This is a genomic window from Streptomyces sp. YJ-C3, assembly GCF_053891275.1.
The window spans coordinates 3,086,970-3,144,101 of record NZ_CM132685.1; the positions used below are offsets into that span (position 1 = coordinate 3,086,970).

Here is a 57,132-nt window from a genome sequence, read left to right on the forward strand (position 1 = left end):
ACGGCGTCGGCGCAGCCCCCGCCGGCCTACCGCTCCGGCGTCGCCTGGCTCCCGCACAGCCGGGGCGCCGCCCTCGCCGTCGGCCCGACCGGCACCGACCTCACCACGGACGCGGGCCGCACCTGGCGCACCGTGGACCCGGGCTCGTACGACACCGTCGACTGCACGCGCGACGGTGCCTGCTGGGCGGCGGGCGAGAAAGGCCGGGTGGCCCGCCTCCAGCACTGACCGGAAGCGCTAGCCGGGAGGCAACTGCTCCTGGAAACGGGCGAGTTCGGGCGCGGTCCGGGCCGCGACGAACTCGCTCACCCGGTACGCGCACACCCCGCCGGTCACGAAGGGGTCGCTCGCCGTGATCCGCTCGATCGTCGCGCGGTCGGCCCCCGCGGCGATGATGATGCCGCCCTCGCGCGGCTCCTTGCGGCCCGCGGCGAGGAAGGCCCCCGCCCCGAACTGCTCGTCGAGCCAGGCGCGATGCGCGTCCAGAAGGGCGTCGACGCTCTCCAGCGGTGCGGTGTACGTCAATTCCAGTACAAACATGATCGGCAGACTACCGGCGGTCTTGTGGGGATCGTTGAAATGTGCATGATCTACGCGTATGGCGATGCCGGGACGACCGACACAGGACGCGGCGCGCGGGGCGGCCGCGATCGGCCTGCGCGGGGTGCGCAAGACCTTCGGTGACGTGCGTGCCGTCGACGGCGTCGAACTCGACGTCGCCGAGGGCGAGTTCTTCTCGCTGCTCGGCCCGTCCGGGTCCGGGAAGACGACCGTGCTGCGGCTGATCGCCGGGTTCGAGACACCGACGAGCGGCACCGTCCTGCTCGACGGCGCCGACGTCACCCGCCGCGCCCCCTTCGAGCGCGACGTCACCACCGTCTTCCAGGACTACGCGCTGTTCCCGCACATGAGCGTCGAGCGGAACGTCGCCTACGGACTGAAGGTGCGCGGCGTCGGCCGCAGGAAGCAGGCCGAGCGGGCCCGCGCCGCCCTCGCGTCCGTCCGCCTCGAAGGCCTGGGCGGCCGCAGGCCCGGACAGCTCTCCGGCGGTCAGCGTCAACGCGTCGCGCTGGCAAGGGCGTTGGTGGTGCGCCCCCGCGTCCTGCTGCTCGACGAACCGCTCGGCGCCCTCGACCTCAAACTGCGCGAACAGATGCAGACCGAGCTCAAGGAACTCCAGCGCGACGTCGGCATCACCTTCGTGCTCGTCACCCACGACCAGGCCGAGGCCCTCGCGCTCAGCGACCGGATCGCCGTCATGAACGCCGGACGCGTCGAACAGGTCGGTACACCGGGGGAGTTGTACGAGACGCCCGCCTCCGCCTTCGTCGCGTCCTTCGTCGGCACCTCCAACACCCTCACCGGTGCGGCCGCCGAGATGGTCGTGGGGGAATCCGGCACGTTCGGCATCAGACCGGAGAAGATCCGCGTCCTCGCCGCCGACGGCGGGCACGATCGCGGCGCGGGCCCCGCCCGGGACCACAGTGAGGTGCGCGGCACCGTCGCCGACGCCGTGTACCTCGGGGACAGCACCCGCGTCGTCGTCGACACCGACGCCGGCGCACGCTTCGTCGTCGTACGCCAGAACCTGGACACCACGGCGGCCGACGCCCTCGCCCTGCCGGGCAGCCGGGTCCTGCTGCGCTGGCACCGACGGCACAACGTCCCACTGAGCCACACGACTTGAGCGACTCACGCGAATCGACCGACAGGGAGACCTCGTGCGCGCAACCCGAACCCTCATGACCGCCGCCGCCCTCGGCGGACTGCTCCTCGTCACGGCCTGCGGCTCCTCCGACGACGGGGGAGGCGGAAGCGGCGCGCCCGGCGAACGGGGCTTCACCCCGCCGAAGCTCTCCGCGCCCGAGTCCCTCGGCAAGGCGGAGGGCAAGGTCAGTCTCATCGCCTGGGCCGGCTACGCCGAGGACGGCTCGAACGACCCGAAGATCGACTGGGTCACCCCCTTCGAGAAACGGACGGGCTGTCAGGTCAGCACCAAGGTCGCCGGGACCTCCGACGAGATGGTCAACCTCATGAAGACCGGCCAGTACGACGCCGTCTCCGCGTCCGGCGACGCCTCCCTGCGCCTGATCGCGTCCGGCGACGCGGCCCCCGTCAACACCGACCTCGTGCCCCACTACAAGGACATTTTCCCGGGGTTGAAGATGCAGCCCTGGAACTCCGTCAAGAACGTCGCCTACGGCATCCCGCACGGCCGCGGCGCCAACCTCCTCATGTACCGCACCGACAAGATCTCTCCGGCCCCCGACTCCTGGAAGGCCGTCTTCGACGACGCGGCGCGGCACAAGGGGAACGTCACGGCGTACGACTCGCCGATCTACATCGCCGACGCCGCGCTGTACCTGATGAAGACGGAGCCCGGCCTCGGCATCAAGGACCCCTACGCCCTCGACCAGAAACAGTTCGACGCCGCCGTGAGCCTGTTGAAGAAGCAGAACGCGAACGTCGGCGAGTACTGGAGCGACTACCTGAAGGAGATCTCCGCCTTCAAGAGCGGCGACTCGGTGATCGGCACCAGCTGGCAGGTCATCGTGAACACCGCCCGGGCCGAGAAGGCGCCCGTCGAGGCCGTCCTCCCGAAGGAGGGCGCCACCGGCTGGTCCGACACGTGGATGGTCTCCGCGAAGGCCCAGCACCCCAACTGCGCCTACAAATGGCTCGACTGGATCGTCTCGCCCCGGACCAACGCGCAGGTCGCCGAGTACTTCGGCGAGGCTCCCGCCAACGCGAAGGCCTGCGACGAGACCGCCGACAAGCAGCACTGCGCGACCTACCACGCCGACGACGCCGCGTACTGGAAGCAGGTCCACTTCTGGACCACGCCCATCCCGCAGTGCCTCGACGGACGCACCGACGTGACATGCGTGCCCTACGCGAAGTGGGTGCAGGCGTGGACCGAGATCAAGGGCTGAGGCGGTCGTGAAGAAGGTCGCCGGGACGCTGCACCGCAGCCCCCGGCTGCGCCTGGCCCTGCTCCTCGCGGCGCCCCTGACCTGGCTCGTCGTCGCCTATCTGGGGTCGCTCGCGGTGCTGTTCCTGTCGGGCCTGTGGACCACGGACCCGTTCACCTCGGACATCGTGCGCACCTGGACCCTGGACAACTTCACGGCCCTGTTCACGACGGACGTGTACCGCCAGGTCGCCCTGCGCAGCACGGCAGTCGCCCTCGCCGTCACGGCGCTGTGCGTCGTCCTCGCGTTCCCGATCGCCTTCTACACGGCGCGCGTCGCCCGGCCCCGGTGGCGCCCGCTGCTCGTCGTCGCCATCCTCATGCCGCTGTGGGCGAGCTATCTCGTCAAGGCGTACGCGTGGCGCGTCATGCTCGCCCAAGGGGGCCTGCTGGACTGGCTGTTGTCCCCGTTCGGGGTGGACGGTCCCGGCTACGGGCTCACCGCGACGGTCCTCGTCCTGACCTACCTCTGGCTGCCGTACATGATCCTGCCGATCCACGCGGGTCTCGAACGGATCCCCGACAGCCTGCTCGACGCCTCCGCCGACCTGGGCGCCCGCACCTGGCGCACCGTCCGCACGGTGCTGCTGCCGCTCGTCCTGCCGTCCGTCGCGGCGGGCTCCGTCTTCACGTTCTCGCTCAGCCTCGGCGACTACATCGCCGTCCAGATCGTCGGCGGCAAGACCCAGCTGATCGGCAACGTCGTCTACTCCAACATCACCCTGGACCTGCCGCTGGCCGCCGCCCTCGGCACCGTGCCGGTCGTCGTGATCGTCCTCTATCTGCTCGCGGTGCGCCGCACCGGCGCGCTCAGCAGCCTCTGAAGGGAGCCCGTGGTGCACCTGTCCCGCCCCGCGCGCATCGCGCTCCGCGTCGGCGCCCTGACCGGCTTCGCCGTCATCTACGTCCCGCTGCTCCTGGTCGTCGTCAACTCCCTGAACCGGGACCGCAGTTCGAGCTGGCCGCCGGACGGCTTCACCCTGCGATGGTGGCAGGACGCCTGGCACAGCGCGGGCGCCAGGGACGCCCTGTGGACGTCCGTGAAGGCGGGCCTCGGCGCCACCGTCATCGCCCTCGTCCTCGGCACCCTGATCGCCTTCGCGATCGCCCGGTACCGGTTCTTCGGTCGGGAGGCGCTCTCCTTCGCCGTCGTGCTGCCCATCGCGCTGCCCGGCATCATCACCGGCGTCGCCCTCAACACCGCTTTCCGCACGGTCCTGGAGCCCCTCGGCATCGGCCTCGGCCTGTTCACCGTCGTCGTCGGACACGCCACGTTCTGCGTCGTGGTCGTCTTCAACAACGTCGCCGCCCGGCTGCGCCGCCTCCCGGGCTCGTACGAGGAGGCGGCCATGGACCTGGGCGCCGACACGTTCCGGACGTTCCGCGACATCACGTTCCCGCTGACCCGCTCGGCGCTCGCGGCCGGCGGCCTGCTCGCGTTCGCGCTGTCCTTCGACGAGATCGTCGTGACCACCTTCACCGCGGGGGCGGGCGTGCAGACCCTGCCGATCTGGATCTTCTCCAACATGGCCCGCCCCCAGCAGGCCCCGGTGGTCAACGTGGTGGCCGTCGTCCTCGTCCTGCTGTCGGTGATCCCGGTGTACCTGGCCCAGCGGCTGTCCTCCGACACGGCGGCGGGCAGCCGGGTGTGACGACGGGTCAGTCCATGGCCTTCGCGAACAGCGGCACCACGTTCTTCAGCGCGTACTGGACCGAGAGCACCGAGTCGGTGGCGAAGGCGGAGCTGAGGTTCGTGTCGTCGAAGACGACCGAGTGACCCTTCTTCACCGCCGGGATCGCCCGGTACAGCGGGTCCGACTCGATCTTCTTCGCGGTGGTGCCGATCGGCGCCATCACCATCAGGTCCGCGTCGAGCATCTGGAGGTTCTCCTCCGACACCGGCACCGAGAACGCGGCGCCCGCCTTCTTCTCCACGGCCGCGTTGTTCTCGAAGCCGAGCCGCTCGACGAAGTCCAGCCGGCCGGTGCCGTGCACGTACGCGCCCCAGGCCGAGGCGGTGCGCGAACCGACCGTGATGCTCCGGCCCTTGAACTCCGGGTGCGCGGCGGCCGCGTCCGCGAACTGCCGCTCCGTGTCGTCGATCAGCTTCTCGCCCTTGTCGGGGACGCCGAGCGCCTGGGCGACCATGGTGGTCTGCTTCTCCCAGGAGATCTTGTACTGGTCGCCGCCCTTGGGCACACCGATGGTCGGCGCGATCTTGCTGAGGGTGTCGTAGCGCGTCTGGTCGCCGCTGGACTTGGTGTCGAGGATGAGGTCCGGCTCGAGCGCCGCGATCTTCTCGTACTCGGGCTCCAGCGTGCCGATCTTCTGCGGGGACTTGTCGTACGCGCCCTTGGCCCAGGGGCCGACGCCGTCGCCGCCGAAGGCCAGCCAGTCGCTCGCGCCGACCGGCTGCACGCCGAGCGCGAGGGCCGTCTCGGCGTCGCCCCAGCCGAGCGCGACGACGCGCCGGGGCTGCTCGTCGACCGTCACGGTGCCGAACTTGGTGGAGACCTTCGCGGGGAAGCTGCCCGCGGACTTCTGGGCGGCCGGGCCCGCCGCCTCGTCGTCGTTCGAGCCGCAGGCGGCGAGGGCGCCGGCGAGGGTCAGCGCGAGCGCGCCGCCGAGCAGCCGGCGGCGGGTGGTACGGGGGGTCCGGGTGGACATGAGGGGCTCTTTTCGCGGTTCTGTTGCGGGGGCGGGGTCACGGGTCGGGGTCACGGGGCGGCGTCGACGTGATGGCGCCCCATGGGGACGATCAGCGGGGTGCCGGACGCCGGGTCGGGGATGACGGTGCTGCGCAGCCCGAACACCTCGGCGACGAGGTCCTCGGTGACGACCTCGCGGGGCGCGCCCTCGGCGACGATGCGCCCGTCTTTCATGGCGACGAGGTGGTCGGCGTAGCGGCAGGCCAGGTTGAGGTCGTGCAGGACGACGACGAGCGTGACGCCGCGCTGCCGGTTGAGGTCGGTGAGCAGGTCGAGGACGTCGAGCTGGTGGCTGATGTCGAGATAGGTCGTCGGCTCGTCGAGCAGCAGCAGTTCCGTCTCCTGGGCCAGGGCCATGGCGATCCAGACGCGCTGGCGCTGGCCGCCGGAGAGCTCGTCGATCGACCGGTCCGCGAGATCGAGGACGTCCGTCGCCGCCAGCGCGGTGGCCACCGCCTCGTCGTCGGCGGGCGTCCAGCGCCGGAACCAGCCCTGGTGCGGATACCGGCCCCGGCCCACCAGGTCGGCGACGGTGATCGACTCGGGCGCGACCGGGGTCTGCGGCAGCACGCCGAGCACCGCGGCCACGTCCTTGGTGGACATGGCGTGCACGCTGCGCCCGTCGAGCAGGACCGTGCCCGCCGTCGGGGTGAGCAGCCGGGCCATCGACCGCAGCAGCGTCGACTTGCCGCAGGCGTTCGGGCCGACCACGACGGTGATCCGGCCGGGCGGGACGTCGACGTCCAGCGCGGAGACGATGCGGCGCTCGCCGTAGCCGAGTTCGAGGCCGCGGGCCTGCAGGGTGTGCGGGGAAGCCACGGGGGTCTCCGGTTCGTCGAGGGCGTCGGGACGGGACAGGTGCGGTGCGGGGCGCATGGTCAGCCGCCCTGCCCGACCCGGTTGGCCCGGGCCAGCAGCCACAGCAGGTACGGGGCGCCGATCACACTCGTCACGATGCCGACGGGCAGCTGGGTGCCGGGCAGCACGTGCTGGCCCGCGAAGTCGGCGACGGTCACCAGGAGCGCGCCGGTCAGGGCGGAGGGCAGCAGGGCCGCACCCTGCCCCGGCACCAGGCGCCGGGCGATCGGCGGCGACACGAACGCGACGAAGCCGACGGGGCCCGCCGCGGCCGTCGCCACCCCGGCCAGCGCGGTGGCACAGGCGAGCAGGGCGAGCCGGTCCCGCTCGACCCGTGAGCCGAGCCCGCCTGCCGTGTCGTCGCCGAGCTGCAGCGCGGACAGCGCGCGGGCGGCCACGACGGTCAGCGGCACGAGCACCGCGGCGCCGACGAGCAGCGGCCAGAACTGCGGCCAGGAGCGGCCGTTGAGGCTCCCGGCCAGCCACAGGAACGCGGTCTGCGCCTCCGTCACGTCCGAGCGCGTCATCTGGTACGAGATCACGCTCGACAGGCCGGTACCGACGCCGAGCCCGATCAGGACGAGCCGGTAGCCGGTGACGCCCTTGCGCCAGGCGAGCAGGTAGACGGCTGCGCCGGTGACCAGGGCGCCGGACAGTGCCACGAACGACAGGGGCGTACCGCTCAGGCCGGCGAGCCCGCCGGCCAGCACGACGGCCGCGCCCGCGCCGGAGCTGACGCCGATGATGTCGGGGCTGGCGAGCGGATTGCGCAGCAGGGTCTGGAAGACCGCGCCGGACAGGCCGAAGCAGCAGCCGACGAGCAGCGCCAGCAGGGCGCGCGGCAGGCGCAGTTCGAGCACCACGAAGCGGGTGCCGCTGTCGCCCCCGCCGAACAGGGTGGCGACCACGTCGCGCAGCGGGAGCGTGTAGTCGCCGAAGCTCAGCGAGACGCACAGCGCGGCGAACGCGGCCACGGCGAGGGTGGCGGTCACGGCGGTGAAGCGGGCACGCCGGCGCCGGCGTACGGACACGACACGGGCGGTGGCGGCGTGCAGGGCGGTGCCGGTCACAGCTCCACCGTCTTCCTGCGCCGCACGAGCACGACGAACGGCACGGCGCCGAGCGCGGCCGTCATCACGCCGACCTGGACCTCGCCGGGCCGCGCGACGAGCCGTCCGGCGACATCGGCGAGGAGCAGCGCGGCCGGGGCGAGCAGCGCGCTGCAGGGCAGGATCCACCGGTAGTCGGGCCCGGTGATCAGGCGCACCGCGTGCGGCACGGCCAGGCCCACGAAGGCGATCGGTCCGGCGATCACGGTCGCGGCCCCGCACAGCAGGACCACGCAGGCCGCGGCGCCGATCCGGGCCAGGGCGATCCGCTGGCCGAGCCCGCGGGCCGTGTCGTCGCCCAGGGCCAGGGTGTTGAGCTGCGGGCCGAGCGCGAGGGCGAGCACGACCCCCACGGCGACGAACGGCAGCGCCTGCCACAGCACGTCCGGCTCCCGGCCGTTCAACGCCCCCACCTGCCAGAACCGGAACTGGTCGAAGGTCTGGCGGTCGGTGAGCAGCATCGCGCTGGTCAGGGCACCGAGGGCGGCGGCCACGGCCGCGCCGGACAGGGCGAGCTTCACGGGCGTCGCGCCCTCGCGGCCCAGGCTGCCGATCCCGTAGACGAGGACGGCGGCGAGACAGGCGCCGAGGAAGCCGAACCAGATGTACTGCCGCGGCTCGGTCAGGGCGAGCACGCTGATCGCGAAGACCACGAAGACGGAGGCGCCTGCGTTGACGCCCAACAGGCCCGGGTCGGCGAGCGGGTTGCGCGCCACGCCCTGCATCACGGCGCCCGCCAGACCGAGCGCGGCGCCGGCCATCAGGCCCGCGGCGGTGCGCGGGATCCGCACCTCCTGGACGATCAGCTGGGCGCGGACGCCGCGGTCGGGGTGGAAGAGCCCCGCGACCACGTCGGCGAGCGGGACCCGGCCCGAGCCGACGGCGAGGCTGAGGCCGGTCGCGGCCAGCAGGAGCACGGCGAGTGCTCCGAGGCCGAGCAGCGACCGCGCGGTGCCGCGGCGGCGGGCCACGGGGGCCGTGTCCCACAGGGTGAGTTGCACTGGTTCGTCGTTCCTTGTCCACCGGATGCCGCGCAGGGCGACAGGTGCCGGAACCACGCGTTCCAGGCGTTAGGTGAGCCTAACCTAACATCGGATAAGGTTCATTCGACAACTACCCTTGGCGCGGCCTGCGGACGCGCCGCGGTCCCGTACGAACTCAGGAGTCGGTTTGCTGCACGGCACGGACACCCTCGCGTCCCGCCCGTCCCCGGAGCGGGGCGACGGTTACGAGGAGCTGCGCTCCGCGGAGCAGCTGCGCGAGATGCTCGGGGAGCCGCACCCCATCGTGATCGACAAGGTCCACGACCGACTCGACGACCGGGACCGGGAGTTGCTCGCCCGCTCGCCGTTCTGCCTGCTCTCCACGTCGGACGCGCACGGCAACTGCGACACGTCGCCGCGCGGGGACGGCCCCGGGTTCGCGCACGTCGTCGACCCCGGCACGATCGCCCTGCCGGACCGGCCCGGCAACCGGCGCGCCGACAGCTTCCACAACGTCCTCCAGAACCCGCACGCGGGCCTGCTGTTCCTGATACCCGGCGCCACCGACGTCCTGCGGATCAACGGCCGGGCCCGGATCCTCACCGACGCCCCGTTCTTCGACGACATGACCGTCAAGGAGCAGCGGCCGACCCTCGCCCTGCTCCTGGAGATCGACGAGATCTATCTCCACTGCCCTCAGTCGCTGCGGCGCTCGGGCCTGTGGAATCCGCAGTCGTGGGAGAGCGGCGGCCGTACCGCCCGGCGCTGACGGGGACTCAGTTGCCGCTCATCAGGCGGTACATGCCCACGGAGTCGTGCGTCGAGGTCTCGGCGAAGCCGAACTTCTCGTAGAGGAACTTCGCCGGCCCGTCCGCGATCAGCGAGACGTACGCGGTCGCGGGCGCCCGGCGCTCCAGCTCCTCGGTCAGCGCGGCCATGATCCGCTTCCCGAGGCCCTGGCCCTGGTGGGCAGGGTGCACGCAGATGTCGACGATCTGGAACGCCGTGCCGCCGTCCCCGATGATCCGCCCCATCCCGATCGGCTCCCCCTCGTGCCGCAGCAGCACGCCGTACCAGGTGTGGGGCAGGGCGAGCGCGACGGCCTCGGGTGCTTTGTCGGAGAGCCCCGCGTCCGTGCGCAGGCGCCGGAAGACGTCGACCGACGGGACCCCGGCCTCGACCGTGTAAGGGTCAGTAATTGCACTCATGCCTTACATCATACGGGCGTCCGTGTGCGCGCTGTCTAGGGTTGGCGCATGCAGACGATCACGGGGGTTCCCGAGGGCTGGCCGACGGACGAGGCGACGGCGCGGGCGGTGCAGGACGCGCTGCGCGACCGCGTGGTGCTGGACGAGGCCGGGCCGGCGCCGGGGGCGGGCACGGTCACCGGGATCGACGTCGCCTACGACGACGAACGCGATCTCGTCGCGGCGGCCGCGGTCGTGCTGGACGCGGCGACACTCGACGTCGTCGAGGAGGCGACGGCCGTCGGGCAGGTCGCCTTCCCCTATGTGCCGGGCCTGTTGGCGTTCCGTGAGATCCCGGCGGTCCTCGGCGCCCTGGCGGCGCTGCGCACGGACCCGGGGCTCGTCGTGTGCGACGGCCACGGACGGGCCCACCCGCGCCGCTTCGGCCTCGCAAGCCACCTCGGCGTGCTCACCGGGCTGCCCACCATGGGCGTGGCCAAGAATCCCTTCACCTTCACGCACGGCGAGGTGGGGCGCGCGCGGGGGAGCGCCGCCGCCCTCATGGACGGCGGCGAGGAGCTCGGCCGCGCCCTGCGCACCCGTGACGGCGTGAAGCCGCTCTACGTCTCGGTGGGCCACCGCGTCTCCCTGGCCAACGCGTGCGCGCACGCGCTGGCCCTGACTCCCGCCTACCGGCTGCCGGAGACGACCCGCAGGGCCGACCGGCTGTGCCGTGACGCCCTGCTCGGCCTCGGCGCCGGCGAACAGGCGCTCACCTCTCGGCGGCGACCCGGAAGGTGAGCCCGGCCGCCCGCAGCCGCCCGATCAGCGCGTCGCCCATCGCCACCGCGGTCGTCACCTGCCCCGAGGTGGCGGGGAGTTCGTCCTGCGCGAGGCACATCGCGGCCTCTGCCAGCATCTTCGCCGTCTCCTCGTAGCCGGGGTCCCCGCCGGACACCTCCGTGAAGACCTGCCGCCCGCCGCCCTCGCCCACGAACCGCACCGAGAACCAGCTCTTGGCCCGGCGTGCCTCGTCGGGGCCGTCCCCGGGCAGCAGCCGACCGCTCAACCAGCGCCGCGCGGGCGGCAGTTGAGCCGCGGCGAACAGCGCTCCCGCGGCGGCGACCCCGCCCACCGCGACCGGCAGCGACTTCACGGCCGCGTAGTGCCGGTAGCGGAAGTCCGGGCCGTAGCGCTCCAGGGCCCGCGCCGAGCGCTGCACCACCTGCGGGTCGATCGTCGGGAGCGGCACGGCCCAGGCCCCGACCTCCTTGGCGTACCGCGGCGTTCCCGTCGGCGCGTACGCGGTGCGCCCCACCAGCCGGGGCTGGTGGCGCCGCCGGTCCTGCTGCGCGGCGAGCATCTGCCGGGCCCGCGCGAACTGGTTCAGCGCGGACGCGAACGTACCGCCCGAGAACGTGGCGTTCGACCGTACGAAACCGTCGACCCGCAGCGGCACCGCCTCCGGCAACTGCTGCACCGTGAAGTACGCGCCCAGGTCGTGCGGCACCGAGTCGAAGCCGCACGCGTGCACCAGCCGGGCGCCCGTCTCTCGCGCGCGGGCGTCGTGCCGCACATACATGAGATCCACGAACTCGGGCTCACCTGTGAGGTCCACATAGTCGGTGCCCGCGTCGGCGCACGCCGCGACCAAGCCCTCTCCGTACTCCAGGTACGGGCCCACCGTCGTGGCCACCACGCGCGAGCGGGCGGCCAGGTCGCGCAGCGACGCCGCGTCGGCGACGTCCGCGCGCTCCAGCGGCAGCACCGCGCACGCCGGGTCGATGCCGGTGAGCCGCTCGCGCAGCCGCTCCAGCTTGGCCGTGTCGCGCCCGGCGATCGCCCAGCGCAGCCCCTCGGGAGCGTGCGCCGCGAGGTACTCGGCGGTGAGCACCCCCACGAAGCCCGTGGCCCCGAACAACACCACGTCGTACGTCCTGTCCGTGTTCCCGGGGTTCCCAGGCCTGTTCATGACACCCCTCACCGTGCTCCCGCGCCGCTGTCGGTGGCTGAGGCTAGCGTGCGGGCCCGCGGCGCTCCTTAGGGGGCCGGAAATTGGCTAAGCGCTTGCTCGTCGGGGGGTTGTGCTGACCAGGACGTGTTCATAGCATCTCTGGTGTTACATCAGTTGTGTCACAGACTGGGGGCGTGGCGGGATGGCAGTGGCAGGCACGGAATCCGGCGGTGGCCCGCTCGCCGGGGTGCGCGTGGTCGAGCTCGCCGGGATCGGCCCGGGGCCGTTCGCCGCGATGCTCCTCGCCGACCTCGGCGCCGATGTCGTACGGGTCGACCGGCCCGGCGGAGCGGGCCTCGCGATCAACCCCGAGTACGACATCACCAACCGCAACAAGCGGTCCGTGATCATCGACCTGAAGGCCGAGGACGGCGCGGAGCAGGTGCTCCGGCTCGTCGAGCGCGCCGACGTGCTGGTCGAGGGCTACCGGCCGGGGGTCGCCGAGCGCCTCGGCGTGGGGCCCGCGCCCTGCCACGCCCGCAACCCGAAGCTGATCTACGGCCGGATGACCGGCTGGGGCCAGGAGGGCCCGCTCGCCCAGCGCGCCGGACACGACATCGCGTACATCGCTCTCACCGGCACCCTCGGCATGATCGGCAAGCCGGACGAGCCGCCGACCGTCCCCGCCAACCTCGTGGGGGACTACGCGGGCGGCTCCCTCTACCTCGTCGTCGGCATCCTCGCCGCGCTCCACCACGCCCGCGCCACCGGCGCCGGACAGGTCGTCGACGCGGCGATCGTCGACGGCACCTCGCACCTGGCCGCGATGATCCACGGCATGCTCGCGGCCGGCGGCTGGCAGGACCGGCGCGGCGCCAACCTGCTGGACGGCGGCTGCCCGTTCTACGGCACGTACGAGACCGCCGACGGCCTGTACATGGCGGTCGGCGCCCTGGAGCAGCAGTTCTACGACGAGTTCATCGACCTGATGGGCCTGGCGGGCGTCGCGCCCGCGCGCAAGGACCTGACCCGCTGGGACGAGCTGCGCGAAGCCGTCGCCGCCCGCTTCACGCAGCGCACCCGAGACGAATGGACGGCCGTCTTCGAGGGCTCCGACGCCTGCGTGGCCCCCGTCCTCTCGCTGCGCGAGGCCCCCGGCCATCCGCACCTCGCCGCCCGCGGCACCTTCGTCGACCACGGCGGCATCACCCAGCCCGCGCCCGCGCCCCGCTTCTCGGCCACCCCCACCGCCGTCCGCACGGGCCCCGCCCAGCCGGGCGCGGACACCGCGGAGGTGGCCCGCGACTGGGACGTACCAGGTCTGTTCGACCCCACGAAGAAAGGCAGTTGATCGCCAGCATGGAACGACGCCTGTTCAGCGCCGAGCACGAGGCGTTCCGCGAGACCGTCCGCACCTTCCTCGCCAAGGAGGTGACCCCGCACTACGAGCGGTGGGAGAAGGACGGCATCGTCGCGCGCGAGGCCTGGCTCGCCGCCGGACGCCAGGGGCTCCTCGGCCTCGCCGTGCCCGAGGAGTACGGCGGCGGCGGCACCGCCGACTTCCGCTACAGCGCCGTCCTCGCCGAGGAGTTCACGCGCGCGGGCGCCGCCGGACTCGCCGTCGGACTGCACAACGACATCATCGGCCCGTACCTGACCTCCCTCGGCACCGAGGAGCAGAAGCGGCGCTGGCTGCCCGGGTTCTGCGACGGCTCGACGATCACCGCCATCGCGATGACCGAACCCGGCGCCGGTTCCGACCTGCAGGGCATCCGCACCACCGCCGAGGACCACGGCGACCACTGGCTGCTCAACGGCTCCAAGACGTTCATCTCCAACGGCATCCTCGCCGACCTCGTCATCGTCGTCGCCAAGACCACGCAGGAAGGCGGCGCGCACGGACTGTCCCTGCTCGTCGTCGAGCGCGGCACGGAGGGCTTCGAGCGCGGCCGCAACCTCGACAAGATCGGCCAGAAGGCACAGGACACGGCCGAGTTGTTCTTCAACGACGTGCGCGTCCCGAAGGAGAATCTGCTCGGCGAGCTCAACGGCGCGTTCATCCACCTGATGACGAACCTCGCGCAGGAGCGCATGGGCATCGCCGTCGCCGCCATCGCCGCCGCCGAGCACCTGCTGGAGATCACCACGAGCTACGTCAAGGAGCGCGAGGCCTTCGGGCGGCCGCTCGCCAAGCTCCAGCACATCCGGTTCGAGATCGCCGAGATGGCCACCGAGTGCGCCGTCACCCGGACCTTCCTCGACCGCTGCATCGAGGACCACGCGGACGGCACCCTCGACGCCGTGCATGCCTCCATGGCCAAGTGGTGGGCCACCGAACTCCAGAAGCGCGTCGCCGACCGCTGCCTCCAACTGCACGGCGGATACGGGTACATGACCGAGTACCGCGTCGCGAAGGCCTTCACCGACGGACGCATCCAGACCATCTACGGCGGCACGACCGAGATCATGAAGGAGATCATCGGCCGTTCGCTGCTGTCCTGAACCACAGCTGAACCACCGCACCGCAACCCTCAGCTCCGCGAAAGGCAACCCAGTGACCACAGACGCGTACGTCTACGACGCGATCCGCACCCCGCGCGGCCGGGGCAAGGCCAACGGCTCGCTGCACGGCACCAAGCCGATCGACCTCGTCGTCGGCCTCATCCACGAGATCCGGGACCGCTTCCCGGACCTGGACCCCGCCGCGATCGACGACATCGTGCTCGGCGTCGTGGGCCCGGTCGGCGACCAGGGCTCCGACATCGCCCGGATCGCCGCGATCGCGGCGGGCCTGCCGGACACCGTCGCGGGTGTCCAGGAGAACCGCTTCTGTGCCTCCGGCCTCGAAGCCGTCAACCTGGCCGCCATGAAGGTCCGCTCGGGCTGGGAGGACCTCGTCCTCGCCGGCGGCGTCGAGTCGATGTCGCGGGTGCCGATGGCGTCCGACGGCGGCGCCTGGTTCGCCGACCCGATGACCAACTTCGAGACCGGCTTCGTGCCGCAGGGCATCGGCGCCGACCTCATCGCGACCATCGAGGGCTTCTCGCGGCGCGACGTCGACGAGTACGCGGCGCTCTCCCAGGAGCGCGCGGCCGCCGCCGTGAAGGACGGCCGCTTCACCCGCTCCGTCGTCCCGGTCAAGGACCGCAGCGGCCTGACCGTCCTCGACCACGACGAGTTCCTGCGCCCCGGCACCACCGCGGACTCGCTGGCCAAGCTGAAGCCGTCCTTCAAGGACATCGGCGACCTGGGCGGATTCGACGCGGTCGCGCTGCAGAAGTACCACTGGGTCGAGCAGATCGACCACGTTCACCACGCGGGCAACTCGTCGGGCATCGTCGACGGCGCCTCGCTCGTCGCCATCGGCAACAAGGAGGTCGGCGAGCGCCACGGTCTGACCCCGCGCGCCCGCATCGTCTCCGCGGCCGTCTCCGGCTCCGAGCCGACCATCATGCTGACCGGCCCGGCGCCCGCCACGCGCAAGGCCCTCGCCAAGGCGGGCCTGACCATCGACGACATCGACCTCGTCGAGATCAACGAGGCGTTCGCGGCGGTGGTGCTCCGCTTCGTGAAGGACATGGGTCTGTCGCTGGACAAGGTCAACGTGAACGGCGGTGCGATCGCCCTGGGACACCCGCTCGGCGCGACCGGCGCGATGATCCTGGGCACGCTCGTCGATGAGCTGGAGCGGCGGGACCTGCGGTACGGGCTGGCCACGTTGTGCGTCGGCGGGGGGATGGGCATCGCCACGATCGTGGAACGGGTGTAGCGCCGTAGGGGTGCGATTCCGTTGCCGGGCGCGGGTTGTCGCGGGCTGAGCGCGCGGTTCCCCCGCACCCCTGAAATGCAGGCGCTGCGCGCCGCATTTCCCCGATGAGACGACGCACGAAGTGCGCATCTCAGGGGCGCGGGGAACCGCGCGACCAGACCCCACCGGACCCGCACCCGGCCACGAAACACCGCCGCCCTTCCCAGAAGCCGCCCGCCAACCTCCCCGCACCTGACTTCACGGAGACCGACATGACCGCAAGCACGACCATCCGCTGGGAACAGGACGACACCGGCATCGTCACGCTCGTCCTGGACGACCCGAACCAGTCCGCGAACACCATGAACCAGGCGTTCAAGGACTCCATCGCCGCGATCGCCGACCGCGCCGAGGCCGAGCGCGACTCGATCCGGGGCATCATCTACACCTCCGCCAAGAAGACCTTCTTCGCGGGCGGCGACCTGAAGGACATGATGAAGGCCGGGCCCGAGGACGCCCAGGCCGTCTTCGAGACCGGCACCGGCATCAAGAACTCGATGCGCCGCATCGAGACGCTCGGCAAGCCGGTCGTGGCCGCCATCAACGGCGCGGCCCTGGGCGGCGGTTACGAGATCGCCCTCGCCAGCCACCACCGCGTCGCGCTCGACGCCCCCGGCTCCAAGATCGGCCTGCCCGAGGTCACGCTCGGCCTGCTCCCGGCCGGCGGCGGCGTCACCCGCACCGTCCGCCTCATGGGCATCGCCGACGCCCTCCTCAAGGTCCTCCTCCAGGGCACCCAGTACGCCCCGAAGCGCGCCCTGGAGAACGGCCTGATCCACGAAGTGGCCGCCACCCGCGAGGAGATGATCGAGAAGGCCCGCGCCTTCATCGACGCGAACCCCGAGTCGCAGCAGCCCTGGGACAAGCCCGGATACCGCATCCCCGGCGGCACCCCGGCCAACCCGAAGTTCGCCGCGAACCTCCCGGCCTTCCCGGCCAACCTCAAGAAGCAGCTGAACGGCGCCCCCTACCCGGCCCCGCGCAACATCCTCGCGGCCGCCGTCGAGGGCTCCCAGGTCGACTTCGCGACGGCCCTGACCATCGAGGCCCGCTACTTCACCGAGCTGGTCACCGGCCAGACCGCGAAGAACATGATCCAGGCGTTCTTCTTCGACCTCCAGGCCGTCAACTCGGGCGCCAACCGCCCCAAGGGCATCGAGCCCCGCAAGGTCCGCAAGGTCGCCGTGCTCGGCGCCGGCATGATGGGCGCCGGCATCGCCTACTCGTGCGCCCGCGCGGGCATCGACGTCGTCCTCAAGGACGTGTCCGCCGAGGCCGCGGTCAAGGGCAAGGGCTACTCCGAGAAGCTGTGCGCCAAGGCCGTCTCGCGGGGCCGCACCACCCAGGAGAAGGCGGACGCGCTGCTCGCCCGCATCACGCCCACCGCCGACCCGCAGGCCCTGGCCGGCTGCGACGCCGTCATCGAGGCCGTCTTCGAGGACCCCTCGCTGAAGCACAAGGTGTTCCAGGAGATCCAGCACGTCGTCGCCCCCGACGCGCTGCTGTGCTCCAACACGTCCACGCTGCCGATCAGCGTCCTCGCCGAAGGCGTCGAGCGGCAGGCCGACTTCATCGGTCTGCACTTCTTCTCGCCCGTCGACAAGATGCCGCTCGTCGAGATCATCAAGGGCGAGCGCACCGGTGACGAGGCCCTGGCCCGCGCCTTCGACCTCGTACGGCAGATCAACAAGACGCCGATCGTCGTCAACGACTCGCGCGGCTTCTTCACCTCGCGCGTCATCGGCCACTTCATCAACGAGGGCGTCGCCATGGTCGGCGAGGGCATCGAGCCCGCGTCGGTGGAGCAGGCGGCGGGCCAGGCCGGCTACCCGGCGAAGGTGCTCTCCCTGATGGACGAGCTGACCCTCACCCTGCCCCGCAAGATCCGCAACGAGACGAAGGCCGCGATCGTCGAGGCGGGCGGCACCTGGGCCCCGCACCCGGCCGAGGGCGTCATCGACCGCATGGTCGACGAGTTCGGGCGCACCGGCCGCAGCGGCGGCGCGGGCTTCTACGAGTACGGCGAGGACGGCAAGCGCGCCGGGCTCTGGCCCGGCCTGCGCGAGCACTTCACCAAGCCCGGCAGCGAGATCCCGTTCAAGGACATGCAGGAGCGCATGCTCTTCTCGGAAGCGCTCGACACGGTGCGGCTCGTGGAGGAGGGCGTCCTGACGTCCGTCGCCGACGCCAACATCGGCTCCGTCTTCGGCATCGGCTTCCCCGGCTGGACCGGCGGCGTCCTCCAGTACATCAACGGCTACGAGGGCGGCCTCACCGGATTCGTCGCCCGGGCACAGGAGCTGGCCGAGCGCTACGGCGACCGGTTCCTGCCGCCCGCGCTGCTGGTGGAGAAGGCCGAGAAGGGCGAGACCTTCACCGACTGACGCCGGACACGGCGGGAGGCGTTCCCACCCGAGGCGGTCAGCCCTCGGCGCGGAACGCCTCCCGCAGCTCCTCCTTCAACGACCGCTGGAACGCCGTCACCAGCGCCTGCACCACCATCGGCTGCATATGGGCCGAGAGCGACTTCATCGCCGCGAGATGCTCCGGATCCGACTCGCGCTCCCGGTAGGGCCCCCACACCTCGTCGCGGAACAGCCGCGACAACTCGTGCGCCGCCTGGCGGGTGTGCTCCATCAGGACGGTGCGCGCGGCCAGGATCGTCTCGTGCGCGATCGGTACGTCGAGCAGCTGCACGCCGAGCCGCAGCAGACCGACATCCACGCGGTACGTGTCCGCGTCCTCCGTGTAGGCGACGACGCCCATGGCCGACAGCCGGTCCACATCCGTGCCGGACAGGGCGCGGCCCGCCCGGCGCTCCAGCTCGCCGCGCGTCATGTCCTCCGCGGCGTCCGGCGCCCAGGTCGCCACCAGCGCCCGGTGGATGGCCAGATCGTGCGCGCTCAGGTCGGGCGGCAGCTGCTCCAGGTACCGCTCGATCGCGGCGAGGGTCATGCCCTGGTGCTGCAGCTCCTCGATCAGCGCGAGCCGCGACAGATGGTCCTGCCCGTAGTGCCCGACCCGGCGCGGACCGATCACCGGCGGCGGCAGCAGCCCGCGCGTGCTGTAGAAGCGGATCGTGCGGACCGTGACGCCCGCGCGCGCGGCCAGCTCGTCGACGGTCAGCGTGGGGGCCGACGCCGCCTCGGCGTCCTCGATGTCCGTCGTCATGTCCGCCTCGCGGGTCGCTCTCGTACACGTACGTGCAGCTGTCAATCAGGTTCAACAGTATTGCTGACACACCGATGTTGTGAAAGTGTCCCGCCCGGCCCAACTCGGCGCCTTATACGCCTGACCGGGCGTCCTGTACAGAGCGATCCCGTCATGTGAGAAGAACCGCTATGTGATCTCCGCCACCGCGTGCCCGGTGATCTCTGGGGGAAGGTGCACAGTCGGTCCGCGCACTGTCAGGGGTGTCGCGGACCGGAGCACATCCGGACCCCGGTGACCTGCGCGTCTCCGGGCACCACAGAGTGGACACCCCCACGTGAGCAAGGACGCCGTCACCACGGCCCTGGACGCATCCCCCACGGATGCCGCCCAGACGCCCGCCGACGCGGGCGACGCCGGTTACAGCAAGGACCTCAAGAGCCGCCACGTCAACATGATCGCGATCGGCGGCGCGATCGGTACCGGACTCTTCCTCGGGGCCGGTGGCCGCCTCCACTCGGCGGGCCCCGCCCTCGTCTTCGCGTACCTCGTCTGCGGAGTCTTCGCGTACCTGGTCGTACGCGCCCTGGGTGAGATGGTCGTGTACCGGCCCTCGTCCGGCTCGTTCGTGTCGTACGCGCGCGAGTTCCTCGGCGAGAAGGGCGCCTATGTCGCCGGTTGGATGTACTTCCTGAACTGGTCGATGACCGGCATCGCCGACATCACGGCGATCGCGCTCTACACCCAGTACTGGAGCGCCTTCACCAGCATTCCGCAGTGGGTGCTGGCGCTGATAGCCCTCGCGGTCGTGCTCGGCGTGAACCTCATCTCCGTGAAGTACTTCGGCGAGATGGAGTTCTGGTTCGCGATCATCAAGGTGGCGACGCTCGTCGCCTTCCTGTTCGTGGGCATCTTCCTGGTCGCCACGCAGCACCCGGTCGACGGCCACACACCGGGCCTGCACATGATCACGGACAACGGCGGCTGGATGCCCAGCGGCACCATGTCGGTCATCCTCGTGATGCAGGGCGTCGTCTTCGCGTACGCGGCCCTGGAGCTGGTGGGCGTCGCGGCCGGCGAGACGGCCGAGCCGCACAAGATCGTCCCGCGCGCCGTGAACTCGATCATGTGGCGCGTCGGCCTCTTCTACTGCGGCTCGGTGCTGCTGCTCGCCCTGCTGCTGCCGTCGTCCGTGTACAAGGACGGCGAGAGCCCGTTCGTCACCCTGTTCTCGAAGCTGGGCGTCGGCGGCATCGGCGACATCGTGAACCTGGTCGTGCTGACCGCCGCCATGTCGTCGCTCAACTCCGGGCTGTACTCCACCGGCCGCATCCTGCGTTCCATGGCGATGTCCGGCTCCGCGCCGAAGTTCACCGCCCGGATGAACCGCAGCCAGGTGCCCTACGGCGGCATCCTGCTGACCGCCGGTGTCGGCGTCCTCGGTGTCGGCCTGAACTACCTGCTGCCGCACGACGCGTTCGAGATCGTCATCGAGATCTCCTCGATCGGCATCATCGGCACCTGGGTCATGATCATGGTCGCGCACCTGGCGTTCGTCCGCCGGGCCAAGCAGGGCCTGGTCGAGCGGCCGAAGTTCCGCCTGCCCTGGTCCCCGGTCACCGAGATCGTCACGATCGTCTTCCTGCTGCTGGTCCTCGGCCTCATGTGGAACGACGCGGAGACCGGCCGCAAGACGCTCTGCCTGATCCCGCTCGTCGCGGTGCTCCTGGTCGCCGGCTGGTTCCGCGCCCGCCGCGGCATCGAACAGCGGGCGGCGCAGCAGAACGCGGGCGCGACCAAGGGCGACTAGCCCACCCGCCGTTGTCGGTGCCGGCCCCTACGGTGGCGTCATGTCGGAGATCACGTATGTCCGGGGTGACGCCACCGTGCCGTTGGGCAAGGGCAGGTGGAGCCGCTGATCGCCGAGCGGATCGTGGCCCGGGGGATACCGGTCGCGGTGTACGGGCACGACGGCTGAGCGGGCGCGTTGCGGCGGTGGGCCGTGCGGGTAGGACTCAGGCATGGCCCTGGTTCCGTGGGACGTTCACTTCAAGACGGGTCAACTGGCCGTTTTCGCGGCCGCGTTGGCGACGGCGCTCGTCACCTCCGTGAGGCTGCGGCCCGGCCCGGAGGCCCCGGCGCCACCGGCGCCGCCCGTGCGGCTGCGGGCCCAGGTCGTCCCGACCCACAGCACCCCGGCCGACGCCGAGCACACCGCCGCGGTCACCGACCTGTGCACCTGCGTCGCCGAACTCGCCTCGGACCTGGCCAAACGCTACGGCGGCGAGCTCTAGACCGGGCCGCGCCGGGGGTGCGTACCGGCCGCGCGGGCGGCGCATACTGGGTCGACAGGCACCATCGGCCCCGCGCGCCCCACAGGAAGCGGCATGAAACAGCACGACCCGGACCCGGCACCGCCCCCGCCCGGCGGGATCCTCTGGGACACCGCGGGTGACGTCCGCTCGCTGCTCGCGCTGCCCGCCGCGTTCGTCCTCCAGGTCGCGCACCCGGCCGTCGGCGCCGGGGTCGACGACCACTCGGTGTTCCGGACCGATCCGTGGGGCCGGGGCCGGCGCTCGCTCACCTCGGTCCTGATGTGGGTCTACGGAGGCGAGGAGGCCGTCGAGGAGGGCCGCAGGCTGCGCCGCCTGCACCGCACGATCCAGGGCACGGACCCGCACGGCCGGAGCTACCACGCGCTGACCCCCGCGTACTACGCGTGGGTCCACGCCACCGGCTACCCCGTCGCCCGCTACGCGCGCCGCTACTTCGCCCGCCCCTTCACACCCGACGAGGACGAGCGGTTCTACGCGGAGTGGCTGATGGTCGGGCGGATCCTCGGCATCCACGACCGGGACATGCCGCAGACGACGGCGGAGTTCTGGCCGTACTACCGCACGGTGCTGGCCGAGGAGATCGGGCAAAACGCGGTGGTCGACGAGCTGATCGCGCGGGACCGGGCGATTCCGGCCCCGCCGGGCCGAGGCGTCCTGAGGGTGCTGTGGCCCCTCCTGCGCCCCGTCCTCACGCGCGTGCTCCGGTTCCTGTCGATCGGGCTGCTCCCGCCCGAGGCGCGCGAGGCCCTTCACCTCCGGTGGACGGCCGGGCAGGAGCGCCGCCTGCGTCTGCTCGGCGCCGTCGTCCGGTCCGTCGTGCCGCGCCTGCCGGAGCGGTGCCGGTTTCTTCCCTTTGCCCAGCGGGCGCGGGCGGCTGCTCGTCTGCCGTGAGCGGTCGCGTCGCCGACTGCGGGCCGGTGGTCCGTCCTCGCGCAGTTCCCCGCGCCCCTGGAGATGCGCACTTCGTGCGCGATCTCCATCGATGAAGGCGAGCGGCGAAGCCGCAGCCTTCAGGGGCGTGGGGAACTGCGCGACCGGCCACGACGCAACGTGCACCCACCGCACGACGGCCGACGGCAGACGGGTCAGTGCTCCCCGTGCACCCCGTTCGTGGCAGCGATCTGCTTCCACGACTTGGGCTGGTGCGGCGCCGCCGCGGCGCGGGCGGCAGGAGCCGCCGGCTTCGACGGCTGGTAGAGCCACGTGTCGAACAAGGACGCCAACGGCTTGCCCGAGACCTTCTCCGCGTACGACACGAAGTCGGAGACGGACGCGTTGCCGTACGCGTGAGCCGTCGGCCAGCCCTTCAGGATCTTGAAGAACTTCTTCTCGCCGACCGCGTTGCGCAGCGCCTGGATCGCGACGGCGCCCCGGTCGTACACGGCCGCGTCGAACTGGTTCTCCGCACCCGGGTCACCCGGCTTGACGGTCCAGAACGCGTCGTCCGCCGGGTGCTGCGCGTACACGTAGTCCGCGAGCTCCTGGGCCGTGCCCTCGCCCTCCTTCTCCGACCACAGCCACTGGCTGTAGCGGGCGAAGCCCTCGTTGATCCAGATGTCCTTCCAGTTGTCGACGGAGACGCTGTCGCCGTACCACTGGTGCGCCAGCTCATGGACGACCACCGACACGTTCGAGCCGCTCGCGAACTGCTTCGGCGAGTAGAAGGGACGCGTCTGCGTCTCCAGCGCGAACGACGACGGCACGTTGGGGACGTACCCGCCGAGCGCCTCGAAGGGGTACTTCCCGAAGACCGACTCCAGCCATTCCGCGACCTCGGTCGTGCGCTCCACGCTCGCCTTGGCCGCGCCCTCGTTCGCGCCGAGGTCCTTGCTGTAGGCGTTGACGACCGGCAGGCCGTCCGCGGTCGTGTCGGTCGTGATGTCGAACCTGCCGACCGCCAGCGTCGCCAGGTACGTGGCCTGCGGGTGGCTGGAGCGCCAGTTGAAGCGGGTCCAGCCCAGCTTCGAACTCTGCGACTGCAGCGTGCCGTTGGAGATCGCCTGGGTGCCGTCCGGCACGGAGACCGACACGTCGTACGTCGCCTTGTCGCGCGGATGGTCGTTCGACGGGAACCACCAGGCCGCCGCCTCGGGCTCGTTGGCGGCGACGCCGCCGTCCGGGGTGCGCTGCCAGGACGTGAATCCCCACAGCTTCACCTCGGACGGCTTGCCCGCGTACTTCACGACGACCGTGAAGGGGGTGCCCTTGGGCAGCCCGGCCGCGGGCGTCACCTCCAGCTCCTGCACATCGGACTTGGTGAACGCGGCTTTCCTGCCGTTCACCCTGACCTCGCTCGCGGTGAGCCCGAGGTCGAGGTTGAACCGCGACAGGTCCTGCGTGGAGGAGGCGAGGATCGTCGCCGTGCCCTCCAGCAGGTCCGTCTTCGGCTGGTACTTCAGACGCAGGTCGTAGTGGGAGACGTCGTAGCCGCCGTTCCCGTACGTCGGGTAGTAGGGGTCGCCGATGCCCGAGGCCCCGGGCTCGAAGTCGGCGGCCGATGCCGGGATCGCCAGCAGGAGGGAGGCCGCCAGCGCGCCAGGGGCGATGAGTCTGCGGTACACGAAAACTCCAAGTCGTAGGGACAGGCCGAGGATTGATCTCGTCCGCGAGCCTATTCAGCACCTCGTGCCCCGGTCGTGTCCATGGCCGCAGCTGTCACACGATCGCCATTCGGCCGACATGTGCCTTCCTGCCCCAAGCGCCTGTCATCGGCGCGTTCGGCCCTCTGTCGCACAGGAGTTGACCCGTGTACCTTCCGCGCCATGCCGATACCTGCCCGACGCACCCACCGCCTCTGGAGAACGTTCGCAGCCGCGGCCACCGCCGCCCTGCTCGCCGTTCTCGTCGTACCCGGCGCCGCACAGGCGGCACCCGCCTCCCGCGCGTCGCAGCCCGTCTACTCCTACGAGAACGCGATCCGCGAGTCCGTCTGGGTCGACACCCGTGTCGACGGGGACGACGACGGAAAGACGGACCGGGTCGCCGTCGACATCGTCCGCCCGCGCGAACCCGCCGCGCAGGGCCGCAAGATACCCGTGATCATGGACGCCAGCCCGTACTACTCCTGCTGCGGGCGCGGCAACGAGAGCCAGCTCAAGACGTACGACGCGCACGGCAATGTCGTCCAGATGCCGCTCTACTACGACAACTACTTCGTGCCCCGCGGCTACGCCTTCGTCGCCGTCGACCTCGCCGGGACCAACCGCTCCGACGGCTGCGTCGACGTCGGCGGCCGCTCCGACATCCAGTCCGCCAAGGCCGTCGTCGACTGGCTGAACGGACGCGCCAAGGGCTACACCACCCGCGCCGGCACCGACCGCGCCCAGGCTTCCTGGACCAACGGCCGCACCGGCATGATCGGCAAGAGCTACGACGGCACCATCGCCAACGGCGTGGCCGCCACCGGGGTCGAGGGCCTGAAGACCATCGTCCCGATCGGCGGGATCTCCTCCTGGTACGACTACTACTTCCAGCAGGGCGCCCCGCTCTACGACTCCGGACCCGAGTGGCTCTCCGACTACGTCGAGAGCCCGGAGGCCCGCACCCGCTGCGCCGCCGTGCAGAAGCGACTTGTCGACGAAGCGCCCCGCAGCGGCGACTGGACCTCGCTGTGGCAGGAGCGCGACTACGTCAAGGACGCGCACAAGGTGAAGGCCAGCGTCTTCGTCGTGCACGGCATGCAGGACCTGAACGTCCGGGCCAAGCACTTCGGCCAGTGGTGGGACGCCCTCGCGAAGAACGGTGTCGAGCGCAAGATCTGGCTGGCGCAGACCGGACACGTCGACCCCTTCGACTTCCGCCGCGGCGCCTGGGTCGACACCCTGCACCGCTGGTTCGACCACGAACTCCTCGGCTACGACAACGGCATCGACCGTGAGCCGATGGCCGACATCGAGCGCACGCCGGACCACTGGACCACCGACCGGGCCTGGCCCCCGAGCACGACCGCGACCACCGCACTGCGTCCCGGCAAGGGCGCCGCCGCGGGCGTCGGCACCCTCGGCCTCACCCCGGGCCGCGGCACCGAGACGTTCACCGACGACCCGGCCCTGAGCGAGACCGACTGGGCCGCGCAGATCGACACGTCGACACCCGGCAAGACAGGGTTCATCAGCCGCCCGCTCGGCAAGGACCTGCGGCTGTCCGGCTCCTCCAAGGTCACCGTCACCGCGACCCCGACCACGGCGAGCGCGCACCTCAGCGCCGTCCTCGTCGACCTCGGCCCGGCCACGATCCGCGACTACGCGGGCGCCGGCGAAGGCATCACGACGCTCACCGAGCGCAGCTGCTGGGGCCCGAGCACCACCGGTGACAGCTCCTGCTTCAAGAACACCGCGACCGCCACCGCCGACGTCAACTCCACGATCTTCAGCCGTGGTTGGGCCGACCTCGGCACCTACGCGAACCCGGACAAGGGCCGCCCCCTCACCCCCGGCAAGCCCTACACCGTCACGCTCTCGCTCGCGTCGAGCGACCACGTCGTGCCGGGGGGCCACCGGCTCGCCCTGATCGTCGCCGGAACGGACAAGGACCTCATCGACCCTCCGTCGACCAGGCCGGCCCTCACGCTCGACCTGTCCCGCACCGTGGCCCGCGTCCCCGTCGTCGGCGGCGCGGCCGCCTTCGCCGCGGCCACCGCCGGATCCCACCACGCCACCCCCCACTCGACCGCGGCCGACGGCCTGACCACGTTCCGCCAGGACCGCCCCGTCCCGGGAGGCAGCAACCGATGAAACCCCGCACGCGGGCCCTCGGCCTCGCCACCGCCGCGGCGGCGCTCGCCGCGCCCCTGGTGGCGAGCGCCCCCGCCCAGGCCACCTCCACCGCTCCCCGCACCGGCTTCGAGCAGACGAACGGCGCCCGCTGGACCGGCCAGGCCGAGGAGCAGCGCCTCCTCGCCACCGTCGACAAGGCGTCCGACCGGGTCACCGTCTCCCGCATCGGCACGACGAAACAGGGTCGACCGCTGCAACTCGTCCGCATCGGCGAGCACCGCACCGCGAACACCGTGCTGCTCATCTGCAGCCAGCACGGCGACGAACCGTCCGGCCGCGAGGCCTGCCTCACCACGATCCGCGACCTCGCGTACGCCAAGGACCGGGCCACGCGAACCTTCCTGGCCCGCACGACCCTGCTGGTCGTGCCGACCGCCAACCCCGACGGCCGCGCCGCCGACACCCGCGGCAACTCCGACGGCGTCGACATCAACCGCGACCACATCGCCCTGCAAACGGCGGAGGCGCGCGCGATGGCGGCCGTCATCCGCGACCGAAGGCCCGACGTCATCTACGACCTCCACGAGTACGGGGCCACGCCCCAGTACTACGACAAGGCCCTCTTCGACCTGTGGCCGCGCAATCTCAACACCGACAGCGCGGTCCACGACGAGGCCGAGACCCTGTCCCTGGACTACGTCCGCCCGGCCGCGAACGCCGCCGGGCACTCCACGGGCACGTACGGCATCTGGACCGACCCGGTCACCGGCGACCCGATCAAGCAGACCGCGGGCGACGGGCAGGAGCGCATCCTGCGCAACGTCTCCGGCGTCAAGCACGCCGTCGGCCTGCTCATCGAGAGCCGCGTCGACCCCGGGACGCCCGCCGAGGAGGCCGACCCTGCGCTGAACAACCGACGCCGCCGCGACTCCCAACTCGCGGCGCTCCGAGGCCTGTTCCGCTTCACCGGGGAGCGGACCGGCCGGATCGAGGCGGCGACGGGCGCCGCCCGCGTCGCCGGCTTCCGCGACACCGGACCGGTCTACGTCGGCGGCGCCGACAACGACCCGGCCGAGCCCGCCGAGATCATCCAGGACCCGCCCTGCGGCTACCGGCTCACCGCCGCCCAGTACGGCGAGTTCAAGGACGAACTGGCGCTGCACGGCATCACCGTCCGGAAAACGGGCAAGGGAGCCTATGTGCCGCTCCGGCAGTCCGAACGGGCCCTGGTGGCACTGCTGCTCGACGCACGTGCGCCCTACCACTTGACGGAAGGGGCGCCCGACAGCAGCTGTTGATCGAGTGTCGGACGTGTGGGGCGCGTCGTATGTGGTAGGTCCTCAAGGGTGACAAACCCTCAGGAACCACCCAGCGACGCGCCCCTCGCCGAAGAGGGCGCGACAGGCGGCCGGAGCCCTTCCACCGACCGGATCGTGTTCGGCGTCACCGCCGTGCTCACCCTGGCCTTCGTGGTCTGGGGCTCCGTCGCCACCGACAACCTGGAGAGCGTCTCCACCAGTGCCCTCAACGGGCTGATGCACAACGGCGGTTGGGCCTTCATGCTGGCCGCCACCGGCTTCGTGGTCTTCGCGCTGTGGCTGGCCGTCAGCCGCTACGGGAAGATCACCCTCGGCAAGGAGGGCGAGGAACCGGAGTTCCGCACGGTCTCCTGGGTCGCCATGATGTTCAGCGCCGGCATGGGCATCGGCCTCATGTTCTACGGCGTGAGCGAACCCCTCGCGCACTTCTCGACGCCCCCGCCGGGCACCGACCCGGCCGATGCCGCCGACGCCATGGAGACGGCCATGGCGACGACCCTGTTCCACTGGACCCTGCACCCGTGGGCGATCTACGCGGTGGTCGGACTCGCCATCGCGTACAGCACGTTCCGGCGCCGCAGGCGGCAGACCATCTCCTCCGTCTTCGTCCCGCTCATCGGCGAGAAGCACGCGCACGGGGCGTGGGGCAGGGTCATCGACATCCTCGCGATCTTCGCCACGCTCTTCGGCTCCGCGGCCTCGCTCGGTCTGGGCGCGCTGCAGATCGGCTCCGGCTTCGAGGTCCTGAACTGGATGGACAAGGCGAGCACGGCGCTGCTCGTCTCGATCATCGCCGTCCTCACCGTCGCGTTCGTCGCCTCCGCCGTCTCCGGGGTGGAGAAGGGCATCCAGTGGCTGTCGAACATCAACATGGTCCTCGCGCTCATCCTGGCGGTCTTCGTCTTCGTCGCGGGCCCCACGATCATCGTCCTGGACCTCCTCCCCACGTCCATCGGCGCCTACCTCGGTGACCTGCCGCAGCTCATCGGCCGCACCGAGGCCTCCAGCGGCAAGGGCGTCGCCGACTGGCTCGGCAGCTGGACGGTCTTCTACTGGGCGTGGTGGATCTCCTGGACGCCCTTCGTCGGCATGTTCATCGCGCGCATCAGCCGCGGCCGCACGATCCGTCAGTTCGTCGGCGGCGTCATCCTCGTCCCGTCCACCGTGAGCCTCATCTGGTTCGCGATCTTCGGCGGTACGGCGATGAAGATGAAGGAGCACGGGCAGCTCGGCGGCGCCGACACTCCGGAGGCCCAACTCTTCGGTGTGCTGCACGAGTTCCCGATCGCCACGGCGTCGAGCCTGCTGGTCATGATCCTCGTCGGCATCTTCTTCGTGTCCGGCGCCGACGCGGCCTCGATCGTCATGGGCACCCTGTCGCAGAAGGGGGCGCTCGAACCCGGCCGGTTCGTCGTCATCTTCTGGGGCGTGGTCACCGGCGCGGTGGCGGCCGTCATGCTCCTCATCGGCAACGGCTCCGGCAACGCGCTCACCGGCCTGCAGAACCTCACGATCCTCGTGGCGGCGCCCTTCACCCTGGTGATGATCGGCATGTGCGTGGCCCTCATGCGCGATCTGCGCCGGGACCCGCTCATCGTCCGCGGCGACATGGGCAACGAGGTGGTGGAAGCGGCCGTGGTCGCCGGACACGAGCAGTACGGCGGCGAGTTCGAGATCCGCATCGGTCCGGGCGACGGGCCGGAGACGGAGGGCGATCCGATCGGCAAGCACTGAGTCCGCGCGGACGGGGGCACGGCAGGCGGCTGACCGTGCCCCCGTCGACGCCGGCTCGTCCGGCCCCGGCCGTCAGCCGTCAGCGCCCTCGACCAGCCGGGCCGCCTCCTGCGCACACCCCCACGCCACCGTCACCCCGGCACCCCCGTGCCCGTAGTTGTGCACCAACACCCGCCCGGACGGGGTCACTTCACGCTCGATGCGCACCGCGGGACGCGCCGGACGCAGCCCCACCCGATGCCCGAGCACCCGCGCCCCCGCGATCTCCGGACGCACCGCCGCGCACCGCGCCACGATCGCGTCCGCCACCGCCGGGTCCGGTTCCAGGGACCACGCGTCCTCCTCCGCGGTACCGCCCAGCAGCAGCCCGCCCGGCTGCGGGAAGAAGTACGTCGTCGCGTCCGAAGCCGGATCGGCGGCCGTGAACCAGGTGCGGACCCCGGGGTTCTCCACGACCACCAACTGCCCGCGCACCGGCCGCACCGCCGGGTCCGGCACCACGTCCCGGGCGCCCAGACCCGTGCAGTTCACCACGACCGGCGCCGCGGCCGTCGCCTGCGTCAAGGATGTCACCGAGCGCCGCTCGACCGGCACCCCTGTCGCCGTCAACTCCCCGTGCAGCCACGCCAGATGCGCCGGCATGTCGATCGGCGGCAGCCGCGCCGCGAGACCCCGGTCGGTGTCGCGCAGCCCCGCCACCTCGCCCGCCCACGCACCGAGCCCGTCCAGCCGGGTGCCCGCGTGTACCCCCTCGACCATGCGTACGCCGGTCTCCGCCGCGCGCCCCGCCCACTCCTCGTACCGGCGCAGCGAGCGCACCGACCACGGACCCACCCGCTCGACGGGGTCGATCCGGTACGGCCACCACAGGGCGCCCGCGACGGCCGAGGTGGTGCGCTGCGCCGGGTCCCGCGACCACATGCGCACCCGGTGGCCGCGCCACGTCAGAACCAGGGCGGTGGCCAGCCCGATGACCCCGCCGCCGACCACGATCACTTCGCCGCTCGCCTCACTGTCCACGCCCGGACCGTAGCGGAATGTGTCATGCCGTGCTCACATCGGGTGCCAGGTGGGGATACTCACCTTATGTCTGCCGAGTACGCGACCTTCGGGCTGGCACCGGCGATGCGTGCCGGGGGAGTTCTCGCCAACGGTGACGTCCAAGTCCACCGGGACTTCGTGGACTTCATCGTCGACGGGCGTCCGCTGCTGTTCCAGCTCTCCGACCTCGACGCCGTCTCCCCGCTGGCCGCCGACATCCCGCCCGCCATCTTCACCGACCACGTCCGAAGCCTGCTCCTGGAGGCCGAGGCGCCCCTCGCCCACGGCCGCTACGTCATATACGGCTGTCCCGAGTGCGAGGGGCTGGAATGCGGCGCCGTCACCGCGGTGATCGAGCGCGCCGGCGACGGCAGCGACGACTACGTGTGGCGCGACTTCGCCTGGCAGACCGACGAGCACGCCGACCTGGAGCTCAACGGCTACCACGGCATCGGCCCGTTCCGCTTCGAGGGCACCGCGTACCGCGCCGCCCTGGGCCGCCTGCTCGGCGGAGCGGCCGGGACCGCCCCGCGCCGCCGCGTGCTGCTCATCGGCGCCCGCGTCGCGGTCCTCGCCAAGCTCGCCGCCGCCCTGCGCAGCATCGGCATCGGCGCCGAGATCACCCAGGACGCGTCCGGCGTATCGGCCGAGGAGCTGCGCACCTACGGGGCCGTCGCCTTCGGCCGCGCCGTCGACGAGGACCGGCGCGCCGCGGTGCGGCGCCAGTTCGAGCAGGCGGGCGCCGACCCGGCGTACGTCGAGGGACTCGCGCCGATCATCCCGCTGCTCGTCGCCCAGATCGAGGCCGCGCTCGACCGCAGCCCGCAGGAACAGCGCCGCCTCACCCGGCTCGTCGCCGCCGACGGGGAGGCGGGCATCGAGGTCACCTCCACCTGCCGGGTGCAGCTCGTCTCGTACCGTCTGGACCGTCTGTACCGCCCCCGCACCCACGACGTCTTCGACGAGGTGCTCGGCCCCGGACGGCACCGGATCCCGCTCGACGGCAGGGCCACCAAGGGAGAGTCCTTCCTCGTGGCCCGCACCACCGGGAGCGTGCTGGTGGCGCCGATGGCGCGCTGACCGCCCGGACCGGGCCGATCCCTGTGCCCCGATTAGGATCGGCCCCCTGATGACTGCCACCCTCGTAGCCAAGAACCTCGCCGCGGGACACGGGGACCGTGCCCTGTTCGCCGGGCTCGACCTCGTCGTCGCGCCCGGCGACGTGATCGGACTCGTCGGCGCCAACGGCGCCGGGAAGTCCACCCTCCTGCGGCTCCTCGCCGGACTCACCACCCCGGAGGAGGGCGAGCTGCGGCTCTCCCCGCCGACCGCGACCGTGGGCCACCTCCCGCAGGAGCCGGACCGCAGGCCCGGCGAGACCGTCCGCCAGTTCCTCGCCCGCCGCACCGGCGTCGACGAGGCCCAGCGCCTCATGGACGAGGCCACCCAGGCCCTCGTCGACGAGGCTCCGGGCGCCGACGACGCGTACGCGACGAGCCTGGAGCGGTGGCTGAACCTCGGCGGCGCCGACCTCGACGAGCGGGCCGACGAGGTGGCCGCGCAACTGGGCCTCCAGATCGGCCTCGACCAGACGATGACCTCGCTCTCCGGCGGCCAGGCGGCCCGCGCGGGGCTCGCCTCGCTCCTCCTGTCCCGCTACGACGTCTTCCTCCTGGACGAGCCGACCAACGACCTCGACCTGGACGGTCTGGAGCGCCTGGAGACGTTCGTCCGCGGGCTGCGCGCGGGCACCGTCGTCGTCAGCCACGACCGCGAGTTCCTCACCCGCACGGTGACCAAGGTCCTCGAACTCGACCTGGCCCAGCAGCAGATCAACCTCTACGGAGGAGGCTACGACGCCTACCTGGAGGAGCGCGAGGTCGCCCGGCGGCACGCCCGCGAGGAGTACGAGGAGTACGCGGACAAGCGCTCCGCGCTCGAAGGCCGCGCCCAGATGCAGCGGTCCTGGATGGACAAGGGCGTCAAGAACGCCCGGCGCAAGGCCACGGACAACGACAAGCTCGGCCGCAAGTTCCGCAGCGAGTCCAGCGAGAAGCAGGCCGCCAAGGCCCGCCAGACCCAGCGCATGATCGAACGGCTCGATGTCGTCGAGGAGCCCCGCAAGGAGTGGGAGCTGCGCATGGAGATCGCCTCCGCGCCCCGCTCGGGCGCGGTGGTCGCCTCGCTCAGGGACGCCGAACTCCGGCGCGGCGACTTCCGTTTCGGGCCGGTCACGCTCCAGATCGACTGGGCGGACCGGGTCGCGATCACCGGTGCGAACGGCTCCGGCAAGTCGACGCTGCTCGGCGCTCTGCTCGGCCGGATCCCGCTCGACTCGGGGCACGCGACGCTCGGCTCCGGCGTCGTGGTCGGTGAGGTCGACCAGGCCCGCGCCCTGTTCCACGGTCCGCAGACCCTGCTCGACGCGTTCTGCGAGGCCGTCCCCGACACCGAACCGGCCGAGGTCCGCACCCTGCTCGCCAAGTTCGGCCTGAAGGCGGACCACGTCCTGCGCGCTGCGGCGACCCTCTCGCCCGGCGAACGCACCCGCGCCGCGCTCGCCCTCCTTCAGGGCAGGGGCGTCAACCTCCTGGTCCTGGACGAGCCGACCAACCACCTCGACCTGCCGGCGATCGAACAGCTGGAGTCGGCCCTCGCGTCGTACGAGGGCACGCTGCTGCTGGTCACGCACGACCGGCGGATGCTCGACGCGGTGCGGACCGACCGGCGGCTGCTGGTGGCCGACGGCAAGATCACGGAGGGCTGAGCGGGAGCGCCGCCGAGGGGCGCGGGGAACTGCGCGACCGGCCATGAACCGGCCGCCGGTTCCCCACGCCCATCACCCCCTACGGCACCTAGGCCAGCCCTGCCTTGCGCAGCGCGTCGGCCATCGCGGAGTTGGCCGGCGCGGCCGCGGGCCGCCCCTTGCCGCCACCACCGGAGCCGCCGCGGCCACCACCGGAGCCACCGCCGGCCCCGCCACGGCCACCGCCCTGCCGGGACTTCTGCTGCGGCGGACGACGATCGCCGCCCCGCTCTCCCCGCCCTCCGCTCCCGCCCGAGGGCTTCTCGTCGTCGAGGCGCAGCGTCAGCGAGATCCGCTTGCGCGCCACGTCGACCTCGAGCACCTTGACCTTCACGATGTCCCCGGGCTTCACGACGTCGCGCGGGTCCTTCACGAACGTACGGGACAGGGCCGAGACGTGCGCGAGCCCGTCCTGGTGCACACCGATGTCGATGAACGCCCCGAAGGCCGCGACGTTCGTCACGACACCCTCCAGGATCATCCCCGGCTCCAGATCGGAGATCTTCTCCACGCCCTCCTTGAAGGTGGCCGTCTTGAAGGCGGGCCGCGGGTCGCGCCCCGGCTTCTCCAGTTCCTTCAGGATGTCCGTCACGGTCGGCAGACCGAACGTCGTGTCCACATAGTCACCGGGCTTCAGCGAGCGCAGCGTGCCCGTGTCGCCGATCAGCGAACCGACCTCGCCACCGGTCGACTTCGCCATCCGCCGCACCACCGGATAGGCCTCCGGGTGCACCGACGACGCGTCCAGCGGGTCGTCGCCGCCCCGGATGCGCAGGAAGCCCGCGCACTGCTCGTACGCCTTCGGGCCGAGCCGGGCGACGTCCTTGAGGCCCTTGCGATTGCTGAACGGGCCGTTGGCGTCGCGGTGCGCCACGATGTTCTCCGCGAGCCCGGCGCCGATGCCGGAGACCCGGGCGAGCAGCGGGGCCGACGCGGTGTTCACGTCCACGCCCACGCCGTTCACACAGTCCTCGACCACGGCGTCCAGGGAGCGCGAGAGCTTCACCTCGCTCAGGTCGTGCTGGTACTGGCCGACACCGATCGACTTCGGGTCGATCTTGACCAGTTCGGCGAGCGGGTCCTGCAGCCGACGGGCGATGGAGACGGCGCCGCGCAGCGACACGTCCATGTCCGGCAGTTCCTGCGAGGCGAACGCCGACGCCGAGTACACCGAGGCGCCCGCCTCGGAGACCATCACCTTGGTGAGCTTCAACTCCGGGTGCTTGGTGATCAGTTCACCCGCGAGCTTGTCGGTCTCGCGCGACGCCGTGCCGTTCCCGATCGCGATCAGGTCGACCGCGTGCTCCTTGGAGAGCTTCGCCAGCTTGGCGATCGCCTCGTCCCAGCGGTTGGCCGGCACGTGCGGGTGGATGACATCGGTCGCCACGACCTTGCCCGTCCCGTCGACCACCGCGACCTTCACGCCCGTACGGAAGCCGGGGTCGAGGCCCAGCGTCGCGCGCGTGCCCGCGGGCGCCGCGAGCAGCAGGTCCCGCAGGTTCGCCGCGAAGACCTTGACCGCCTCGTCCTCGGCGGCCGTACGGAGCCGCAGCCGCAGGTCGATGCCGAGGTGCACCAGCATGCGCGTGCGCCAGGCCCAACGGACCGTGTCCTGCAGCCACTTGTCACCCGGACGCCCCTGATTGCGGATGCCGAACCGGTCGGCGACGATCGGCTCGTACGAGCTGGGGCCGTCCTCGACCGGCTCCTCGGGCTCCAGGACGAGCTCCAGCACGTCCTCCTTCTCGCCGCGCAGCATCGCCAGGATGCGGTGCGAGGGCAGCTCCTTGAAGGGCTCCGCGAAGTCGAAGTAGTCGGCGAACTTGGCGCCCGCCTCCTCCTTGCCGGACTTCACCTTCGCGGCGAGGCGCCCGCGCACCCACATGCGCTCACGCAGCTCACCGATCAGGTCGGCGTCCTCCGAGAAGCGCTCGGTGAGGATCGCGCGGGCCCCGTCCAGCGCGGCCTGCGGATCGGCGACGCCCTTGTCGGCGTCCACGAACGCGGACGCGGCGGCGAGCGGGTCCACCGACGGGTCGCCGAGCAGGCCCTCCGCCAGCGGTTCGAGGCCCGCCTCGCGCGCGATCTGCGCCTTCGTGCGCCGCTTCGGCTTGAACGGCAGGTAGATGTCCTCCAGGCGCGCCTTGGTGTCGGCGGCGCGGATCTGCGCCGCCAACTCCTCGGTCAGCTTGCCCTGCTCGCGCACCGAGTCCAGGACGGCGGTGCGCCGCTCCTCCAGCTCGCGCAGGTACCGCAGCCGCTCCTCCAGGGTGCGCAGCTGGGCGTCGTCCAGGGACTCCGTCGCCTCCTTGCGGTAGCGGGCGATGAAGGGCACCGTCGAGCCGCCGTCCAGCAGCTCGACGGCGGCCTTCACCTGCCGCTCCCGTACGCCGAGTTCCTCGGCAATCCTGCCTTCGATGGACCCAACAGTGGGTGTCGCCACGATCCCGTACCGCCTATGTCGACTGAGGTTGCGCGGCAATTGTGGCAGGTGGCGCCGACAACGGAGGATCAGGGCGCCGACCTGCTCACACGTGGTGCGTGCGGTGGCCCGAACGGGAGGCGCCGCCGAAGAGGCGGCCGAGCGCGCGGAACGGCAGCGTCACCACGGTGGCGACGGCCCCGCCGGTCTGACGCAGGACATCGGCGATGGCACGGAACATGGGAGGCGCTCCTCTCGTCGTCCGGCCGGGGTGGCCGGATCCGTCAGGAGCGCCGGGTACCGCGCAGCGCCGTGCTCATGCCTCAGGCGGCCTTGCCGATGAGATCCGCGGGGAACGCCCCGTTGCCGAACGCCGTCCCGATGAACCCCGTGGCCAGCTCGGTCAGCCGGGCCACGCCCGCGTCCCCGAGGTGGTCGTAGGGCGCCCGGTCGAGCACGTCGGTGCGCTCCTCGATCGCGGCGCGCAGGCCCGCGCCCTCCTCGGTCAGCGTCAACTCCTCGTCCGCGGTGAGCAGTCCCCGCGCGCGCAGCCGCTCGGCGGCCCGGTCGAACTCGTCCCTGGACCAGCCGCGCGTGGCGAGCAGCCACTTCGGGGCCATGCCCTTGCCGGTCGCGACATGGCTGACCAGCGCCTCCACCGGGTCGAGTTCGGCGGCGAGCAGCGCGGCGAGGTGCCCGTCGCCGCGGTGCTCGCGCAGCAGCGTCGCCGCGTGCCAGTACGCCAGGTGCGGCGCCTCGGGGACGGGCTGGTCGGCGTGGGCCGCGTACAGGGGGCGGGCGTGTCGCGTGCACGCCTGTGTGGCGCGCAGCGCCAGCTCTGCGGCCTCGGCCATCTCGGGGGAGGCGAGCACGTCCTCGCCCAGGAGGCGGCGCAGCGTCGCGTCGACGGCGCGCAGGCGGGCCGCGAGGACCGTCTCGGGGGAGGCGGTCCGCCACACCGCGGGCACGTGCCGGGCCACGAGGTCGTGCTTGAAGTTGTAGAAGGTGGCGGTCACCGTACCGGCGCCGACCGCTCCCAGGGCCGCGGACCGGGCGGCGAAGTAGGCGGCGCTGCGGTCCGTCACACCCACCGCGGCCAGTTCCTTGCCCAGGTCGGGCGAGAAGTAGTGGGTCGAGTGGAACGGGTTGAGGACGTTGTGACAGTGGCGGGCGGCGCGCGGGCGCGGGTCAGCGGTCATGCCGACACGTTACCGACCGGTTGGTACGCGCAGGGAGGCAGGGGAGGCGGCCATGGCAGGAAAGGTGGGCTGCTCGTCATTGCGGCCATGCGCGATGCCCCCGAACAATGAGGGACATGTCGCCCCGCACCGTCCTGGTCCTCCTCTTCGACGGCGTCCAGAGCCTCGATGTCACCGGCCCCGTCGAGGTCTTCGCCGGCGCCGCGCTCGCCGCGGGCTCCGCCGCCGGCGCGTACCGGGTCCGCACGGCCTCGCCCGACGGCGCACCGGTCCGTACGTCGAGCGGCCTGACCCTGGTCCCGGACCACGCCCTCGCGGACGCCCCGGCCCCGCACACCGTGCTGGTCCCGGGCGGCCAGGGCACGCGCCGCCCCGACCCGCGCCTGATCGACTGGCTGCGGACGCACGCCCCGCACGCCCCGCGGATCGTCTCGGTCTGCACGGGCGCGATCCTCCTCGCGCGGGCGGGCCTCCTCGACGGCCGCCGGGCCACCACCCACTGGGCGTACTGCGAGCGGCTCGCCCGTGACCACCCGGCGATCGACGTCGACCCGGACCCCATCTACGTACGCGACGGGAACGTGGCGACGTCCGCCGGCGTCACCGCGGGCATCGACCTGGCCCTCGCGCTCGTGGAGGAGGACCACGGCAGGGACACCGCCCTGACGATCGCCCGCCACCTCGTCGTCTTCCTGCGACGCCCGGGGAACCAGGCCCAGTTCAGTGCCCAGCTCGCGGCCCAGACGGCCCGCCGCGAGCCGCTGCGCGAGCTCCAGCAGTGGGTCACCGAGCACCCCGACGACGATCTGACGGTGGAGTCGATGGCGGCCCGCGCCCGCCTGTCCCCGCGCCACTTCGCCCGCGCCTTCCAGGCGGAGACGGGCCTCACCCCCGGCAGATACGTGGAACGCGTCCGTGTCGAGCACGCGCGCCGTCTGCTGGAGGACACCACCGACGGCGTCGAGGAGATCTCCCGGGCCAGTGGCTACGGCACCCCCGAGGCGATGCGCCGCGCCTTCCTCAAGACCCTGGGCACGCCCCCGGCGGAGTACCGCCGCCGCTTCCGCGCCCCGGCCCCCGCACACTGACCCACCGAAGGGAAACACCGTGCAGATCGCCGTTGTCCTGTTCGACCGCTTCACCGCGCTCGACGCCGTCGGCCCCTACGAGACCCTCGGCCGCCTGCCCGACGCGGAACTCGTCTTCGTCGCCGAGGAGCGGGGCCCCGTCCGGAGCGACACCGGCGCCCTCGCCCTCGTCGCCGACAAGGCCTTCGCCGAGGTCCCGCACCCGGACATCGTCGTCGTCCCGGGCGGGCCGGGCCAGACCCCGCAGATGGAGAACGAGACCCTCCTCGCCTGGCTGCGCGCGGCCGACGCGACCAGCACCTGGACGACCTCGGTGTGCACGGGCTCCCTGCTGCTGGCCGCCGCGGGCCTGCTGGAGGGGCGCCGGGCCACCTCGCACTGGCTCGCCCTCGACGTCCTGAAGCAGTTCGGCGCGCGGCCGACCGGCGAGCGCGTCGTCATCGACGGCAAGTACGTCACCGCGGCCGGGGTCTCGTCCGGCATCGACATGGGTCTGACCCTGCTGGGCCGGATCGCGGGCGACGAGCACGCCCAGGCCGTCCAGCTGCTGACCGAGTACGACCCGCAGCCGCCCTACGACGCGGGCTCGCCGCAGAAGGCCCCCGCGCACCTCGTCGAGGAGTTCCGAGGCAAGAGCCGCTTCATCCTGACGTAGCCGGCACGGTCCAGCCGAAGAGCGGCGCCCTGCGCTCCAGGAACGCGGCGACACCCTCCCCGGTGTCGCCGCTGCCGCGCGCCTGCCCGGCCCAGTACCCGTCCCGGTCGGTGCGCCCCGCCACGAACTCCTTCGCCGCCGCCTGCGTCAGCAGCGAGCGGCCGGCCAGGACGCGGGTGAACGCGGCCACCCGCTCGTCCAGTGCGGGCCCGTCCAGGACCTCGTCCACGAGCCCGGACCGCAGGGCCCGCTCCGTCCCGATCAACTCGCCGGAGAACAGCAGGTACTTGGCGGTCGCCGGCCCCACCAGCGCCGTCAGACGCCGCGTCGACGACGCCGGGTAGACGATCCCGAGCTTCGCCGGAGTCACCCCGAACAGGGCGCTTTCGGCGGCGAACCGCAGATCGCAGGCGGCCGCCAGCTGACAGCCGCCGCCCACGCAGAAGCCGCGCACCACGGCCAGCGTCGGTTTCGGGAAGGCCGCGAGCGCCTCCTCCGCCGCGACGGCGAGCCGCTGCGCGGCGCCCGCGTCCTCGCCGAGCGTGGAGATGTCCGCCCCCGCGCAGAAGGTGTCACCGGCGCCGGTCAGCACCAGGACCCGCACGGCCGGGTCCGCCGCGAGCTCCGCGAGGAGCGGGGGCAGGGCGGCCCACATGGTGTCGGTCATGGCGTTGCGCCTGGCCGGATGGTCGATGACGACGGTGGCGACCCCGCCGGTGACGGTGTGCGTGAGCTGCTGCGAGGACAAGGGAGCCATGCGCCGGATGCTATCCGCCGGTGTCGAACGTACGATCAAGAAGGGGTGCCGACAGGAGGCGCCGATGGCCGGACAGGACGATGAGAGCCCGCTGACGGGCAAGGTCACGACCGCGGAGGAACGCGGCCCCGCCCACCAACGCAAGAAACTCCGGCGCGGCTTCGGCTGGCTCGCCGTGCTCGGCGGCCTCCTGGTCGTCGCGGGCGTGATCGGCCTCTTCTACACGGCCTTCGCGACGTTGACCTCGATGCTGCTGTTCGGCTGGCTGCTGCTGATCGGCGGCCTCGTCGGGCTGCTGCACGCCATCCAGTCGCGGGGCAGCAACTTCTTCTGGCTCGGCGTCGTGGTCGCCGCCCTGAACCTGGCGGCGGGCATCGTCGTCATCCGCCGTCCGGAGGGCACCGCCCAGGCCCTCACCATGTTCGCCGCGCTCCTGTTCCTGACCGGAGGGGTCTTCCGGCTGGTCGGCGCCCTGGTCGTGCGCGGCCCGCAGTTCGGCTGGACCCTGGTGCAGGGCGCCTTCGGCATCCTGCTCGGCGTCCTGGTCCTCGGCAACTGGCCGGAGAGCAGCCGCTATGTCCTCGGCTGCTTCTTCTCCCTCGCGCTGCTCTTCGACGGCCTGGGCCTGCTGGCCACCGGACTGGGCGGCCGCCGGATCGTCAACCTCGTACAACAAGCTGAAGAGCCGCCGAAAACGGAACAACTGGGCCAGGATCAGTCGCCTGGCTGACCAGGTCATACGTCCACGATCAAAATCCGCCGATAGTCGCTGACTTATGGTCAGTCAACCGGTCCGGACCAGCGCGTTGCCAACACTCGAAGGGTGGTGACAATCGAGCGCAAGGGCGGCGACCGGACGATGCGTGACGACGGGTTGGAAGCGCGCCCGCGTCCTCAGGACAGTGGGGGAGCTCCCCCCGAGGCCGCCACGGGCGTGCCACTGCCGTACGAGGGGATCTGGCGGTTCACGGCGCAGGCGGTCGACGCCTCCGTGCCGCAGGCCCGGCGGGCGGTGCGCGAACTGCTCGCGCGGCAAGGGGTGCCCGCCCCCGACGACCTGGTCCACGGGCTGCTCGTGATCGTCTCCGAGCTCGTCACCAACGCGGTGAAGCACGCCGCCCTCCTCTCGCCGATGCTGGCCGTGGAGGTCGCCGTCGGCGCGGAGTGGGTGCGGGTCTCGGTGGAGGACGAGCACCCCTACCGCCCGACGGCGCTGGAGGCCACCAGCGGCCAGACCGGCGGCCGCGGCCTGCTGCTCGTGCGGGAGATCACCGCGGAGGCGGGCGGCGTCTGCGACGTCGAGCACACCGCCAGCGGGGGCAAGGTGATCTGGGCCGCCCTGCCCCTCAAACCGGCGAACGTCTGACGGCTACCAGCCCGCGGCCGGACCCGTCAGTTCCCGGACGGCGGGCCGCGCCGCGTCGAGCACGGTCATGAACCACGCCGAGAACGGGTCCTTGGCGTGCCGCTCGGCCAGCTCCGCGGCCGTCACGAACGCCGTCTCCCCGACCTCCTCGGGGTCCGGGTCCAGCGGAGCCTGCACCATCCCGACGAACAGGTGGTTGAACTCCTGCTCCACCAGACCCGACTCCGGGTCCGGGTGGTTGTAGCGCACGGTGCCTGCCTCCGCCATCAGCGACGGCGAGACGCCCAGCTCCTCGAAGGTGCGCCGGGCGGCCGCGGCGAACGGGGCCTCGCCCGGGTACGGATGCCCGCAGCAGGTGTTCGACCACACACCGGGGGAGTGGTACTTGCCGAGTGCCCGCTGCTGGAGCAGGAGCCGTCCCCGCTCGTCGAAGAGGAACACGGAGAACGCTCTGTGCAGCTGGCCCGGCGGCTGGTGGGCCGCGAGCTTCTCCGCGGTGCCGATCGTCCTGCCGCCCTCGTCGACGAGTTCCAGCAAGATCGCTTCTCCGGTGCCGTTCGACGAGCTGTTCGCCGCGGTGGCAGGTGTGGTCGGCATACCCATCCTTCGCTTCGGTCCTCGGGCCCCAAGTCTGCCGTACGAAACGGACAGCCATCCGCACTGGTGGTGCTCCGCATGTCCCGCCCGGCCGCGAAGCCGGGCGGGACCACGGCGGGCGCGGGTCAGACGCCGAACGCGGCAGGGTAGGCGATCGTGCCCCGCGGGACCTGCCGGGAACCGCCACCGGCCCCCAGGTCGAGGGCCATCATCGCCTCGTCGGGCACCTCGAAGGCGGGCCTGATGCCGTACGCGGAGGCGGGCGTGAACCCGAACCTCGGGTAGTAGGCGGGGTCCCCGAGAACGAGCACGATTCCCTCCCCGTGCGCCCGGGCCGCCTCCAGCACCGCGCGTACGACGGCCGAACCGGCGCCCACGCGCTGGTACTCCGGAAGTACGGCCACCGGTGCGAGCGCCGCCGCGGGCGCGCCGTCCACCGTGCAGCGGGTGATCAGCGCGTACGCGGCGACCGTGCCGTCCGGTGCCTCGGCGACGTACGACAGGCCCTCCAGCCAGGCGCCCCGGTCGGCCCGCAGGGCGTCCACGAGGTCGGCCTCGGCCGCGGTCGGGAAGGCGGCGGCGCTGACGGCGTGCACGGCCTCCCGGTCGCCGTCCGTCTCCGGCCGTGTCGGCCAGGCGGCCGCGGGCCGCAGCGCATAGCCCGTGTATCCGTACTCGCTGCCGTGCTCGCGCCGCATCGCCAGCTCCGCCCGCGTGCCGGCGAGCGCCTCGGCCATACCGGGCCGCTGTGGATCGGCGGCGTCGGCCCGCTCGGCGAGCGGCTCGTAGTACTCGTCCCAGTCGGACTCGGGCTGCCGGTGCACACCGAGCACGGAGTACCCGGCGGTCGTGCAGGCCCGCAGGTTCCCCTCGGTCGTCCGCAGCTTGTAGTGCTCCTCCCAGAAGGCGCGGGCCGCGGGGGAGGGGGTGTCCGTCGTCCACTCGCACTCGGTGAGGACGAGCGCGCCGCCCGGCGCGAGCAGCCGCCGCCACCGCGCGAGCGCGGTGGCGAAGCCGATGCTGTAGGCCGAGCTCTCGGCCCAGATCAGGTCGAACGAGCCGTCCGCGTAAGGGAGTTCGCCCATGTCAGCCGAGACGGCGTGCACCCGGTCGGCCAGCCCGCGCGTGTGCGCCGCGGCCCGCAGCTCGTCGAGGAAGGGCTCGTGCAGGTCCACGGCCGTCACCTCGCCGCCGGTCTCCGCGGCGAGCAGCAGCGCGGAGCGGCCCGGACCGCAGCCCAGGTCGAGGACGCGGGGCCGGGCGGGCAGTTCGCCCACGAGGGAGAGGAGACGCCGTGTGGTGGCGTCGGAGCCGGGGCCCTGCCGGGGCAGCCCGTGGTGCAGGGCGAAGAAGGAATCGCGTACGACGTTGCTGTTGTCGGTCAACGTAGAACCCTTGAGTGAAGGGGCCTCGCTCAGGCGACGGCCCGGGAGATGGGGATGCACCTGTCGCTGCGCACGGCAGCGGTCACCGCGACGACAGTCATCAACCCACCTCCTCAAAGATCGATGGCCACGCTAGCACGGAGGGTCACCGAGCGGGGGTTCAGTGGCAGAGCTTCGCCTCGTGCTCCGCATGTCCGGTGGGCTCCAGCTGGAACGTGCAGTGCTCGACGTCGAAGTGGTCGCCGAGGCAGCCCTGCAGCTCGTGCAGCATCTTCTCGTTGCCGATCGCGCTGAGCACGTCCGGACTGACGACCACGTGCGCGGAGAGCACCGGCATGCCCGAGGTGATCGTCCAGGCATGCAGGTCGTGGACGTCCTCCACGCCCGGCAGCGCCAGTATGTGGGACCGCACCTGGGCCATGTCGACGCCCTTGGGAGCCGACTCCAGCAGCACGTTCAGGGTCTCGCGCAGCAGCTTCACCGTACGCGGCACGATCATGAGCCCGATCAGGATCGACGCGATCGGGTCGGCGGCCTGCCAGCCCGTGGTCAGGATGATCACGGCCGAGACCAGCACCGCCAGCGAGCCGAGCGCGTCGGCCGCCACCTCCAGGAAGGCGCCGCGTACGTTCAGGCTCTCCTGCTGGCCCTTCACCAGGAGGGACAGCGAGATCATGTTCGCCACCAGGCCGATGAGGCCGTAGACGATCGTCAGACCGCCCGCCGTCTCGGCCGGCTCCATGAAGCGCTGGATCGCCTCGTACAGGACGTAGCCGCCGACGCCCAGCAGGAGCAGGCAGTTGGCGAGCGCGGCGAGGATCTCGGCGCGCGCGTAGCCGAAGGTGCGCTGATCGCTGGCCGGGCGGTTGGCGAAGTGGATCGCGAGCAGGGCCATCGCGAGGCCGAGCGCGTCCGTGGCCATGTGGGCGGCGTCCGCGATCAGGGCGAGCGAGTCGGCCGCGAGGCCGCCGACGATCTCCACCACCATCACGGTCAGCGTGATCGAGAGCGCGATGCGCAGCCGTCCCCTGTGAGCGGCGGCGGCCGTCCCGGTCGTCGGCCCGTGGCTGTGCCCGTGGTCGTGTCCGGCCCCCATGGAAACCGCCCTCCGTATCCGCTCGCCGTGCCGCACCGGTCCGGGGCGGCGATCACAGTGAACTACGGGTAGGGGGTATCCGCAAACACTGCAGTGAACACCGTTGTCATGTGCCCTGACCTGCGGAAACGTTCTCCCGGTAGGGGCGGGGCATGTCCGCAGGTCAGAGGACCGGCACGCTTCACTCGGGGTGCCGCAGCCGCCATCCGGCCCAGGCCGACTCGACCATCTCGCGCACGGTGCGCCGCGCCGTCCAGCCGAGCTCCTTCTCGGCCCGCGCCGAGGAGCCGACCGCGCGCGGCGCGTCACCGGGGCGACGCGGCTCGACGAGCGCGGGCGTGGAGTTCCCGGTGACGTCCGCGATCACGTCGACGAGCTCGCGCACCGAGACACCCTGGCCCGTGCCGATGTTGAGGGTCAGGTCACCGCTCGCGTCGGGCAGCGCCAGCCGGCGGGCCGCCGCCAGATGCGCCTCGGCGAGGTCGGCGACGTGGATGTAGTCACGTACGCACGTGCCGTCCGGCGTCGGGTAGTCGTCGCCGAAGATCCGCGGGGCCTCGCCGCGGGTGAGCCGGTCGAAGACCATCGGGATCACGTTGAAGACGCCGGTGTCCGCGAGCAGGGGCTCGGCGGCGCCCGCCACGTTGAAGTAGCGCAAGCACACCGTCGCCATGCCGTGCGCGTGCCCGGCCGCCCGCACCAGCCACTCGCCCGCCAGCTTCGTCTCGCCGTACGGGTTCACGGGAGCACACGGCGTGGACTCCGTGATGAGGTCGGTGTCGGGGTTGCCGTAGACCGCCGCGGACGACGAGAACACGAACCGGCGCACACCCGCCGCCGCGACGGTCTCCAGGAGCGTGGCGAGTCCGCCCACGTTGTCCCGGTAGTACGGCTCGGGCTTCTCGACCGATTCACCGACCTGCTTGTGCGCGGCGAGGTGCACGACACCGGTGACCTCGTGCTCGGCGCAGACCCGGCGCACCAGGTCGGCGTCCAGGACCGAGCCGCGCACCAGCGGGATCTGCGCGGGCAGCCGGTCCGGCACCCCCGACGTCACGTTGTCGAGGACGACGACGCGCTCCCCGGCGCCCGCCATCGCCCGTGCCACGTGTGCCCCGATGTATCCGGCTCCGCCGGTGATCAGCCATGTCATGACGCACCACCCTAAGCCGGTCGCGGACGCCCTCGGGTTTGTGGCCCGGGGCCTTGATCGACAATGATGAACGGGCGGCCTGGCCTACGCAGACCGTGTGGGACAGGGGCCAATCGGGCCGTAAACGGGCGGTGAACGTCCACTTCTCATCATCCGATAGCCTCTGCCGACATGCCGCCCGGCCACCCCTAGGGACTGCGCTCCGGGCGCCTCCACCGTGCATGAGCCCGGCGCCCTCGCGTCGGCACCCAAGGAGTGAGTTCGTCTGTCGACCGCCATCGTCACCGGCCAGCCGGTTCCCGGGTCGTCCCTGGAGGGCGATCTGCGGGCGCTCGGCTTCGACGTGCGACTCGCCCCGGACGTCGCGGACGCCGAAGCGGCACTCGCCACCGCCCCCGCGGACCAGCGGGTCGCCGTCGTCGACGCCGGCTTCGTGGGCCATGTCCACGCCCTGCGCCTCGGCCTCACCGACCCCCGCTTCCCCGTGTCCGCGATCCCCGGCGCCGTCACCGCGCAGCCCGCGGCCCGCGAGGCCCTGCACCGCGCGGTCGGGGAGACGGGCATCGCGCCCGACGCCACGGCCAAGAGCCTGGAAGCGGCCGGCACCGATGTGCACCGCCCCGAGCTCGGCGAACTCGTCGCCGCGGTGCCCGCCGACCCGCAGGCCCGCAACGAGGCCCGGCAGGCCGTCGCCGCCGTCGACGACGAGGCGATCCGGCTGCGTACCGCGGTCAAGGCCCGGGACGGCTTCTTCACCACGTACTGCATCAGCCCGTACTCCCGCTACATCGCGCGCTGGTGCGCACGGCGCGGCCTGACCCCGAACCAGGTCACCACCGCGTCGCTGGTCACCGCCCTGATCGCGGCGGGCTGCGCGGCCACCGGCACGCGCCCCGGCTTCGTCGCCGCGGGCCTGCTGCTCCTCTTCTCCTTCGTCCTGGACTGCACCGACGGGCAGCTCGCCCGCTACTCGCTGCAGTACTCGACGCTCGGCGCCTGGCTCGACGCGACCTTCGACCGCGCCAAGGAGTACGCGTACTACGCGGGCCTCGCGCTCGGCGCGGCCCACGCGAACGGCGATGACGTCTGGGCGCTCGCCCTCGGCGCGATGGTCCTCCAGACCTGCCGGCATGTCGTCGACTTCTCCTTCAACGAGGCGAACCACGACGCGACCGCCAACACCAGCCCCACCGCGGCCCTCTCCGACAAGCTCGACAGCGTCGGATGGACGGTCTGGCTGCGCCGGATGATAGTGCTGCCGATCGGCGAGCGCTGGGCGCTGATCGCGGTCCTCACGGCGCTGACCACCCCGCGCATCACCTTCTACGTCCTGCTCGTGGGCTGCGCGCTCGCCGCCTGCTACACGACGGCCGGCCGGGTGCTGCGCTCCCTGACCCGCAGGGCGCGCCGCACCCCGCGCGCCGCCCAGGCACTGGCCGACCTGGCCGACGCGGGCCTGCTGCGGGGCATCACCGTCCGCAAGCTGCGCGGCGGGGGGTACACCGCCCCGCTGCTGGCCCTCCTCGGCGCCGCGATCCTTGTGATCATTGCCACCGTCGAGGACTTCGGCTCCTGGAGTGTCGTCGCCGGCGCCACCGCCTACGTGATCCTCGCCGACGTGGCCGTCAGCGGACCCCTCACAGGCGCTCTGGACTGGCTCGTTCCACCGATCTTCCGCGCCGCCGAGTACGGCACGATCCTGCTGCTCGCGGCCAAGGCGGACGTGAACGGAGCCTTGCCCGCGGCTTTCGGGCTGGTGGCGGCGGTCGCCTACCATCACTACGACACGGTGTACCGCATCCGCGGTGGCACCGGAGCACCCCCGCGCCGGCTGGTGCACGCGATCGGCGGGCACGAGACCAGAACGCTCGTGGTCACCGTGCTGGCCGCGCTGCTCACCGACACGGATTTCACCGTCGCGCTCACGGTCCTCGCCGTGTTCGTGGCACTCGTGGTGCTCGCCGAGAGCATCCGCTTCTGGGTCGCCTCCGCTCGACGTGGAGCACCCGCCGTACACGATGAAGGAGAACCCGCATGATCGGCCTCGTCCTGGCCGCCGGCGCCGGCAGCCGGCTCCGCCCCTACACCGAGACGCTTCCCAAGGCGCTCGTGCCTGTCGTGGGCGAGGGAACCGAGAACGAGCTCTCCGTCCTCGACCTGACCCTCAAGAACTTCGCCGAGATCGGCCTCACCGAGGTCGGCATCATCGTCGGCTACCGCAAGGAGGTCGTCTACGAGCGCAAGGCCGCGCTCGAGGCGAAGTACGGCCTGAAGCTGACGCTGATCGAGAACGACGTGGCCGAGAAGTGGAACAACGCCTACTCCCTGTGGTGCGGCCGTGACGCCATCAAGCACTCGGTGATCCTCGCCAACGGCGACACCGTGCACCCGGTCTCCGTCGAGAAGACCCTGCTGGCCGCCCGCGGCGACGGCAAGAAGATCATCCTCGCCCTGGACACGGTGAAGAACCTGGGCGACGAGGAGATGAAGGTCATCGTCGACCCCGAGAAGGGCGTCCAGCGCATCACGAAGCTGATGGACCCCGCCGAGGCGACCGGCGAGTACATCGGCGTCACCCTCATCGAGGGCGAGGCGGCCGAGGAGCTCGCCGACGCGCTGAAGGCCACGTACGAGCGCGACCCGCAGCTGTACTACGAGGACGGCTACCAGGAGCTCGTCAACCGCGGCTTCAAGGTCGACGTCGCGCCCATCGGTGACGTCGCGTGGGTCGAGATCGACAACCACGAGGACCTCGCCAAGGGACGTGAGATCGCGTGCCAGTACTGACGAGGCTCATTCCCTCGCCGGTCGTCGTCGACATCCGGCGAGGGGCGCTCAACGACCTCGCCGGGGTCCTCGCCGACCAGAGGATCTCGTCGTCCCAGGGCTGTCTGGCCATCGCGATCAGCGGTGGATCGGGCGCCGCCCTGCGCGCCCGCCTGGAACCCTCGCTGCCCAGCGCCGAGTGGTTCGAGGTCGGCGGCGGCACCCTCGATGACGCCATCAAGCTCGCCGACGACATCAAGAAGACGGGCCGCTTCGACGCCGTCGTCGGCCTCGGTGGCGGCAAGATCATCGACTGCGCCAAGTTCGCCGCGGCGCGCGTGGGCCTGCCGCTGGTCGCCGTCGCGACGAACCTGTCGCACGACGGCCTGTGCTCGCCCGTCGCGACCCTCGACAACGACGCGGGCCGCGGCTCGTACGGTGTGCCGAACCCGATCGCCGTCGTCATCGACCTCGACGTCATCCGTGAGGCGCCGGTCCGCTTCGTGCGCTCCGGCATCGGCGACGCCCTGTCCAACATCTCCGCGGTCGCGGACTGGGAGCTCGCCGCCCGCGAGCGCGGCGAGGACATCGACGGACTGGCCGCCGCCATGGCCCGGCAGGCCGGCGAGGCCGTGCTGCGCCACCCCGGCGGCGTCGGCGACGACGGTTTCCTCCAGGTGCTGGCCGAGGGCCTGGTCCTCACCGGCATCGCCATGTCGGTCTCCGGCGACTCGCGGCCCGCCTCCGGCGCCTGCCACGAGATCAACCACGCCTTCGACCTCCTCTACCCCAAGCGCGCCGCCAGCCACGGCGAGCAGTGCGGCCTGGGCGCGGCCTTCGCGATGCACCTGCGCGGTGCCCACGAGGAGTCCGCGTACATGACCGAGGTGCTGCGCCGGCACGGCCTGCCGGTGCTGCCGGAGGAGATCGGCTTCACCGTGGACGAGTTCGTGAAGGTCGTGGAGTTCGCTCCGCAGACCCGACCGGGCCGCTACACGATCCTCGAACACCTCGACCTCTCCACCGACCAGATCAGGGACGCCTACGCCGACTATGCAAAAGCCATCGGTAGCTGAGCTCCGCCCGGTCGTTCACCCCGCGGGCGTGAAGGACCGGCGCAGCGGTGAGCACTGGGGCGGACGGCTCTACATGCGCGAGATCTCGCTGCGTGTGGACCGCCACCTGGTGAACACCAAGGTCACGCCCAACCAGCTGACCTACCTGATGACCGTCTGCGGCGTCCTCGCGGCCCCGGCCCTGCTCGTACCGGGCATCTGGGGCGCGGTCCTCGGCGTCGTCGCGGTCCAGCTGTACCTGCTGCTCGACTGCGTCGACGGCGAGATCGCCCGGTGGCGCAAGCAGTACTCGCTCACCGGCGTCTGGATGGACCGCGTCGGCGCGTACCTGACCGACGCCGCCGTGCTGGTCGGCTTCGGCCTGCGCGCCGCCGATCTGTGGGGCTCCGGCCGCATCGACTGGCTGTGGGCCTTCCTCGGCACCCTCGCCGCGCTCGGCGCCATCCTGATCAAGGCCGAGACGGACCTGGTCGGGGTGTCCCGCGCCCAGAGCGGCCGGGAGCAGGTCAAGGAGTCCGCGTCCGAGATCCGCGGCTCGGGCATGGCGCTGGCCCGCAAGGCCGCCGCCGCGCTCAAGTTCCACCGCCTCATCCTGGGCATCGAGGCGTCCCTGCTGATCCTGGTCCTCGCGATCGTGGACCAGATCCGGGGCGACCTGTTCTTCACGCGCCTGGGCGTGGCCGTCCTGGCGGGCATCGCGCTCCTCCAGACCGTGCTCCACCTCGTGTCCATCCTCGCTTCGAGCAGGCTCAAGTGAGCGCCCCGGGAGAGCAGTTGAAGGTCGGCGCGGTCGTCATCACGATGGGCAACCGCCCGGCCGAGCTGCGCGCGCTGCTCGACTCGGTCGCCAAGCAGGACGGCGACCCCGTCGAGGTGGTCGTGGTCGGCAACGGCTCACCGGTCCCGGACGTCCCCGCGGGCGTACGGACCGTGGAGCTGCCCGAGAACCTCGGCATCCCCGGCGGACGCAACGTCGGCATCGAGGCCTTCGGGCCCTCCGGCTCCGACGTCGACATCCTGCTCTTCCTCGACGACGACGGCCTGCTGCCGCTGACCGACACGGCCGAGCTGTGCCGCCAGGCCTTCGCCGCCGACCCGGAGCTGGGCATCATCAGCTTCCGCATCGCGGACCCGGACACCGGCGAGACCCAGCGCCGTCACGTCCCGCGGCTGCGCGCCGCCGACCCGATGCGCTCCTCGCGCGTGACGACCTTCCTCGGTGGCGCCAACGCCTGCCGGACGCGGGTCATCGCGGAGGTCGGCGGGCTGCCCGACGAGTTCTTCTACGCCCACGAGGAGACCGACCTCGCCTGGCGTGCCCTCGACGCGGGCTGGCTGATCGACTACCGCGCGGACATGGTGCTGCACCACCCGACGACGGCTCCGTCCCGGCACGCGGTCTACCACCGCATGGTGGCCCGCAACCGCGTCTGGCTCGCCCGCCGCAACCTGCCCGCGCTGCTGGTCCCGGTCTACCTCGGTGTCTGGCTGCTCCTCACCCTCGCCCGTCGTCCCTCGGGCCCGGCCCTGAAGGCCTGGCTCGGCGGATTCAAGGAGGGCTGGACGACGCCCTGCGGACCCAGGCGTCCCATGAAGTGGCGCACGGTGTGGCGCTTGACCCGACTGGGCCGACCTCCTGTCATCTGACAAGCTCGAGTCTGAGAGCATGCGGGCCTACCCACGGTCCCTGCTCCCGCCCATGCCCGATCAGGCTGTGCTTTTGAAGACGAAAGTTCCCCCTTGTGAGTGAGACAACGCATGACGGGCCGGTCGCCGTGAGCGCGGCCCCGTCCCCCGACGACGGGCTCTCCCCGGCCGAGCTCGCCGCCAAGTACGGCTTGTCCGTCAGCGGAGCCCGTCCCGGTCTGTTCGAGTACGTACGACAGCTGTGGAGCCGGCGCCACTTCATCATCGCCTTCTCCCAGGCGAAGCTGACCGCCCAGTACAGCCAGGCGAAGCTCGGCCAGGTCTGGCAGGTGGCGACGCCGCTGCTGAACGCGGCGGTGTACTTCTTCATCTTCGGGCTGCTGCTCGGCGCGAGGAAGGGCATCCCGCACGACATCTACGTGCCGTTCCTGGTGACGGGCGTCTTCGTCTTCACGTTCACGCAGAGCTCGGTCATGGCGGGTGTACGGGCGATCTCCGGCAACCTCGGTCTGGTGCGCGCGCTGCACTTCCCGCGGGCCTCGCTGCCGATCTCCTTCGCGCTCCAGCAGCTCCAGCAGCTGCTCTTCTCCATGATCGTGCTCGTCGTGATCATGCTCGGGTTCGGGATCTTCCCGGCGCTGTCGTGGCTGCTGGTGCTGCCGGCCCTGGTGCTCCAGTTCGCCTTCAACACGGGCCTCGCGCTGATCTTCGCCAGGATGGGCAGCAAGACGCCCGACCTCGCGCAGCTGATGCCGTTCGTCATGCGCACGTGGATGTACGCGTCCGGCGTCATGTTCAGCATCCCGGCGATGCTGGCGGGCAAGGAGAGCGTGCCCAGCTGGGTCGGCGAAGTGCTGCAGTGGAACCCGGCGGCCATCTACATGGACCTGATCCGCTTCGCCTTCATGGGTGGGCACGGGTACACCGACGACGAGTACCTGCCTCCGCACGTGTGGGGCTTCGCCCTCGGCTGGGCCGTCCTGTTCGCCGTGGTCGGCTTCGTCTACTTCTGGAAGGCAGAGGAGAGGTACGGCCGTGGCTGATCTCGACAAGACGACCGATGCCCGCATCCCTACGGTCATCGCCGACGAGCTGCACATCGTGTACCGCGTCAACGGCGCCAGGACCGGCAAGGGCAGCGCCACCTCCGCGCTGAGCCGGATACTCAAGCGCGGTGAGGAGCGCGGCGTCCGCAAGGTGCACGCCGTGCGCGGCGTCTCCTTCACCTCCTACCGCGGCGAGGCCATCGGCCTGATCGGCTCGAACGGGTCGGGCAAGTCGACGCTGCTGCGGGCCATCGCCGGCCTGCTGCCCGCGGAGAAGGGCAAGGTCTACACCGACGGCCAGCCCTCGCTGCTCGGCGTGAACGCGGCGCTGATGAACGACCTGACGGGCGAGCGCAACGTCATCCTCGGCGGCCTGGCCATGGGCATGTCCCGCGAGGAGATCAAGGCGCGCTACCAGGAGATCGTCGACTTCTCGGGCATCAACGAGAAGGGCGACTTCATCACCCTGCCGATGCGGACGTACTCGTCCGGCATGGCGGCCCGCCTGCGCTTCTCCATCGCGGCCGCCAAGGACCACGACGTGCTGATGATCGACGAGGCCCTGGCCACGGGCGACCGGAAGTTCCAGAAGCGCTCCGAGGCCCGCATCCGCGAGCTGCGCAAGGAGGCCGGCACGGTCTTCCTGGTGAGTCACAACAACAAGTCCATCCGTGACACCTGTGACCGCGTTCTGTGGCTGGAGCGCGGGGAGCTGCGTATGGACGGTCCGACGGCCGAGGTACTCAAGGAGTACGAGAAGTTCACGGGTAAGTAACCGCCCGGCTTTCCGACCGCGTCATAACAGGCCCCACCGGAATCCAACCGGTGGGGCCTCTGATGTTCATGTAGATGCCAACTACTTCCCGATCAAGGTCAAGGGTGGGTCAACTTCCTTGCCAGTAAGGAATCTTGGCGTCAATCGGTGTGTTGTTGTGATGCGCGGAACACCCCGCCGTGGCGGTCATCGTTGTACAACGTAAGCTGTACCGGTGCTTATGCGCGGCAAGTGGGGCGATAATGCGCGATGTCCTGGTCCGATAGAGAAGGTCGGTCGCGCGGACGGCCGGGCGGCGTGTCCGAAATAGGATGTATTAGTCCGCAGTGTAGAACGGGAGATGTGACGGCAATGGTTACGGGAAATCTCCAGGTCCACGAGGCTTTCGCCGTCGTTCCGGAAGCGGACCGCACCCGGTGAGCGCACTGTCCCGTGTGCGCCCGGTGCCCCCGCAGGGCCCGGAGAGCGCCACCTTGGACAAGGCCGCCGACGAGAACTTCCCGGTGGCCCCGTTCTTCCTGCCCCGCGCCTGGCGCGACGACCTGATGGCCGTGTACGGGTACGCGCGCCTGGTCGACGACATCGGCGACGGCGACCTCGCGCCGGGCGGCGCCGACGCCCGATTCCTCGGCGTCTCACCCGAACGGGCCGACGACCGCCTCGCAATGCTGGACGCCTTCGAGGCCGACCTGCGCCGCGTCTTCGACGCGACGCCCCGGCACCCGCTGCTGCGCGCCCTGCAGCCCACCGTCCGGCGCCGCTCGCTCACCCCCGAACCGTTCGTCGGCCTCATCGAGGCCAACCGCCAGGACCAGCTCGTCACGCGCTACGAGATGTACGACGACCTCCTCGCCTACTGCGAGCTGTCCGCCAACCCGGTCGGCCGCCTCGTCCTCGCCCTCACCGGCACCGCGACCCCCGAGCGCATCCGCCGCTCGGACGCGGTCTGCACGGGACTGCAGATCGTCGAACATCTGCAGGATGTCGCCGAGGATCTGGCGCGCGACCGCATCTATCTTCCCGCCGAAGACATGAAACGGTTCCACGTCCAGGAGTCGGATCTCGCCGCGCCGACCGCAGGCGCAGCGGTGCGCGCCCTGGTCGCGTTCGAAGCGGAACGCGCCCTCCGGCTCTTGAATGAAGGCACCCCCCTCGTGGGTAGCGTCCACGGCAGATTGAAGCTGCTGCTGGCCGGGTTCGTGGCTGGGGGGAAGGCGGCGGTCCACGCGATCACCGCCGTTTCGTACGACGTCCTTACCGGACCGCCCAAACCCACCAAGCTCCAGCTGCTGCGCGAGGTGGGAGCGACTCTGCGAGGAGAGGGGTGAGCAAAACCGTGGAGTCTGACCAGCAGGTGTCGGCACCGGTGCTCGCCGCATACAGCTACTGCGAGACCGTCACCGGGCAGCAGGCCCGTAACTTCGCCTACGGCATCCGGCTGCTGCCGACCGCGAAGCGGCGCGCCATGTCGGCGGTGTACGCGTTCTCGCGTCGCGTCGACGACATCGGCGACGGCACGCTGGCGCCGGACGTGAAGGCGCAGCGGCTCGACGAGACCCGGGCGCTGCTCGGCCGGGTCCGCGACGGCAAGGTCGACGAGGACGACACCGATCCGGTGGCCGTCGCGCTCGCGCACGCCGCCGACCGGTTCCCGATCCCGCTCGGCGGGCTCGACGAGCTCATCGACGGTGTCCTGATGGACCTGCGCGGCGAGACCTATGAGACCTGGGACGACCTGAAGGTGTACTGCCGGTGCGTCGCAGGCGCCATCGGACGGGTCTCCCTCGGCGTGTTCGGGACCGAAGCGGGGGCGCGGGGCGCCGAGCGCGCGCCCGAGTACGCCGACACGCTCGGGCTCGCACTCCAACTGACCAACATCCTCCGGGACGTTCGCGAGGACGCCGCCGACGGGCGGACCTATCTGCCCGCCGACGATCTGGCCAAGTTCGGCTGCTCGGCCGGGTTCGACGGTCCGGTGCCGCCCGCCGGTTCGGACTTCGCCGGGCTGGTGCACTTCGAAGTGCGTCGCGCCCGCGCCCTGTTCGCCGAGGGCTACCGCCTCCTGCCCCTGCTCGACCGGCGCTCCGGTGCCTGCGTCGCCGCCATGGCCGGGATCTACCGCCGCCTGCTCGACCGCATCGAGCGCGAGCCGGAGGCCGTGCTGCGCGGCCGGGTCTCGCTGCCCGGCCACGAGAAGGCGTACGTCGCCGTGCGCGGCCTGTCCGGCCTCGACGCCCGCACCGTCTCCCGGACCGCGCTCAGGAGGCGCGCCTGATGGGCATTCCGGTGCTCCCTGTCGCCTCCGCCGCGAAGTGGCGCGCAACCCTCCGGGGCGGCGCGGCGTCCCTGCATGCAACGACCTGCCGAGCGTTCGTCACACCCGTCGAACCCCGCCGCACGCTGGTCGTACGCACCGCCGGCACCACTGAGGGAGAGGGCGCATGAGCACCGGCAACACGGCATCGGAAGCGCTCGACGCGGACTCCGCCGCGTCGGAACGCAGGCCCGTCGCGGTGGTCGTCGGCGGCGGGCTCGCAGGGATCACCGCGGCGCTCGCGCTCGCCGACGGCGGCATGGACGTCACGCTCCTCGAAGGGCGGCCCCGCCTCGGCGGCCTGGCCTTCTCCTTCAAGCGCGGCGACCTCACCGTCGACAACGGCCAGCACGTGTACCTGCGCTGCTGCACCGCCTACCGCTGGTTCCTGGACCGCATCGACGCCACGCCGCTCGCGCCCGTGCAGGAACGTCTCGACGTGCCCGTGCTCGACGCCGACCGGAACCGGCTCGGCCGGCTGCGGCGCACCGCCCTGCCCGTACCGCTGCACCTGGCGAAGAGCCTCGCCACCTACCCGCACCTGTCGCTGGCCGAGCGCGCCAACGTGGGACGGGCCGCTCTCGCCCTCAAGGGCCTCGACCCCGCGGATCCGGCGCTCGACAAGCAGGACTTCGGCTCCTGGCTGGCGGAGCACGGTCAGTCGCAGCGGGCCATCGAGGCGCTGTGGGACCTGGTCGGCGTCGCGACCCTGAACGCGGTCGCGGGCGAGTCCTCGCTGGGGCTTGCCGCCATGGTGTTCAGGACCGGGCTGCTGTCCGACCCCGGCGCCGCCGACATCGGCTGGGCCCGGGTGCCCCTCGGTGAACTCCACGACACCCTCGCCCGCAAGGCGCTCGACTCCGCGGGCGTACGCACCGAACTCCGTACACGCGTCACCTCCATCTCGCCTATGGAGAACGGGCGTTGGAGTATCGAGGTTCCCGAGGCACCCGACACTTCCGGCCAGATTCTCGAGGCCGACACCGTCGTGCTCGCCGTGCCGCAGCGCGAGACGTACGACCTGCTGCCCAAGGGCGCGCTGGACGACGCCGACCGGCTCCTCGACATCGGCACCGCGCCGATCCTCAACCTGCACGTCGTGTACGACCGCAAGGTCCTCAAGCAGCCGTTCTTCACCGCGCTCGGTTCCCCGGTCCAGTGGGTCTTCGACCGCACGGAGGCCTCGGGACTCACCGAGGGCCAGTACCTCGCCGTGTCCCAGTCGGCCGCCCAGGACGAGATCGACGAGCCCGTCGCCGCGCTGCGCGAGCGCTACCTGCCCGAGCTGGAGCGGCTGCTGCCCGCCGCGCGCGGCGCGACGGTGCGCGACTTCTTCGTCACCCGGGAGCGGACGGCGACCTTCGCGCCGGCCCCCGGCGTCGGCGCCCTGCGGCCCACGGCCCGCACCAATGCCCCCGGCCTCTACCTGGCCGGCGCGTGGACCGCCACCGGGTGGCCCGCGACCATGGAAAGCGCAGTCCGCAGCGGCACGAGCGCCGCGGACGCGGCGCTCGCCGCCCTCGGCCGCCCGCGCGGCCATCTGTTCCGGGAGGCGGCGTGAGCATCGAAACACCCACGGCAGCAACGCCGACATCGGTAAATCAAGGAGAGACTGTGCCACCTGTGCCCTCGGCCGAACAGGCTGCCGACGCGGTGGACGTGACCGCGCTTCTGGAGCGCGGCCGAACCCTGGCCACGCCGGTGCTCAAGGCGGCCGTGGACCGCCTCGCGCCGCCCATGGACACCGTCGCCGCCTACCACTTCGGCTGGATCGACGCCGAGGGCAACCCCTCGGACGGTGACGGCGGCAAGGCCGTGCGCCCCGCGCTCGCCGTCCTCTCCGCGCAGGCCGCGGGCGCCGCGCCCGAGATCGGCGTGCCCGGTGCCGTGGCCGTCGAGCTCGTGCACAACTTCTCGCTCCTGCACGACGACCTGATGGACGGGGACGAGCAGCGCCGCCACCGCGACACCGTGTGGAAGGTGCACGGCCCGGCCCAGGCCATCCTCGTCGGTGACGCCCTGTTCGCCCTCGCCAACGAGGTGCTCCTGGAGATCGCGTCGGTCGACGCCGGCCGCGCCACCCGCCGTCTCACCACCGCCACCCGGGCCCTCATCGACGGCCAGGCGCAGGACATCTCCTACGAACACCGCGAGCGCGTCAGTGTCGAGGAGTGCCTGGAGATGGAGGGCAACAAGACCGGCGCCCTGCTCGCCTGCGCCTCCTCCATCGGCGCGGTCCTCGGCGGCGCCGACGACGTCACCGCCGACGCCCTGGAGAAGTACGGCTACCACCTGGGCCTCGCCTTCCAGGCCGTCGACGACCTGCTCGGCATCTGGGGCGACCCCGAGTCCACCGGCAAGCAGACCTGGAGCGATCTGCGCCAGCGCAAGAAGTCGCTGCCCGTCGTCGCCGCGCTCGCCGCGGGCGGCCCGGCCTCCGAGCGGCTCGGTGAGCTCCTCGCCGCGGACGCCAAGAACAACGACTTCGACAACTTCTCCGAGGCGGAGTTCGCCGCCCGCGCCGCCCTCATCGAGGAGGCCGGCGGGCGCGAGTGGACCGCCCAGGAGGCCCGGCGCCAGCACACCGTCGCCCTCGAAGCCCTGGACACGGTCCAGATGCCAGCCACGGTGCGCGCACAGTTCGCGGCGCTCGCCGACTTCGTCGTCGTACGAAAGAGATGATCACTATCGGCCGCATATGACTCGCAGTCGCCGGCCGGTGTCCCGCCAGGGCATCGGCCGACGGTTACCCAGCAGAGAAGAGCCACTGCACGAAGGGATAGCCATGACAGCGACGACCGACGGAAGCACCGGAGCCGTGACTCCCGAGGCGACCTCGGCCACCACTGCCCCCCAGTCCGACACGACCCCCGAGGCGGCCGGGACACACAGCGCCGCCGACCGAGCCATACAACGCGCCACGGACTTCCTGCTCGCCCGGCAGGACGCCCAGGGCTGGTGGAAGGGCGACCTCGACACGAACGTGACGATGGACGCCGAGGACCTGCTGCTGCGCCAGTTCCTGGGGATCCGCGACCAGGCCACCACCGACGCCGCCGCCCTCTTCATCCGTGGGGAGCAGCGCGAGGACGGCACCTGGGCCACCTTCTA

53 protein-coding genes (2 of these 53 running past the window's edge) are annotated in these 57,132 nt (G+C 71.6%); 35 read left to right on the plus strand and 18 right to left on the minus strand.

The annotated features are described in order from the left end of the window. Window positions 1–228 carry the end of a WD40/YVTN/BNR-like repeat-containing protein gene (locus ACVHNB_RS13490; RefSeq protein WP_456228175.1) on the plus strand. Its footprint begins 891 nt before the window's first position, so only the last 228 of its 1,119 coding nucleotides appear in the window; its start codon lies beyond the left edge, outside the window; its stop codon occupies window positions 226–228. Window positions 229–237: 9 nt separating this feature from the next. Here the strand turns inward: ACVHNB_RS13490 and ACVHNB_RS13495 are convergent, their stop codons facing one another. Beyond that, entirely contained in the window at window positions 238–540 is a 303-nt protein-coding gene (locus tag ACVHNB_RS13495; RefSeq protein ID WP_456228176.1) for a YciI family protein, read from the minus strand. Window positions 541–604: 64 nt separating this feature from the next. On the opposite strand from ACVHNB_RS13495, the gene ACVHNB_RS13500 reads away from it, so the two are divergent. The 4 genes from ACVHNB_RS13500 to ACVHNB_RS13515 are packed head-to-tail and all read left to right on the plus strand — an operon-like array spanning window position 605 to window position 4,623. After that, on the plus strand, window positions 605–1,687 hold the full coding sequence (locus ACVHNB_RS13500; protein ID WP_456228177.1) for an ABC transporter ATP-binding protein: 1,083 nt from the start codon (window positions 605–607) through the stop codon (window positions 1,685–1,687). Between the two features lie 34 nt (window positions 1,688–1,721). Next, a complete protein-coding gene (locus tag ACVHNB_RS13505) occupies window positions 1,722–2,933 on the plus strand; it encodes an ABC transporter substrate-binding protein (RefSeq protein ID WP_428951045.1) in 1,212 nt (403 codons plus the stop codon). A 7-nt stretch (window positions 2,934–2,940) separates the two neighbouring features. Next, entirely contained in the window at window positions 2,941–3,795 is an 855-nt protein-coding gene (locus ACVHNB_RS13510; protein WP_456228178.1) for an ABC transporter permease, read from the plus strand. A 12-nt stretch (window positions 3,796–3,807) separates the two neighbouring features. After that, window positions 3,808–4,623 carry an ABC transporter permease gene (locus ACVHNB_RS13515; protein WP_428951043.1) on the plus strand — a complete coding sequence of 272 codons (816 nt, stop codon included), beginning with the start codon at window positions 3,808–3,810 and terminating at the stop codon, window positions 4,621–4,623. 7 nt (window positions 4,624–4,630) lie between these two features. Here the strand turns inward: ACVHNB_RS13515 and ACVHNB_RS13520 are convergent, their stop codons facing one another. The 4 genes from ACVHNB_RS13520 to ACVHNB_RS13535 are packed head-to-tail and all read right to left on the minus strand — an operon-like array spanning window position 4,631 to window position 8,647. Beyond that, window positions 4,631–5,638, minus strand: coding sequence for an iron-siderophore ABC transporter substrate-binding protein (locus ACVHNB_RS13520; protein ID WP_428951042.1), 1,008 nt, complete (start codon window positions 5,636–5,638; stop codon window positions 4,631–4,633). Window positions 5,639–5,688: 50 nt separating this feature from the next. Then, window positions 5,689–6,555, minus strand: coding sequence for an ABC transporter ATP-binding protein (locus tag ACVHNB_RS13525; protein WP_428951041.1), 867 nt, complete (start codon window positions 6,553–6,555; stop codon window positions 5,689–5,691). A 2-nt stretch (window positions 6,556–6,557) separates the two neighbouring features. After that, window positions 6,558–7,607 (minus strand): FecCD family ABC transporter permease, encoded by a 1,050-nt coding sequence (locus ACVHNB_RS13530; RefSeq protein WP_428951040.1) that lies wholly within the window; start codon window positions 7,605–7,607, stop codon window positions 6,558–6,560. Beyond that, entirely contained in the window at window positions 7,604–8,647 is a 1,044-nt protein-coding gene (locus ACVHNB_RS13535) for a FecCD family ABC transporter permease (RefSeq protein ID WP_428951039.1), read from the minus strand. The genes ACVHNB_RS13530 and ACVHNB_RS13535 overlap by 4 nt, the downstream gene beginning before the upstream one ends. A gap of 169 nt (window positions 8,648–8,816) precedes the next feature. On the opposite strand from ACVHNB_RS13535, the gene ACVHNB_RS13540 reads away from it, so the two are divergent. Next, entirely contained in the window at window positions 8,817–9,398 is a 582-nt protein-coding gene (locus ACVHNB_RS13540; protein WP_428951038.1) for an MSMEG_1061 family FMN-dependent PPOX-type flavoprotein, read from the plus strand. A gap of 7 nt (window positions 9,399–9,405) precedes the next feature. Here the strand turns inward: ACVHNB_RS13540 and ACVHNB_RS13545 are convergent, their stop codons facing one another. Next, entirely contained in the window at window positions 9,406–9,837 is a 432-nt protein-coding gene (locus ACVHNB_RS13545) for a GNAT family N-acetyltransferase (RefSeq protein ID WP_428951037.1), read from the minus strand. 48 nt (window positions 9,838–9,885) lie between these two features. Here ACVHNB_RS13545 and ACVHNB_RS13550 point away from each other — a divergent pair, with 48 nt between their 5' ends. Further along, window positions 9,886–10,617 (plus strand): endonuclease V, encoded by a 732-nt coding sequence (locus ACVHNB_RS13550; RefSeq protein ID WP_456228179.1) that lies wholly within the window; start codon window positions 9,886–9,888, stop codon window positions 10,615–10,617. Here the strand turns inward: ACVHNB_RS13550 and ACVHNB_RS13555 are convergent. Continuing rightward, a complete protein-coding gene (locus tag ACVHNB_RS13555) occupies window positions 10,589–11,788 on the minus strand; it encodes a saccharopine dehydrogenase family protein (protein ID WP_428951035.1) in 1,200 nt (399 codons plus the stop codon). The genes ACVHNB_RS13550 and ACVHNB_RS13555 overlap by 29 nt on opposite strands. A gap of 184 nt (window positions 11,789–11,972) precedes the next feature. Here ACVHNB_RS13555 and ACVHNB_RS13560 point away from each other — a divergent pair, with 184 nt between their 5' ends. From ACVHNB_RS13560 to ACVHNB_RS13575, 4 genes are all read left to right on the plus strand, one after another. Continuing rightward, window positions 11,973–13,121: a CaiB/BaiF CoA transferase family protein gene (locus tag ACVHNB_RS13560; protein WP_456228180.1), complete on the plus strand. Its 1,149-nt coding sequence runs from the start codon at window positions 11,973–11,975 to the stop codon at window positions 13,119–13,121. Window positions 13,122–13,129: 8 nt separating this feature from the next. After that, window positions 13,130–14,272 (plus strand): acyl-CoA dehydrogenase family protein, encoded by a 1,143-nt coding sequence (locus tag ACVHNB_RS13565; protein ID WP_428951033.1) that lies wholly within the window; start codon window positions 13,130–13,132, stop codon window positions 14,270–14,272. A 52-nt stretch (window positions 14,273–14,324) separates the two neighbouring features. Further along, on the plus strand, window positions 14,325–15,539 hold the full coding sequence (locus ACVHNB_RS13570; protein WP_428951032.1) for an acetyl-CoA C-acetyltransferase: 1,215 nt from the start codon (window positions 14,325–14,327) through the stop codon (window positions 15,537–15,539). A gap of 251 nt (window positions 15,540–15,790) precedes the next feature. Then, complete coding sequence (locus ACVHNB_RS13575) at window positions 15,791–17,962, plus strand: 3-hydroxyacyl-CoA dehydrogenase NAD-binding domain-containing protein (RefSeq protein ID WP_456228181.1); 2,172 nt, start codon at window positions 15,791–15,793, stop codon at window positions 17,960–17,962. Window positions 17,963–17,999: 37 nt separating this feature from the next. Here ACVHNB_RS13575 and ACVHNB_RS13580 read toward each other — a convergent pair whose 3' ends face one another. Continuing rightward, window positions 18,000–18,749 (minus strand): MerR family transcriptional regulator, encoded by a 750-nt coding sequence (locus tag ACVHNB_RS13580; RefSeq protein WP_428951030.1) that lies wholly within the window; start codon window positions 18,747–18,749, stop codon window positions 18,000–18,002. Window positions 18,750–19,065: 316 nt separating this feature from the next. On the opposite strand from ACVHNB_RS13580, the gene ACVHNB_RS13585 reads away from it, so the two are divergent. The 3 genes from ACVHNB_RS13585 (at window position 19,066) to ACVHNB_RS13595 (ending at window position 21,955) form a co-directional block, all read left to right on the plus strand. Continuing rightward, complete coding sequence (locus ACVHNB_RS13585) at window positions 19,066–20,538, plus strand: amino acid permease (protein ID WP_456228182.1); 1,473 nt, start codon at window positions 19,066–19,068, stop codon at window positions 20,536–20,538. Window positions 20,539–20,749: 211 nt separating this feature from the next. Continuing rightward, window positions 20,750–21,022, plus strand: coding sequence for a hypothetical protein (locus tag ACVHNB_RS13590; RefSeq protein WP_428951028.1), 273 nt, complete (start codon window positions 20,750–20,752; stop codon window positions 21,020–21,022). A 93-nt stretch (window positions 21,023–21,115) separates the two neighbouring features. Then, window positions 21,116–21,955 (plus strand): oxygenase MpaB family protein, encoded by an 840-nt coding sequence (locus ACVHNB_RS13595; protein ID WP_456228183.1) that lies wholly within the window; start codon window positions 21,116–21,118, stop codon window positions 21,953–21,955. 194 nt (window positions 21,956–22,149) lie between these two features. Here ACVHNB_RS13595 and ACVHNB_RS13600 read toward each other — a convergent pair whose 3' ends face one another. Next, a complete protein-coding gene (locus ACVHNB_RS13600; protein ID WP_456228184.1) occupies window positions 22,150–23,625 on the minus strand; it encodes a M1 family metallopeptidase in 1,476 nt (491 codons plus the stop codon). A 201-nt stretch (window positions 23,626–23,826) separates the two neighbouring features. On the opposite strand from ACVHNB_RS13600, the gene ACVHNB_RS13605 reads away from it, so the two are divergent. From ACVHNB_RS13605 to ACVHNB_RS13615, 3 genes are all read left to right on the plus strand, one after another. Then, complete coding sequence (locus tag ACVHNB_RS13605) at window positions 23,827–25,797, plus strand: Xaa-Pro dipeptidyl-peptidase (protein WP_428951025.1); 1,971 nt, start codon at window positions 23,827–23,829, stop codon at window positions 25,795–25,797. Continuing rightward, window positions 25,794–27,077, plus strand: coding sequence for a M14 family metallopeptidase (locus tag ACVHNB_RS13610; RefSeq protein WP_456228185.1), 1,284 nt, complete (start codon window positions 25,794–25,796; stop codon window positions 27,075–27,077). Before ACVHNB_RS13605 ends, ACVHNB_RS13610 begins: the two co-directional genes overlap by 4 nt. Before the next feature lie 135 nt (window positions 27,078–27,212). Then, window positions 27,213–28,832: a BCCT family transporter gene (locus ACVHNB_RS13615; RefSeq protein WP_428957471.1), complete on the plus strand. Its 1,620-nt coding sequence runs from the start codon at window positions 27,213–27,215 to the stop codon at window positions 28,830–28,832. Window positions 28,833–28,904: 72 nt separating this feature from the next. Here ACVHNB_RS13615 and ACVHNB_RS13620 read toward each other — a convergent pair whose 3' ends face one another. After that, window positions 28,905–29,852: an FAD-dependent oxidoreductase gene (locus ACVHNB_RS13620; RefSeq protein WP_456228186.1), complete on the minus strand. Its 948-nt coding sequence runs from the start codon at window positions 29,850–29,852 to the stop codon at window positions 28,905–28,907. A gap of 66 nt (window positions 29,853–29,918) precedes the next feature. On the opposite strand from ACVHNB_RS13620, the gene ACVHNB_RS13625 reads away from it, so the two are divergent. Beyond that, the gene (locus ACVHNB_RS13625; RefSeq protein WP_428951022.1) at window positions 29,919–30,953 is read left to right on the plus strand and encodes an oxidoreductase; all 1,035 of its coding nucleotides are present in this window, start codon (window positions 29,919–29,921) and stop codon (window positions 30,951–30,953) included. A 49-nt stretch (window positions 30,954–31,002) separates the two neighbouring features. Next, window positions 31,003–32,640, plus strand: a complete 1,638-nt coding sequence (abc-f, locus tag ACVHNB_RS13630; protein WP_428951021.1) for a ribosomal protection-like ABC-F family protein — start codon at window positions 31,003–31,005, stop codon at window positions 32,638–32,640. Window positions 32,641–32,728: 88 nt separating this feature from the next. Here abc-f and ACVHNB_RS13635 read toward each other — a convergent pair whose 3' ends face one another. The 3 genes from ACVHNB_RS13635 to ACVHNB_RS13645 all read right to left on the minus strand — a co-directional run bounded on the left by ACVHNB_RS13635 (window position 32,729) and on the right by ACVHNB_RS13645 (window position 36,300). Next, window positions 32,729–35,122 (minus strand): Tex family protein, encoded by a 2,394-nt coding sequence (locus tag ACVHNB_RS13635; RefSeq protein WP_456228187.1) that lies wholly within the window; start codon window positions 35,120–35,122, stop codon window positions 32,729–32,731. An 85-nt stretch (window positions 35,123–35,207) separates the two neighbouring features. Then, entirely contained in the window at window positions 35,208–35,342 is a 135-nt protein-coding gene (locus ACVHNB_RS13640) for an LPFR motif small protein (protein WP_428951019.1), read from the minus strand. A gap of 82 nt (window positions 35,343–35,424) precedes the next feature. Then, the gene (locus ACVHNB_RS13645) at window positions 35,425–36,300 is read right to left on the minus strand and encodes an SCO6745 family protein (protein WP_456228188.1); all 876 of its coding nucleotides are present in this window, start codon (window positions 36,298–36,300) and stop codon (window positions 35,425–35,427) included. Window positions 36,301–36,416: 116 nt separating this feature from the next. On the opposite strand from ACVHNB_RS13645, the gene ACVHNB_RS13650 reads away from it, so the two are divergent. Beyond that, window positions 36,417–37,388: a GlxA family transcriptional regulator gene (locus ACVHNB_RS13650; protein WP_456228189.1), complete on the plus strand. Its 972-nt coding sequence runs from the start codon at window positions 36,417–36,419 to the stop codon at window positions 37,386–37,388. Window positions 37,389–37,407: 19 nt separating this feature from the next. Continuing rightward, window positions 37,408–38,043, plus strand: coding sequence for a DJ-1/PfpI family protein (locus tag ACVHNB_RS13655; protein ID WP_428951016.1), 636 nt, complete (start codon window positions 37,408–37,410; stop codon window positions 38,041–38,043). Here the strand turns inward: ACVHNB_RS13655 and ACVHNB_RS13660 are convergent. Further along, a complete protein-coding gene (locus ACVHNB_RS13660; RefSeq protein WP_456228190.1) occupies window positions 38,030–38,800 on the minus strand; it encodes an enoyl-CoA hydratase/isomerase family protein in 771 nt (256 codons plus the stop codon). The genes ACVHNB_RS13655 and ACVHNB_RS13660 overlap by 14 nt on opposite strands. 64 nt (window positions 38,801–38,864) lie before the next feature. On the opposite strand from ACVHNB_RS13660, the gene ACVHNB_RS13665 reads away from it, so the two are divergent. Further along, window positions 38,865–39,530 (plus strand): HdeD family acid-resistance protein, encoded by a 666-nt coding sequence (locus ACVHNB_RS13665; RefSeq protein ID WP_428951014.1) that lies wholly within the window; start codon window positions 38,865–38,867, stop codon window positions 39,528–39,530. Window positions 39,531–39,623: 93 nt separating this feature from the next. Beyond that, the gene (locus ACVHNB_RS13670; RefSeq protein ID WP_428951013.1) at window positions 39,624–40,166 is read left to right on the plus strand and encodes an ATP-binding protein; all 543 of its coding nucleotides are present in this window, start codon (window positions 39,624–39,626) and stop codon (window positions 40,164–40,166) included. Between the two features lie 3 nt (window positions 40,167–40,169). Here the strand turns inward: ACVHNB_RS13670 and idi are convergent, their stop codons facing one another. The 4 genes from idi to galE all read right to left on the minus strand — a co-directional run bounded on the left by idi (window position 40,170) and on the right by galE (window position 44,397). Continuing rightward, on the minus strand, window positions 40,170–40,763 hold the full coding sequence (idi, locus tag ACVHNB_RS13675; RefSeq protein ID WP_456228191.1) for an isopentenyl-diphosphate Delta-isomerase: 594 nt from the start codon (window positions 40,761–40,763) through the stop codon (window positions 40,170–40,172). A gap of 125 nt (window positions 40,764–40,888) precedes the next feature. Continuing rightward, entirely contained in the window at window positions 40,889–42,148 is a 1,260-nt protein-coding gene (locus tag ACVHNB_RS13680; RefSeq protein ID WP_456228192.1) for a GNAT family N-acetyltransferase, read from the minus strand. Between the two features lie 160 nt (window positions 42,149–42,308). Next, window positions 42,309–43,244, minus strand: a complete 936-nt coding sequence (locus ACVHNB_RS13685) for a cation diffusion facilitator family transporter (RefSeq protein ID WP_456228193.1) — start codon at window positions 43,242–43,244, stop codon at window positions 42,309–42,311. A gap of 181 nt (window positions 43,245–43,425) precedes the next feature. After that, window positions 43,426–44,397 carry a UDP-glucose 4-epimerase GalE gene (gene galE, locus ACVHNB_RS13690; protein ID WP_456228194.1) on the minus strand — a complete coding sequence of 324 codons (972 nt, stop codon included), beginning with the start codon at window positions 44,395–44,397 and terminating at the stop codon, window positions 43,426–43,428. 265 nt (window positions 44,398–44,662) lie between these two features. Between galE and ACVHNB_RS13695 the strand changes: the two genes are divergently transcribed. From ACVHNB_RS13695 to shc, 12 genes are all read left to right on the plus strand, one after another. After that, a complete protein-coding gene (locus ACVHNB_RS13695) occupies window positions 44,663–46,435 on the plus strand; it encodes a DUF5941 domain-containing protein (RefSeq protein WP_456228879.1) in 1,773 nt (590 codons plus the stop codon). Then, window positions 46,432–47,184 carry a phosphocholine cytidylyltransferase family protein gene (locus tag ACVHNB_RS13700; protein WP_428951008.1) on the plus strand — a complete coding sequence of 251 codons (753 nt, stop codon included), beginning with the start codon at window positions 46,432–46,434 and terminating at the stop codon, window positions 47,182–47,184. The genes ACVHNB_RS13695 and ACVHNB_RS13700 overlap by 4 nt, the downstream gene beginning before the upstream one ends. Beyond that, window positions 47,172–48,239: an iron-containing alcohol dehydrogenase family protein gene (locus ACVHNB_RS13705; protein WP_428951007.1), complete on the plus strand. Its 1,068-nt coding sequence runs from the start codon at window positions 47,172–47,174 to the stop codon at window positions 48,237–48,239. Before ACVHNB_RS13700 ends, ACVHNB_RS13705 begins: the two co-directional genes overlap by 13 nt. Continuing rightward, window positions 48,217–48,996, plus strand: coding sequence for a CDP-alcohol phosphatidyltransferase family protein (locus ACVHNB_RS13710; RefSeq protein WP_428951006.1), 780 nt, complete (start codon window positions 48,217–48,219; stop codon window positions 48,994–48,996). Before ACVHNB_RS13705 ends, ACVHNB_RS13710 begins: the two co-directional genes overlap by 23 nt. 17 nt (window positions 48,997–49,013) lie before the next feature. Next, window positions 49,014–49,886 (plus strand): glycosyltransferase family 2 protein, encoded by an 873-nt coding sequence (locus tag ACVHNB_RS13715; RefSeq protein WP_428957469.1) that lies wholly within the window; start codon window positions 49,014–49,016, stop codon window positions 49,884–49,886. Between the two features lie 95 nt (window positions 49,887–49,981). After that, window positions 49,982–50,929 carry an ABC transporter permease gene (locus ACVHNB_RS13720; RefSeq protein WP_428951005.1) on the plus strand — a complete coding sequence of 316 codons (948 nt, stop codon included), beginning with the start codon at window positions 49,982–49,984 and terminating at the stop codon, window positions 50,927–50,929. Continuing rightward, window positions 50,922–51,707, plus strand: a complete 786-nt coding sequence (locus ACVHNB_RS13725; protein WP_428951004.1) for an ABC transporter ATP-binding protein — start codon at window positions 50,922–50,924, stop codon at window positions 51,705–51,707. The genes ACVHNB_RS13720 and ACVHNB_RS13725 overlap by 8 nt, the downstream gene beginning before the upstream one ends. Before the next feature lie 425 nt (window positions 51,708–52,132). Next, window positions 52,133–53,035 carry a squalene synthase HpnC gene (hpnC, locus tag ACVHNB_RS13730; protein ID WP_456228880.1) on the plus strand — a complete coding sequence of 301 codons (903 nt, stop codon included), beginning with the start codon at window positions 52,133–52,135 and terminating at the stop codon, window positions 53,033–53,035. Continuing rightward, a complete protein-coding gene (gene hpnD / locus ACVHNB_RS13735; RefSeq protein ID WP_428951003.1) occupies window positions 53,032–53,982 on the plus strand; it encodes a presqualene diphosphate synthase HpnD in 951 nt (316 codons plus the stop codon). The genes hpnC and hpnD overlap by 4 nt, the downstream gene beginning before the upstream one ends. A 166-nt stretch (window positions 53,983–54,148) precedes the next feature. Then, window positions 54,149–55,582, plus strand: a complete 1,434-nt coding sequence (gene hpnE, locus ACVHNB_RS13740) for a hydroxysqualene dehydroxylase HpnE (protein ID WP_456228195.1) — start codon at window positions 54,149–54,151, stop codon at window positions 55,580–55,582. Window positions 55,583–55,644: 62 nt separating this feature from the next. Next, window positions 55,645–56,703, plus strand: a complete 1,059-nt coding sequence (locus tag ACVHNB_RS13745; RefSeq protein WP_428957467.1) for a polyprenyl synthetase family protein — start codon at window positions 55,645–55,647, stop codon at window positions 56,701–56,703. Between the two features lie 103 nt (window positions 56,704–56,806). Beyond that, window positions 56,807–57,132 carry the start of a squalene--hopene cyclase gene (gene shc / locus ACVHNB_RS13750; RefSeq protein ID WP_428951001.1) on the plus strand. The gene runs 1,684 nt beyond the window's last position, so only the first 326 of its 2,010 coding nucleotides appear in the window; the start codon lies at window positions 56,807–56,809; the stop codon falls past the right edge of the window.

What these genes read in the sequence shown, in the direction of transcription:
- ACVHNB_RS13710 (WP_428951006.1), top strand. Translation starts at nt 48,217, where the DNA reads ATGCAAAAGCCATCGGTAGCTGAGCTCCGCCCGGTCGTTCACCCCGCG.
- ACVHNB_RS13525 (WP_428951041.1), bottom strand. Translation starts at nt 6,555, where the DNA reads ATGCGCCCCGCACCGCACCTGTCCCGTCCCGACGCCCTCGACGAACCG.
- ACVHNB_RS13665 (WP_428951014.1), top strand. Translation starts at nt 38,865, where the DNA reads ATGGCCGGACAGGACGATGAGAGCCCGCTGACGGGCAAGGTCACGACC.
- ACVHNB_RS13660 (WP_456228190.1), bottom strand. Translation starts at nt 38,800, where the DNA reads ATGGCTCCCTTGTCCTCGCAGCAGCTCACGCACACCGTCACCGGCGGG.
- ACVHNB_RS13550 (WP_456228179.1), top strand. Translation starts at nt 9,886, where the DNA reads ATGCAGACGATCACGGGGGTTCCCGAGGGCTGGCCGACGGACGAGGCG.
- ACVHNB_RS13610 (WP_456228185.1), top strand. Translation starts at nt 25,794, where the DNA reads ATGAAACCCCGCACGCGGGCCCTCGGCCTCGCCACCGCCGCGGCGGCG.
- ACVHNB_RS13495 (WP_456228176.1), bottom strand. Translation starts at nt 540, where the DNA reads ATGTTTGTACTGGAATTGACGTACACCGCACCGCTGGAGAGCGTCGAC.
- galE (WP_456228194.1), bottom strand. Translation starts at nt 44,397, where the DNA reads ATGACATGGCTGATCACCGGCGGAGCCGGATACATCGGGGCACACGTG.
- ACVHNB_RS13650 (WP_456228189.1), top strand. Translation starts at nt 36,417, where the DNA reads ATGTCGCCCCGCACCGTCCTGGTCCTCCTCTTCGACGGCGTCCAGAGC.
- ACVHNB_RS13565 (WP_428951033.1), top strand. Translation starts at nt 13,130, where the DNA reads ATGGAACGACGCCTGTTCAGCGCCGAGCACGAGGCGTTCCGCGAGACC.
- ACVHNB_RS13555 (WP_428951035.1), bottom strand. Translation starts at nt 11,788, where the DNA reads ATGAACAGGCCTGGGAACCCCGGGAACACGGACAGGACGTACGACGTG.
- ACVHNB_RS13595 (WP_456228183.1), top strand. Translation starts at nt 21,116, where the DNA reads ATGAAACAGCACGACCCGGACCCGGCACCGCCCCCGCCCGGCGGGATC.
- ACVHNB_RS13580 (WP_428951030.1), bottom strand. Translation starts at nt 18,749, where the DNA reads ATGACGACGGACATCGAGGACGCCGAGGCGGCGTCGGCCCCCACGCTG.
- idi (WP_456228191.1), bottom strand. Translation starts at nt 40,763, where the DNA reads ATGCCGACCACACCTGCCACCGCGGCGAACAGCTCGTCGAACGGCACC.
- ACVHNB_RS13625 (WP_428951022.1), top strand. Translation starts at nt 29,919, where the DNA reads ATGTCTGCCGAGTACGCGACCTTCGGGCTGGCACCGGCGATGCGTGCC.
- ACVHNB_RS13560 (WP_456228180.1), top strand. Translation starts at nt 11,973, where the DNA reads ATGGCAGTGGCAGGCACGGAATCCGGCGGTGGCCCGCTCGCCGGGGTG.
- ACVHNB_RS13605 (WP_428951025.1), top strand. Translation starts at nt 23,827, where the DNA reads ATGCCGATACCTGCCCGACGCACCCACCGCCTCTGGAGAACGTTCGCA.
- ACVHNB_RS13640 (WP_428951019.1), bottom strand. Translation starts at nt 35,342, where the DNA reads ATGTTCCGTGCCATCGCCGATGTCCTGCGTCAGACCGGCGGGGCCGTC.
- ACVHNB_RS13575 (WP_456228181.1), top strand. Translation starts at nt 15,791, where the DNA reads ATGACCGCAAGCACGACCATCCGCTGGGAACAGGACGACACCGGCATC.
- ACVHNB_RS13500 (WP_456228177.1), top strand. Translation starts at nt 605, where the DNA reads ATGCCGGGACGACCGACACAGGACGCGGCGCGCGGGGCGGCCGCGATC.
- ACVHNB_RS13545 (WP_428951037.1), bottom strand. Translation starts at nt 9,837, where the DNA reads ATGAGTGCAATTACTGACCCTTACACGGTCGAGGCCGGGGTCCCGTCG.
- abc-f (WP_428951021.1), top strand. Translation starts at nt 31,003, where the DNA reads ATGACTGCCACCCTCGTAGCCAAGAACCTCGCCGCGGGACACGGGGAC.
- ACVHNB_RS13645 (WP_456228188.1), bottom strand. Translation starts at nt 36,300, where the DNA reads ATGACCGCTGACCCGCGCCCGCGCGCCGCCCGCCACTGTCACAACGTC.
- ACVHNB_RS13590 (WP_428951028.1), top strand. Translation starts at nt 20,750, where the DNA reads ATGGCCCTGGTTCCGTGGGACGTTCACTTCAAGACGGGTCAACTGGCC.
- ACVHNB_RS13700 (WP_428951008.1), top strand. Translation starts at nt 46,432, where the DNA reads ATGATCGGCCTCGTCCTGGCCGCCGGCGCCGGCAGCCGGCTCCGCCCC.
- ACVHNB_RS13520 (WP_428951042.1), bottom strand. Translation starts at nt 5,638, where the DNA reads ATGTCCACCCGGACCCCCCGTACCACCCGCCGCCGGCTGCTCGGCGGC.
- ACVHNB_RS13685 (WP_456228193.1), bottom strand. Translation starts at nt 43,244, where the DNA reads ATGGGGGCCGGACACGACCACGGGCACAGCCACGGGCCGACGACCGGG.
- hpnE (WP_456228195.1), top strand. Translation starts at nt 54,149, where the DNA reads ATGAGCACCGGCAACACGGCATCGGAAGCGCTCGACGCGGACTCCGCC.